This is a genomic window from Pirellulales bacterium (genome assembly GCA_035533075.1).
In the GTDB taxonomy this organism is placed as follows: domain Bacteria; phylum Planctomycetota; class Planctomycetia; order Pirellulales; family JAICIG01; genus DASSFG01.
Genome location: DATLUO010000045.1, coordinates 1 through 57,671 on the forward strand (window position 1 = coordinate 1; position 57,671 = coordinate 57,671).

The 57,671-nt window shown below is 63.5% G+C and carries 46 protein-coding genes and 1 tRNA gene (1 of these 47 running past the window's edge); 20 read left to right on the plus strand and 27 right to left on the minus strand.

Translation table 11 applies throughout. The features are described 5' to 3' along the window. Nucleotides 1-247 precede the first annotated feature (247 nt). Nucleotides 248-1,333, minus strand: coding sequence for a hypothetical protein (locus VNH11_05505; protein HVA45826.1), 1,086 nt, complete (start codon nt 1,331-1,333; stop codon nt 248-250). Next, nucleotides 1,334-3,418 (minus strand): SNF2-related protein, encoded by a 2,085-nt coding sequence (locus VNH11_05510; protein ID HVA45827.1) that lies wholly within the window; start codon nt 3,416-3,418, stop codon nt 1,334-1,336. Nucleotides 3,419-3,564: 146 nt separating this feature from the next. Between VNH11_05510 and VNH11_05515 the strand changes: the two genes are divergently transcribed. After that, complete coding sequence (locus tag VNH11_05515) at nt 3,565-3,786, plus strand: DUF433 domain-containing protein (protein HVA45828.1); 222 nt, start codon at nt 3,565-3,567, stop codon at nt 3,784-3,786. 314 nt (nt 3,787-4,100) lie between these two features. On the opposite strand, the gene VNH11_05520 is transcribed toward VNH11_05515, so the two are convergent. The 5 genes from VNH11_05520 to VNH11_05540 form a co-directional block, all read right to left on the minus strand. Next, nucleotides 4,101-5,324, minus strand: a complete 1,224-nt coding sequence (locus VNH11_05520; GenBank protein HVA45829.1) for a molybdopterin-dependent oxidoreductase — start codon at nt 5,322-5,324, stop codon at nt 4,101-4,103. A 15-nt stretch (nt 5,325-5,339) separates the two neighbouring features. After that, nucleotides 5,340-6,719 carry a DUF1501 domain-containing protein gene (locus VNH11_05525; protein HVA45830.1) on the minus strand — a complete coding sequence of 460 codons (1,380 nt, stop codon included), beginning with the start codon at nt 6,717-6,719 and terminating at the stop codon, nt 5,340-5,342. A gap of 157 nt (nt 6,720-6,876) precedes the next feature. Then, nucleotides 6,877-8,076 carry a 2,3-bisphosphoglycerate-independent phosphoglycerate mutase gene (locus tag VNH11_05530; protein HVA45831.1) on the minus strand — a complete coding sequence of 400 codons (1,200 nt, stop codon included), beginning with the start codon at nt 8,074-8,076 and terminating at the stop codon, nt 6,877-6,879. Nucleotides 8,077-8,182: 106 nt separating this feature from the next. Beyond that, nucleotides 8,183-9,115, minus strand: coding sequence for a hypothetical protein (locus VNH11_05535; GenBank protein HVA45832.1), 933 nt, complete (start codon nt 9,113-9,115; stop codon nt 8,183-8,185). A gap of 10 nt (nt 9,116-9,125) precedes the next feature. Further along, the gene (locus tag VNH11_05540; protein HVA45833.1) at nt 9,126-9,611 is read right to left on the minus strand and encodes a hypothetical protein; all 486 of its coding nucleotides are present in this window, start codon (nt 9,609-9,611) and stop codon (nt 9,126-9,128) included. Between the two features lie 360 nt (nt 9,612-9,971). Between VNH11_05540 and VNH11_05545 the strand changes: the two genes are divergently transcribed. After that, nucleotides 9,972-10,463 (plus strand): tRNA (cytidine(34)-2'-O)-methyltransferase, encoded by a 492-nt coding sequence (locus VNH11_05545; GenBank protein ID HVA45834.1) that lies wholly within the window; start codon nt 9,972-9,974, stop codon nt 10,461-10,463. 266 nt (nt 10,464-10,729) lie between these two features. Here the strand turns inward: VNH11_05545 and VNH11_05550 are convergent, their stop codons facing one another. The 3 genes from VNH11_05550 to VNH11_05560 all read right to left on the minus strand — a co-directional run bounded on the left by VNH11_05550 (nt 10,730) and on the right by VNH11_05560 (nt 13,016). Further along, nucleotides 10,730-11,557, minus strand: a complete 828-nt coding sequence (locus tag VNH11_05550) for a ParB N-terminal domain-containing protein (protein ID HVA45835.1) — start codon at nt 11,555-11,557, stop codon at nt 10,730-10,732. Nucleotides 11,558-11,760: 203 nt separating this feature from the next. Beyond that, nucleotides 11,761-12,369 carry a DUF308 domain-containing protein gene (locus VNH11_05555; GenBank protein ID HVA45836.1) on the minus strand — a complete coding sequence of 203 codons (609 nt, stop codon included), beginning with the start codon at nt 12,367-12,369 and terminating at the stop codon, nt 11,761-11,763. A gap of 269 nt (nt 12,370-12,638) precedes the next feature. After that, the gene (locus tag VNH11_05560) at nt 12,639-13,016 is read right to left on the minus strand and encodes a helix-turn-helix transcriptional regulator (GenBank protein ID HVA45837.1); all 378 of its coding nucleotides are present in this window, start codon (nt 13,014-13,016) and stop codon (nt 12,639-12,641) included. A gap of 352 nt (nt 13,017-13,368) precedes the next feature. Here VNH11_05560 and VNH11_05565 point away from each other — a divergent pair, with 352 nt between their 5' ends. Then, nucleotides 13,369-13,539: a hypothetical protein gene (locus VNH11_05565; protein ID HVA45838.1), complete on the plus strand. Its 171-nt coding sequence runs from the start codon at nt 13,369-13,371 to the stop codon at nt 13,537-13,539. 21 nt (nt 13,540-13,560) lie between these two features. On the opposite strand, the gene VNH11_05570 is transcribed toward VNH11_05565, so the two are convergent. The 5 genes from VNH11_05570 to VNH11_05590 all read right to left on the minus strand — a co-directional run bounded on the left by VNH11_05570 (nt 13,561) and on the right by VNH11_05590 (nt 18,551). Beyond that, on the minus strand, nt 13,561-14,085 hold the full coding sequence (locus tag VNH11_05570; GenBank protein HVA45839.1) for a CBS domain-containing protein: 525 nt from the start codon (nt 14,083-14,085) through the stop codon (nt 13,561-13,563). 112 nt (nt 14,086-14,197) lie between these two features. Continuing rightward, nucleotides 14,198-15,220 carry a 2-oxoacid:ferredoxin oxidoreductase subunit beta gene (locus tag VNH11_05575; protein HVA45840.1) on the minus strand — a complete coding sequence of 341 codons (1,023 nt, stop codon included), beginning with the start codon at nt 15,218-15,220 and terminating at the stop codon, nt 14,198-14,200. Between the two features lie 161 nt (nt 15,221-15,381). Then, nucleotides 15,382-17,244, minus strand: coding sequence for a 2-oxoacid:acceptor oxidoreductase subunit alpha (locus VNH11_05580; GenBank protein HVA45841.1), 1,863 nt, complete (start codon nt 17,242-17,244; stop codon nt 15,382-15,384). 194 nt (nt 17,245-17,438) lie between these two features. Further along, on the minus strand, nt 17,439-17,903 hold the full coding sequence (locus VNH11_05585; protein ID HVA45842.1) for a CBS domain-containing protein: 465 nt from the start codon (nt 17,901-17,903) through the stop codon (nt 17,439-17,441). A gap of 189 nt (nt 17,904-18,092) precedes the next feature. Continuing rightward, the gene (locus VNH11_05590) at nt 18,093-18,551 is read right to left on the minus strand and encodes a hypothetical protein (GenBank protein HVA45843.1); all 459 of its coding nucleotides are present in this window, start codon (nt 18,549-18,551) and stop codon (nt 18,093-18,095) included. Between VNH11_05590 and VNH11_05595 the strand changes: the two genes are divergently transcribed. Both VNH11_05595 and VNH11_05600 read left to right on the plus strand, forming a co-directional pair. Beyond that, entirely contained in the window at nt 18,544-21,618 is a 3,075-nt protein-coding gene (locus tag VNH11_05595; GenBank protein ID HVA45844.1) for a protein kinase, read from the plus strand. The two genes, VNH11_05590 and VNH11_05595, sit on opposite strands and share 8 nt — an antisense overlap. A 52-nt stretch (nt 21,619-21,670) precedes the next feature. Continuing rightward, nucleotides 21,671-25,165 carry a DUF1559 domain-containing protein gene (locus VNH11_05600; protein HVA45845.1) on the plus strand — a complete coding sequence of 1,165 codons (3,495 nt, stop codon included), beginning with the start codon at nt 21,671-21,673 and terminating at the stop codon, nt 25,163-25,165. Between the two features lie 9 nt (nt 25,166-25,174). Here VNH11_05600 and VNH11_05605 read toward each other — a convergent pair whose 3' ends face one another. The 4 genes from VNH11_05605 to VNH11_05620 form a co-directional block, all read right to left on the minus strand. Next, nucleotides 25,175-26,383 (minus strand): hypothetical protein, encoded by a 1,209-nt coding sequence (locus VNH11_05605; GenBank protein HVA45846.1) that lies wholly within the window; start codon nt 26,381-26,383, stop codon nt 25,175-25,177. 241 nt (nt 26,384-26,624) lie between these two features. Then, nucleotides 26,625-27,689 (minus strand): FHA domain-containing protein, encoded by a 1,065-nt coding sequence (locus VNH11_05610; protein HVA45847.1) that lies wholly within the window; start codon nt 27,687-27,689, stop codon nt 26,625-26,627. Nucleotides 27,690-27,701: 12 nt separating this feature from the next. After that, nucleotides 27,702-27,896: a hypothetical protein gene (locus VNH11_05615; protein HVA45848.1), complete on the minus strand. Its 195-nt coding sequence runs from the start codon at nt 27,894-27,896 to the stop codon at nt 27,702-27,704. Nucleotides 27,897-27,951: 55 nt separating this feature from the next. Continuing rightward, nucleotides 27,952-29,538: a permease gene (locus VNH11_05620; protein HVA45849.1), complete on the minus strand. Its 1,587-nt coding sequence runs from the start codon at nt 29,536-29,538 to the stop codon at nt 27,952-27,954. 340 nt (nt 29,539-29,878) lie between these two features. On the opposite strand from VNH11_05620, the gene VNH11_05625 reads away from it, so the two are divergent. Genes VNH11_05625 through VNH11_05635 form a run of 3 tightly spaced genes read left to right on the plus strand, consistent with a single transcriptional unit; the run spans nt 29,879 to nt 32,854 of the window. Continuing rightward, nucleotides 29,879-30,541, plus strand: coding sequence for a sigma-70 family RNA polymerase sigma factor (locus tag VNH11_05625; protein HVA45850.1), 663 nt, complete (start codon nt 29,879-29,881; stop codon nt 30,539-30,541). A gap of 3 nt (nt 30,542-30,544) precedes the next feature. Next, nucleotides 30,545-31,501: a hypothetical protein gene (locus VNH11_05630; GenBank protein HVA45851.1), complete on the plus strand. Its 957-nt coding sequence runs from the start codon at nt 30,545-30,547 to the stop codon at nt 31,499-31,501. Nucleotides 31,502-31,507: 6 nt separating this feature from the next. Next, nucleotides 31,508-32,854, plus strand: coding sequence for an amidase (locus tag VNH11_05635; protein HVA45852.1), 1,347 nt, complete (start codon nt 31,508-31,510; stop codon nt 32,852-32,854). Between the two features lie 52 nt (nt 32,855-32,906). Here VNH11_05635 and VNH11_05640 read toward each other — a convergent pair whose 3' ends face one another. The 3 genes from VNH11_05640 to VNH11_05650 form a co-directional block, all read right to left on the minus strand. Beyond that, a complete protein-coding gene (locus VNH11_05640) occupies nt 32,907-34,091 on the minus strand; it encodes a hypothetical protein (GenBank protein HVA45853.1) in 1,185 nt (394 codons plus the stop codon). 12 nt (nt 34,092-34,103) lie between these two features. After that, entirely contained in the window at nt 34,104-35,900 is a 1,797-nt protein-coding gene (locus VNH11_05645; protein HVA45854.1) for a TolC family protein, read from the minus strand. 587 nt (nt 35,901-36,487) lie between these two features. Continuing rightward, entirely contained in the window at nt 36,488-36,730 is a 243-nt protein-coding gene (locus VNH11_05650) for a hypothetical protein (GenBank protein HVA45855.1), read from the minus strand. A gap of 460 nt (nt 36,731-37,190) precedes the next feature. On the opposite strand from VNH11_05650, the gene VNH11_05655 reads away from it, so the two are divergent. From VNH11_05655 to VNH11_05685, 7 genes are all read left to right on the plus strand, one after another. Then, nucleotides 37,191-38,573, plus strand: a complete 1,383-nt coding sequence (locus VNH11_05655) for an efflux RND transporter periplasmic adaptor subunit (protein ID HVA45856.1) — start codon at nt 37,191-37,193, stop codon at nt 38,571-38,573. Nucleotides 38,574-38,577: 4 nt separating this feature from the next. Next, entirely contained in the window at nt 38,578-42,111 is a 3,534-nt protein-coding gene (locus tag VNH11_05660; GenBank protein HVA45857.1) for an efflux RND transporter permease subunit, read from the plus strand. After that, nucleotides 42,112-42,483: a hypothetical protein gene (locus tag VNH11_05665; GenBank protein ID HVA45858.1), complete on the plus strand. Its 372-nt coding sequence runs from the start codon at nt 42,112-42,114 to the stop codon at nt 42,481-42,483. Between the two features lie 164 nt (nt 42,484-42,647). After that, a complete protein-coding gene (locus VNH11_05670; GenBank protein ID HVA45859.1) occupies nt 42,648-42,884 on the plus strand; it encodes a hypothetical protein in 237 nt (78 codons plus the stop codon). Continuing rightward, a complete protein-coding gene (locus VNH11_05675; protein ID HVA45860.1) occupies nt 42,863-43,447 on the plus strand; it encodes a hypothetical protein in 585 nt (194 codons plus the stop codon). Before VNH11_05670 ends, VNH11_05675 begins: the two co-directional genes overlap by 22 nt. Nucleotides 43,448-43,668: 221 nt before the next feature. Then, nucleotides 43,669-43,740, plus strand: a tRNA-Cys gene (locus VNH11_05680). Between the two features lie 113 nt (nt 43,741-43,853). After that, nucleotides 43,854-44,066: a hypothetical protein gene (locus VNH11_05685; GenBank protein HVA45861.1), complete on the plus strand. Its 213-nt coding sequence runs from the start codon at nt 43,854-43,856 to the stop codon at nt 44,064-44,066. Nucleotides 44,067-44,108: 42 nt separating this feature from the next. Here the strand turns inward: VNH11_05685 and VNH11_05690 are convergent, their stop codons facing one another. Both VNH11_05690 and VNH11_05695 read right to left on the minus strand, forming a co-directional pair. Further along, the gene (locus VNH11_05690; GenBank protein ID HVA45862.1) at nt 44,109-47,321 is read right to left on the minus strand and encodes a multidrug efflux RND transporter permease subunit; all 3,213 of its coding nucleotides are present in this window, start codon (nt 47,319-47,321) and stop codon (nt 44,109-44,111) included. A gap of 51 nt (nt 47,322-47,372) precedes the next feature. Continuing rightward, complete coding sequence (locus VNH11_05695) at nt 47,373-48,575, minus strand: efflux RND transporter periplasmic adaptor subunit (protein HVA45863.1); 1,203 nt, start codon at nt 48,573-48,575, stop codon at nt 47,373-47,375. Between the two features lie 206 nt (nt 48,576-48,781). On the opposite strand from VNH11_05695, the gene VNH11_05700 reads away from it, so the two are divergent. Both VNH11_05700 and VNH11_05705 read left to right on the plus strand, forming a co-directional pair. Further along, nucleotides 48,782-51,247, plus strand: coding sequence for a phosphoketolase family protein (locus tag VNH11_05700; GenBank protein HVA45864.1), 2,466 nt, complete (start codon nt 48,782-48,784; stop codon nt 51,245-51,247). 297 nt (nt 51,248-51,544) lie between these two features. Next, nucleotides 51,545-51,988 carry a hypothetical protein gene (locus VNH11_05705; protein ID HVA45865.1) on the plus strand — a complete coding sequence of 148 codons (444 nt, stop codon included), beginning with the start codon at nt 51,545-51,547 and terminating at the stop codon, nt 51,986-51,988. A gap of 258 nt (nt 51,989-52,246) precedes the next feature. Here VNH11_05705 and VNH11_05710 read toward each other — a convergent pair whose 3' ends face one another. Then, nucleotides 52,247-53,353 carry a hypothetical protein gene (locus VNH11_05710; GenBank protein HVA45866.1) on the minus strand — a complete coding sequence of 369 codons (1,107 nt, stop codon included), beginning with the start codon at nt 53,351-53,353 and terminating at the stop codon, nt 52,247-52,249. A gap of 395 nt (nt 53,354-53,748) precedes the next feature. After that, on the minus strand, nt 53,749-54,315 hold the full coding sequence (locus VNH11_05715) for a hypothetical protein (GenBank protein ID HVA45867.1): 567 nt from the start codon (nt 54,313-54,315) through the stop codon (nt 53,749-53,751). 129 nt (nt 54,316-54,444) lie between these two features. On the opposite strand from VNH11_05715, the gene mutY reads away from it, so the two are divergent. Then, on the plus strand, nt 54,445-55,551 hold the full coding sequence (gene mutY, locus VNH11_05720; protein HVA45868.1) for an A/G-specific adenine glycosylase: 1,107 nt from the start codon (nt 54,445-54,447) through the stop codon (nt 55,549-55,551). On the opposite strand, the gene VNH11_05725 is transcribed toward mutY, so the two are convergent. Next, nucleotides 55,548-56,921, minus strand: a complete 1,374-nt coding sequence (locus VNH11_05725; protein ID HVA45869.1) for a PQQ-binding-like beta-propeller repeat protein — start codon at nt 56,919-56,921, stop codon at nt 55,548-55,550. The two genes, mutY and VNH11_05725, sit on opposite strands and share 4 nt — an antisense overlap. Before the next feature lie 139 nt (nt 56,922-57,060). On the opposite strand from VNH11_05725, the gene VNH11_05730 reads away from it, so the two are divergent. Together VNH11_05730 and VNH11_05735 are read left to right on the plus strand one after the other, a co-directional pair. Beyond that, entirely contained in the window at nt 57,061-57,309 is a 249-nt protein-coding gene (locus VNH11_05730; GenBank protein ID HVA45870.1) for a hypothetical protein, read from the plus strand. Between the two features lie 85 nt (nt 57,310-57,394). Further along, nucleotides 57,395-57,671, plus strand: partial view of a DUF6677 family protein gene (locus VNH11_05735; protein HVA45871.1) — the 5' end (the start) only. Its footprint extends 314 nt past the window's final position; only the first 277 of its 591 coding nucleotides appear in the window; the start codon lies at nt 57,395-57,397; its stop codon lies beyond the right edge, outside the window.

The following is a 57,671-nucleotide window of genomic DNA, read 5'->3' on the forward strand; positions in this document are numbered from 1 at the left end:
GTGAGAATCGTAGCGAGCGGGTGTTCGGCGAACGGTTGCCGACTCAGCCGGGATCGCCTGGGCGCGCGGCCGCGCGAAGTGGCCCGCTCGACCGCGGAAACCCCGCCGAAATCCCCGGCGCGACCTGCGGAAGATAGGCTCAAGCTGCCTACGATTTTGCAGAGCGTCACGTCAAACTGACCACGCCGGTTTCGGCAACTCGATCTTAGGCCACTACCAAAGGCTGGTCTTCCGCATGCTGGCAACGTCATCTCGGCCGGCGGCGAGAGGCGGGAGATGGTGAGCGGCAGTCGAGGCACACCACGCCGACCGACTGAGAAAGCCCCAGCTCGAACGTGGGCCGGCCACATGCCGCGCAGGCCACCGCTTCCAGAGACTCGCCGAGAGGATCCCAAACGCACTCGAATTGGCCCGCTTTGCCGTCGGCGCCGCGCAGCTTGGCCTTGACGAGCAACTTCGGCTGGCGCACAAGCAGCCAGTTCAACAGCCGCAACCGGACGGACAGCACGCTCTTGCGGCGCAGCTCGTCGATGCGCAAGGCGCGCTCCCGTTCGACCGCCTGTTTGCGTTCGGCGAAGCGGGCCGCATCCGCGCCTCGGGCCGCGGCGCGGCGGACGCTTTCATCGAGTTCGGTCGCCAGCTCGTCGTAGTAGCGGCGCATCCGCTCGATTTGTCGCTCGACGTGCTCGCTCAGCTCACGCGACCGAGTATTGGCCAGGCCGATCAGCGTGCGGGCCACCTCGTCACGGGCCGTTTGATAGGCGGCCGTCCGGCTGACGCAGGGCGCGTCGGGAAACCAGAGCGACGGCGCGTCGGCCAGCCGCGAGGCGTCGAGAAGCTGCTCGAAATGGCGCACCTGCCGGCCATAGTGCAAATCGACCGCCACCGGCAGCAACTCTTCTTCCTTCTGGTCGCTGGTAAATGTGGCCTCGAACCAATAGACCGCTTGCGGAAAGTGCAACGGCCGAACGCGCTCGATCGACAGCATCGAACCGTCGGACAACGTCAGCGCCCGGCCGACCCGCGCCGCGAGCTGGTGCGGCGCCAGGTTCAGCCCCAGCAAGTAAAACCGCGCGCCCTGCCCGCGGGCCACCGCATCCTCCAGCAAGCGGTTCACCAGCGGCGTGCCGAAGCTGGCGAGTTGCGCCCGCGGATGTTCGGGCAAGGCCTCCGGGTCGAAGGTGACGCGCATCACCTCTCGCTCGCCGTCGGCGTCGCCGCCGCCGCGGAGCAACAGATCGTAGACCTGCGGTTCGATCTCGTCCCACACGCCGCCGGTCACTTCGACGTAATCGCGGACGAACGATTCCAGGTTGGAGCCAGGGCCGGACATCTATGCCTCCGGACTAAAGCGGTTGCCAAACAATCGGTCGTCGTGGGCGCGTTGCTCCAGGTAGGCCTGCTTGGCCGCCAACAAGCGGTCGCCCAGCGCCTCCATTCGCCGGCCAAAATCGTCGGGGTCGTCGGCCTCGGCCCATTGCCGCGCGATCAAGTCCTGGAAGTCTTCTTCTTCCTCCAGGTTGCCGAGGATCATGTCGATCTCGCCGATCACCAACTCGAACATGCTGAGCTTGGCGTCGAGCAGGTGCAGCACGGCGGCTTCCAGCGTCTGGGCGGCCACCAGGTTGAACACGTGAACGTCGTGCTTTTGCCCAATGCGGCTGAGCCGGCCGATGCGTTGCTCGATCTTCATCGGGTTCCAAGGCAGATCGTAGTTGCACACGGCGTGGGCAAACTGCAGGTTGCGGCCTTCGCTGCCGGCCTCGGTGGTCAGCAGCAGCCGTGCCGGGCCGCGAAACCGGGCCACGGCGGCCTCTTTCTCCATCCGCGTCAGTCCGCCGTGAAACAGGGCCAGCTCGTGCCCGGCGGCCTGCAACCGCTCGGCCAGCATCTGCTGCGTGCGGCGGAACTGCGTGAAGATCACCATCTTGTCGGGAAACTCGCCGAGCAGCGCCAGCAGCCGATCGACTTTGGCGCGCGAAGGCTGCCGCCGCGCCTCGGCGGCAAGCTGTTCCAGCGGTTGCCGCACGTCGCCGGGCAGGCGGCTGTTTTCCGAAATCTTTTCCAACGTGCCGGCGGCCGCCTCGGTGCTGCTGCCCAGCGCCATCTGCAGCGTGATGAGCGCGGCGCGCGAGAGCCCGGCCGGGTTCTCGGCCGAGCGCAGCCGCCCGCGGACGAACTCGGTCACGCCGCGGTAGAGCTCCGCCTCGCCGGGCGAAAACGCCAACCGCTCGGTTTTCGCCCACCGCCGCGTGAACTGCAACCCGACCGTGCTCCGCCGATTGCGGACCATGACCTCTTTCAGCAGCTCGTGAAGCTGCTCGACGTTCTTGGGCGTGAGCTTGTCGCGGCGATCGACGAACCGCCGCTCGAACTGCTTGGCGGTGCTCAACAGGCCCGGCTCCAAGAGCGTCACCAGATTGAACAGCTCGTCGAGGTGGTTTTGCACGGGCGTGGCCGTGAGCAGCAGCATGAACTGTTTTTTCAGCGCGCTGGCGAACCGCCAAAGTTGCGTGTTGCGGTTGCGGAAGTGGTGCGCCTCGTCGACGACGATCAGGTCCCAGGAGCGGGCCAGAATGGCCGAGCGGTGCGGTTCGCGCTTGGCGGTGTGAAACGACGCGATGACGCGGTCGACCTCCGACCAGGCCGCCGCGCCGCGGGCGCGGAAGGCCTCGTCGTCGTGGGTAACGAAGTCGAGCGAGAACTTGCGGCGCAGCTCGCCCTGCCATTGTTCGATGAGCGACGGCGGCACGAGCACCAGCACCGAGCGGGCCAAGCCGCGCAGCGCCAGTTCGGAGAGCACCAGGCCGGCTTCGACCGTCTTGCCCAGGCCCACCTCGTCGCACAGCATGGCCCGGCCGCGCATTCGCCGCAACACCGTCTTGGCGGTGCGCAACTGATGTTCGAGCAACTCCATGTCGCGCACCAGCGGCAACGACAGGAGCTGGTCGAACCCCCCGTGCGTGGCCAGTCGGGCGGCCCGCAGAGCCAGCTCGAATTCGGCCAAATTCGCCCGCTGCCCGGCGGCTTCGCCCAGCAGCGAACGATCGTGTTCGACGTCGAACAGAATCCGGCAGCCCGATTCGGTCGTCCGCTCGCACGCTTCGAGTTCCGCGAGCGGCTCGCCCACGATTCGACAGGACCGCGGGCCGATACACTGCAGCCAGACGACCGCCGCGCCGGCCGTCGGGCCGCGGCCGCTGCGCAGCACCAACTCGCCCGTCGCGCGATCGATGACGAACCCGACCGGCTTTTCTTCTTCATCGCACAGCGACTCCAGCGAGGCCGGTCCTGAGAGAAGGGGTTCGGGCAGCAGCAATCGCCCCTCTTGGCTTGACCATTCCAGCGCGAACCGATCGCCCGGTTGGCAGGCCGACTCATCGGCGGCGACCAGCGGCGGAAACGACGCTTGAGCCAAACGGCACCTTCCTTGGCGGGAACTAAATCTCGACGCGCATGCGTCACTTTAACACTTCGACCGCGCGGGCGGCAAGGGGGACCGTGGCCGTCAGTTGACCCGGTGTTGCTGGAGCCGGCCGTCTTGGAGCTGTATGACTATGTGCTATGAACGATGATTGGAGATCGCGGATTACGGTTGAGCCGGGCAAGCGGAGCGGCCAGCCTTGCATTCGCGGAATGCGGATCACGGTGCAGGACGTGCTGGAATATCTGGCGGGAGGCATGACTCCTGACCAAGTCCTGGCCGACTTTCTTGAACTGACGGCCGAGGATTTGCAAGCCTGCCTGGCCTTCGCGGCCGACCGTGAGCGGCGGTTGCGTGTATGAGCCTGCTGTTCGACCAGAACTTATCCCGCCGATTATGACGGGAATTCTCTGTTCGAGTTGGGGCGGCCATGGGAATGGGAAAACGAGCGGTGCCGATTGTCGCCTAGGACATGCGGACTTCCGATTTGCCCTTCCCGTTGCGCGCCCGTTTCGCGCTGCTCAAAGAGTCGCGCGACGAAACCGCCAAGAAACTGCTCGCGGAGAGGCAGCCCGAGGGTGCCAGCCGATAGCGGCCCGTTGAAGCCGTTTGCCTCGGCCGGCGCGGCCGGCCGCTTTTTATTTGACTGAGGGGCAGACCGCGCATCGCAAGCTGCCTACCCGATCACTTGAAACTCCACGCTATGGACGCCGTTCCAGGCGTAGCCGGCGGGGTTCCAACCGACCGCGCCGTCGAGCGGCTGCGTGCGACCCAAGGCATCGACGGCGCGCGCCAGCAGACGCTGTTTGCCCTTCTTCAACGTCAGCGTTGCCGTCCAGGGATACCAGGCATAGGGACTTTCGGGACGCTCGATCTGTGCGCGGCGCCAACTGCGGCCATCGTCGAGCGAAAGCTCCACGGCGTCGATCTTCACCTCGCCGTCGTTGAACGCCACGCCGCGCACCGCGACGTCGCCCGCCGCGACCGACTCGCCGTCGAGCGGCGAAAAGATCGTGCTTTTGATCCGCATCCGCCAGTTGGCGTCGCTGTTGTCGAAATCATAGTTGAAGTTGCTGCCCGGCTCGATCGGCGTGCGCGGAGTGCGGTAGCGGCGTCGCTGGTGATGGTTGTAGGTCTCGCGCGTCTCCAACCGCAAGCGGCTGAGCCATTTGACGTGCATCGTGCCATAGTAGCCCGGCGTGACGAGCCGCACCGGCCCACCGTGCGCGGCGGGAATCGGCTCGCCGTTCAGCGTCAGCGCCACGATCGACCGCGAAAGGGCGTCGTCGAGCGGAAGACTATGCTCGAAGTCGGCGTCCGCGGGCTTGGGCGGCCCCTCCTTTCCCTCGGCGGTCAGGTAATGCGCGTCGGGCGCCAGGCCGAGTTCGAGCGAATCGAACAGCCCCTTCAGCCGCACGCCGCCAAAGCGAACGTTCGCCACAGCTCCCTCGCTCCAGGGCGAGCCTTTGACCGCCGCGGCACGGGCGAAGTTGGCCCTGCCGTTGCCCGAACATTGCAACACCATCTCCACTTCGATCTGCTCCATGTCGCGCAATTTGTCGAGCGTCACGGTGCGCGGGTTCTCGACCAGCCCCGCGATCTCGAACTGCCAATCGGCATCGTCGAGAGGTTTCAGCGTCCGCGTGCCGGGCAACTCCTGATTGTCGCGAACGAACAGAATGTTCTTGGGCGTCAGCCTGTGCTCGCGCAGCAGCGAGAGCGGCGTTTCGATCTCCAGTGTCTTGGTGTTGTGTACCATCAGCCGCGCGTCTTTGCCGGCGATCAGCTTCGCCGCGTCGGTTTCAGCGGCCCACAAGCCGGTTGGCCACTCGGCCAGCGCGGCGGCGCTCCCCAATGCCGTGGTCTCCAAGAATCGGCGTCGCGAAAGATGACCCTTCATATCCGGCTCCTTGTCTTACGCCAGGATCGGCTTCAGCACCGTGCCGGAGACGTCGGTCAGGCGGAAGTCACGGCCGGCATAGCGATAGGTGAGCCGCTCGTGGTCGATGCCCAGCAGGTGCAGGATGGTGGCATGATAGTCGTATACGTGGCAGGCGTCGGCGGCGATTTCGATGCCATACTCGTCGGTTTCGCCGTAGCTGATGCCGCCCTTGACGCCCGCCCCGGCCAACAGGCAGGTGAAGGCCCGGTGCCAGTGATTGCGGCCCTTGCCGTTGTCGGACCACGGCGTGCGGCCGAACTCCGTGCAAACGGCCACCAGCGTTTGATCGAGAAGGCCGCGCAGCCGCAGGTCGCGCAGCAAAGCGGCCAGCGGCCGATCGACCCGCTGGGCTTTGCCGCGATGTTGCTGTACGTCGCCGTGCGCGTCCCAGTTGTCGTGCGAGCCGGTGTCGATCAGCTCGACGACGCGTACGCCGCGTTCAATCAGCCGCCGGGCCAACAGGCATTGGGCCGCAAACGACCGGTTGTCGCCGGGCGATGCGCCGAACGCGGCCAGCGTGCCCGCCGTCTCGCGCGCCAGGTCGAAGGCTTCGGGCGCCTCGCGCATCATGCCGCGGGCCACGTCGAAGCTGTTCATGCGTGCCCGCAGGTTCAGGTCGCCCGGCCGGCCGGCGGCGTGGGCTTCGTTGACGTCGCGGAGCATCCTCTGCTCCAGCTCGGCCAGCGAGGCGTTGCGGGCCGGCGAGCGCAGGTCCGGAATCGGCTCGTCGCCGGGCACGATCCGCACGCCTTGATGGTAAGGCGGCAGAAAGTTGTTGTCCCACACTTGGGCGCCGGCATAGGGCAGATGCTCGGCCAGCACAAGATACGACGGCAGGTTGGCGTTGAACGTGCCCAGGCCGTAGCTGAGCCAGGCCCCGATGCTCGGCAGGGGCACGGTGGCCGAGCCGGTGTGCATGGCCAGCGTGGCCTGGAAGTGCTCGACGATGTCGGTGTGCAGCGAACGGATGACGCACAACTCGTCGGCGACTCCCGCAAGCTGCGGAAACAGCTCGCTCACGGCGAGTCCGCTTTGGCCGCAGCGCGTGAAGCGGAACGGCGAGCCCAGCAGCGGCTGTCGGACGGCCCCGCGCAGCTCGTTGCCGCCGACCGTGCGGCCCTGGTCGGTTGCCAGCTTGGGTTTGGGATCGAAAGTATCGACGTGCGAAAAGCCGCCCGTCAGGAACACGAAGATCAACTGCCGCGCTTTCGGTTGGAAGTGTGCCGGGCGCGGCGCCAGCGGATGGCCGCCGTGGGCCTGCGCCGCCCAGGCCAATTGTTCGCGCAAGGCCAGCGCGGCGCCGGCGGCGCAACTGCCGAGAAAGGTTCTGCGATGGAAGGACGGGCGGGCCATAGTGCGGTTCCTGCCGCCATTGTGCGCGATCGGGTTGGATCTGGGCAAGATACGCGCGGCCATGCTAATGCTGGCCGCCGCAAAGTCAAACCGCGAAAACCGCAGTCGCCCGCCGGTTTGAGCGTTGGCCCCACCTTACGCGCGCGCCGGTCCGATGCTAGGCGCCGTATTTGCCGAGCCGGCCGGCGTTGGCGAGCGCCAGCGGCATCAAGTATTTGGCTTCGAACTGGCCCAGCCCGCCATGTACGGCCTCGCGCTCGCAGAACGACTGACAATCGTCGCTGCGGCAGCATGCGGAGTAGAGCAGGGTCGGCACGGGATGCCAGCTATGGCTTTTCAACAAGCTGGGCGTGCTGTGGTCGCCGGTGACGATCAGCACCGTGGGATTCAAGGCGGTCACGCGCGGAACGACGGCATCCAACTCCTCGATCCGCTTCACTTTGTTCTGGAACGCGCCGTCTTCACCGGTGCTGTCGGTATATTTGAAGTGCAGAAAGAAGAAATCGAACTTGCTCCAGTTCTCGCTCAGCACGTCGATTTGCTGGTCCAACGTCTGAGCGCTGCCGACGATCTGCATGCCCACCAGACGGGCCAGCCCCTTGTACATTGGGTAGACGGCAATCGCCGCCGCCCGCAGTCCATAAACTTCTTCGTAGCTCGGAAGGTCGGGCTTGGCGGCGAAGCCACGCAGCGTCAGTCCGTTGGCCTTGGTCTGCCTGGCGAGAAGTTGCGTCGCCCGGCGGATAAACTCGCCGGCCACGTCGGCCGTCTTGGTACTGGCTGCATCGGCCGCTACAGGATCGAGCGGTGGCACGCCGGTCTTCTGCGGATCGGTATCGTGTACGTGGCCGCCCAGTCCCTCGCCGCGGAAGACCACCACGAAACGATGCTCCTTGACCGGCCTGACGAACACTTCGACGCCGGGAATCTTCACCGTCGCCAGCACGTCGGCCAAGGGGGCGCTCTCTTCGCTGGCGATGCGCCCCGCCCGGCGGTCGCTGATGTTGCCCCGCGCATCGAGCGCGCAATAGTTGCCGCGCACGGCAACGTCGTTGGGGCCAAGCTCGAAACCGATGCCCGTCGCCTCCAGCGCGCCGCGGCCGATCACGTATTTCAGCGGATCGTAGCCGAACAGGCCGAGATGGCCGGGACCGCTGCCGGGCGTGATGCCGGGCAACACCGGAATGCTTGCGCCCAACACGCCTTTTTTGGCCAGGGCGTCGAGATGGGGCGTGTGTGCCGTCTCCAGCTCGGTTTTTCCGCCCGGCTCCAGCGGCAATCCGCCCAGTCCGTCGGCCACCAGCATGACGATTTTAGAGTCGTTCTTAACGAAGAGTTCGCGCGTAAGTTCGTGCATCGAGTTGCTTCCAATTCCAACGAAACTAAACCACAAAGCACACAAAGAGCACAAAGCCCCGGCTACGCCTATTCGTACCAAATTGCCGGGCCGGCACAATGACTCATCAGTATTGCCGCGGCCGGTGCAATGCCTGACCGGCGGAGTTGACGGGCGGCGGCGAGCGCGGGTCGATCATCCGCAGGTTCGGATCGGCCAGGTTGAGCGGCTGCGCGTCGGGATAGCTGGGCAAGGTCCAAAGCTGCGACTGGTTGGCGGGCAACTGGTTCAGCCGCACATTCTTCAGATCGAGCCGCATCGAGAATTGCGGGGCGGTGTCGGTGGCCGGCGTCTGAATTTCGATGCGGGCGGGCAAAGCGGCCCCCGTGTTCGGATCGCGACCGTGATTGCTGGCCAGCGCGCTGGCGATCAGCCGGCGCTGGCTGTCGTAGAGGTGCTGGCCCACGATCCAGCCCTGCGACTCGTCGACCTCCGTGACCTTGGTCATGCGGCCGTGAACCGAATCGACGGCCGTCTCGAACCGCAACCGCCCTTGCCCGCTGTTGACCGGCCCGGCATGCTGGGCCGCGGGGTCGATCGTCACGATGCCCAGCGCCTCGATGACCCACGTCGGCTCGACCGGCAACAGATTGCGGGCCAGGCTCGTCTCGAACTGGTCGTGCCGGCAATAAAACACGGCCGGCTGCGGGTGGCGTTTGATCCAGAACCAGAACACGTCGTCGTTGCTGCCCAGGTCCGCCTCGGGACCGGTCAGGGCGGTCTCGCCCAGCAGGCGGAAGCGGCGCGGGCGATCGAGATACAAATGTGCCCGCAGCGACGGCATGAACGGAACGCTGATGGAGGCGTCGTCGGTGGCCAGCGATTGAATCTTGCCGCTGTTGGTGTTGATGGTGTTGATCACGTCGAACATCGTGGCCGAGGGCGGCAACACCCGCGGCTGACTGACGGTGTAGGTGTTGACGAACTGCGGGCAAGCCGCACCGCTGGCCGAAAACAACACGACCAACAGCGGCAAGGCCCATCGCGAAAAGCGTATCACGTCGGCTCCTTCACACACATTCCGCATAGAGGAGCTTCATGAGCTCCGTCTGAATCTCATCGGTGCGTGGTTCGTCGGGCATGGCCACCACGGCGCGGTGCGTACTCTCGTCGCGAGGCGAATAGAGTACGAGCACCTCGTGCCCCGATTCGTCGCGTTCGACGTCCTCTTGCCGCAACACCCGGCGGCGGACCAGCAGCAACGCCAGCACATACCGCATGTCGGCCTTTTCGGGCACATGGTCCAACTCGGCGAACAACTGCAACAACACCTCATTCGGCGCAAGCTGTCCCTTTTTCGCTTCGCGCGTCGGCATCCGCGACTTCCACCAGGCCAGGGCCGCTTCCGGCGGGCCGCTCCAGGCTTCGGCCGCGTAGTCGCAGCGATGCACGTCGCGCTTTTCAGACAGCAGCACCGAATAAAACTCCTCGCCCTCCTTCAGTTCCCGGCCGCTGGCGGCACAGTGCCGGGTGCAACGCTCGACTTCGTAATCCATCGTCTTTATCTGTTGGGACCGCGGCGCGGGGGCAAGGTAGCGAAAAACGCCGATTGGCTCAATATGCAGTGAAAAACCGCGAATCCGTGCCGCCGGGCCCGATCCGCAACCGCACCCGTTTGGAACATTTGGGACAGTTGCCTTCATAGGCCGTCGACTCGCGATTGACGTAGACGCGGCTATATACGTCGCAGCACGCAAAATGGATTCCGACAAACCGCCTCGCCGGTTCCCGGTTGCGGGGGCCGGGCGGCTCGCTCGACAGGTCGAGGTTTTCACCGGGCATAAGGCGACCCTGGCTGACTGGCGAATCTGCGTTGACCGTTGACGCTCATGGCCCGGCGTGTTATCGCTTGATGAGTGAGCTACGAACCGCTGCTGCACATTGTTCTGCACCAACCGGAGATTCCGCACAATACCGGTGCGGTGGGACGCACCTGCCTGGCCGCCGGCTGCAAGCTCTGGCTGGTGCGGCCGCTGGGTTTCCGCGTCGACGACTATTATCTTCGCCGGGCGGGTCTCGACTATTGGGAGCACCTCGAATGGGAAGTGGTCGATCACTGGGCGATGCTGGTCGAGCGGCTCGGCGGGCGGCCACCCTATTTGTTCAGCAAGTTCGCCGCCCGCAGTTATCTCGACGTGGCTTACCAGCCGGGCGATATTCTGGTATTCGGCAGCGAATCGGCCGGACTTCCGCCCGCGCTGGCCGAGCAGCACGCCGAGCGGCTGTTGCGGATACCCATTCGTCCCCAAGTGCGCAGCTTGAACTTGTCGAACGCCGTGGCGGTGGCGGTGTTCGAAGCCCAGCGGCAATGGACCCCTGCGCGCGTGAGGCTTGGCGATGGCGAGTGAAGGCGGCACGTAGCGCTCTGTCATGGGTCGATTGATGGATAGATCGAAGGACCGGTCGGTGGCTGGGGCAGAGCTTGGCCAGCTTCGGCCCGGTTTTAGGGCACGCTCCGCGGCCAAGCGATGCCCCGGTTTGACGCGCCGGGGCATCGCTTGGCCGCAGAGCGTATTCTGAAGGTCGCGACGGTTGCGGCCAAGCTCTGCCCCAGCCACCGTATCGTCGCCTTTCGCTCCGCGAAAGGCGACGTTTGGTGGGCCGGCCGACGATTTCAGCCGCGTGGCTCGACGGCCGCGCAGACCCAGCCGAGCTGGCTGCAGAACTGGCAGCCGTCCCCGCCGCAGAGGTCACAGCGCCCCGACGGCCGCATCGCCGCAAGGTAATCGGCCGACTGACGAAGGTTCGTGCGGAAATCGTCCAGACGGAGGGCCCGCAGATAATTGCCGCCCGGCACCAGGGCCAAATGCTCCACCGCCATCGCCAGCTTCTTCAAAGCCACCAGGCAGCGATCGAACTTTTCCGCCGCGCTCAAGGCAATTTGGACGCGGTCGCCGGTCGCGGGAACCGGCTCGCTCGTCGTTCGGCCCGCTGGTCGAACGATTCCGTCTTGTCCCACGCGCGCCACCCCCTCTTTGGGTAAACTGGCGGAATCCGCCAGTTGCCCTCGGAGCCCGCCCACGAGGTCATGACCCACGCCGCACACTTCGGCGATCCAGCGGTTCGACCGTTTCGACCATTCTTCGTCGGCCAGCACCAGCTTGACGGCGTGGCGCTTGTCGGCGTTGGTGCGGCGCAGGCCGTGCGTGTTGTTGGCCTTGAGGGCGAACAGCACCGCGTCGCGTCGCGTGCCCTGAAGCACGCGGCACTCGACCGTCGGATGCTCCAACCGAGAATGGGCCCGGAAGCGGTGAAAGCCGTCCGCCAGCCAGAAATCCTGGCCGTCGAAAAAGACCACGATCGGCGGAAAGACGTCTGGCGAGCGCATGCGCTCGACGTACTCTTCCACGACCAGGCCGTCGATCTGCTCGCGGACCTGCGTGCCGCCGTCGGTGCGGATCTTCGCGACTTCAAGAGAAACCAACTGTTCTTCACCGGACATGAAACACCTCCAAATGCAAAAAGTGGACTTTAGAACACAACACGACTACCCGTATTGTATCAAGCGTTCAGTATTGTCAAGAGGCGATCCGCAAATTTTATTGCATAGCTCGCAACGACCGGCCGGCCGCCGGCTGGCGCTTGTTGGTGTTCGCGCTTTCGGGGAGGCGGGTCCCACTCTCGCCTCCGCAAAGCCGACTGGGGTCACGGGCCGACGTTATTCTTGGCCCAGCGCAACCCGAGGGACAACATGATCCAGGCCCAGCCGTTGAAGATCATGTCGATGCCGACAAAAAGCCCAATGACCCACAGCCCGTCGTAGGGCCAATGCTTGTAGATCAGAAGGCCCAAGAGCAGGGTCACGATGCCGTTCAACAGGACCCAGCCCCAGTCGTGGAACTTCAGCATAAGGGAGGCCACAATCCGGAACAGGCCGCTGATCAGCAGAAACAAGGCCACAACCAAGGTCAGTTGCACCGTGCTCTCGACCGGGGCGTCGACGATCATGTAGCCGGTAATAACGTAGAGAATGCCGATGAGCAGGTGTAACAGCAGGCCGCTCCAGCGGCCCGCCCAAAATGCGCTGATGATCTGGATCACGCCGCCCGTCAGCAGCAGGAAGCCGAAGAACACGACCGTCACGACCGAGACGAAAAAGGACGAGCCGAGAGCCACCGTGCCCAGCACGATCATGGCGATGCCCAAAAGTAGAAACCACCACCAATGCTCTCCGACGGCGGCCAGCTCGTGACGAACCGCGGCGGCCAGCGGACCGCCGGGCGGCGAAGGGGCAGACGGTTGCTCGACGCTCATGACAAGGAACCTTTCTGTGGCCGTTGCGTGCTTGCGAATGGATGCGGAACCGTGCAGTCGCAGCGGTCCCTGCTTCGGCTGTAGTATATTTTGGCCGCAGGGGCCAAGCAAACAAATTCTCCGCCGATTGAAAGTGGGGCGGCCGGATAACCGTTTATATAAATGATCGGCAGCGCGACGAGCGGCGGCAGCACCAGCGCCGACGCAACGACGATCGCGATACCACAGCCTATCGACCGCATCTGGGTCGCCATTTTACGATAACCTCGCTACGACCCAACGGCGCCGGCCAGTTCGTCGAGTGGAATGTCGAGCTCGCGAGCGATGCGGGCGGCAATGGAAAGGCTTGGCTCCCGCTGGTCCTGTTCCAGATAAGAGAGGTAGCCTTGCGCCACGCGGGCGCGCGCGGCCAACTCCGCCTGCGTGAGCCCGTGGGCCTCGCGCGCGGTCCTGATCCGTTCGCCAAGCGTGGCGGTGCCCCGCTGGGCGGCTTGCTCTCTACGCTTTTCCGCAAGCAACTCGCGCCCTTGCGCAATGATCTCGTCTTTGTCTTTTTCCACCAACTCACGCAAACGGCGGACGTCGGCGGCCTCCTCAGCCGTCAATTTACACGGACCGGTAATGCGTTGCATCTTCTTTGATGGCATGAGCGCTCCTTAATGTAAAGCTTCGCCGAACCCGGTACGCAGGCGCCCTACACCAACCCGAAGCGCCAGCGAGGAACGTGAAAAAGGCGGCAAAACCTCGCTTGCGCTTCGGGTTAGTGTGGAAATGGGAACGGGTTCGGCGAAGCTTTACTCCTTAATTCGGTCGCGACTATTCGTCAATGTCATAGGCCGTCACCGGCCTTGCTGTGTCGTCGTCAATTTCCTGAAACACGACCGCGATGAAGCGTCCGGTTGAAGTCGAGCCGAAGACGACCGGCAGACCGGACGACCGGTTCGTCGTCCTGCCTTCTGGATTAGCCAGTACGTCTTCGACTTCCTCCTTCGCCAGATCATGCTCCGCAATGTGCTGGACATTCCCGACCGGATCGTCATCGAGATCCCAAATGATTGTGCTGTAACCCAGGCCGCGGTTCCCTCGATTATAACAATTGTGATGAACCGGGCAATATCAACCTCAAAGCCCATCATCATCATGATGGGCGGCGGCTGGCAAGCGCGCTGAATCGCAACCCGCGCTGAGCCACTACGTGGCGTCGGCGGAGCGAAGCTTTTGGGTGATGTAACGCAGCACGTCGCGCACGGAAATCATCCCGTCGACGCGGCCTTGGCTGACCACCGGCAAGTGACGATAGCCGCCCACGTCCATCTTGTGAACGGCAAAGGCGATCCGCGCCTCGCGTTCCACCGTTTCGGGCGAACGAGTCATGAACTCGGAGACCGGACGCTGAGCCAGGGCCGCGAAATCGACGTTCAAGCGGTCGAGCGCGTCGCGCTCGCTGAACACGCCCAGAAGCTGCTCCCCCCGCTCCACGATCACGCAGCCGACCTGCTGCTCGGCCATCAACTGCAGCACTTGGCCCACCGTTTGCTCGGGGGCGACCGTCAGGGGCGTCTTCGGCTGCAGCGACGAAACGCGGTCTTTGGCCAGACTGCGCTCGACGGCCGAGCGGGGCCGCGGCTTCGAGAGATGATCGAGCGGCTGCTGGCACTCCTCGCAATGATCGGCCCCGTCAATGTTCTCGACGCCGCAGTAAGGGCATTCGGTCATGGTGAATCTCCGCGGGAAAAGGCATTAGGCGTCAGGAAGGCACGACTCGGATTGTCCTGACGCCTTTTGTTGGTGGGCCGGCGCTCGCAAGCTCGCTGGTCCCACCCTACAGTCACTCGACGGTCCAGGTGTCGCCCGAATAATATAGCTTCTGCAAATCCCCCTCGCCCTTGGTCTGGCGGGCCTCGGCGATCTGAGCGTTGATCAGCTCGTCGTACTTCGGCTTGGCCACGTCGCGGAACACGCCGATCGGCTCCGGAAACTCCGGATGACGCATGCGGCTGAGCAGGTAGGCCAGCGTCGGCTCAGGCGCCCGCTCGTCGTGGAACAGCAGGTCGTCTTCGCTGATGCCCTTGCCCAATTGAACGGTCTCCGGATTCATGCCGTTGAGGCGGATGCCCTTGTCGCGGTTCTTGCCGAAGATCAGCGGCTTGCCGTGTTCCAGTTCGAGCGTGGTGTCGAACTTCATTTCGCGGTCGGTGGCGTATTCGAAGGCGCCGTCGTTGAACACGTTGCAGTTCTGATAGACCTCGACGAACGAGATGCCGCGGTGCTCGGCCGCCCGCTTCAGCACCATGCCCAGGTGCTTGATGTTGGTGTCGATGGAGCGGGCCACAAAGGTCGCTTCGCAGCCGATGGCGATGCACAGCGGGGCCAGGGGATTGTCGATCGCCCCCATGGGCGTGCTCTTGGTCACCTTGCCGACCGGCGAGGTGGGAGAATATTGGCCCTTGGTCAGGCCGTAGATGCGGTTGTTGAAGAGGATGATGTTGATGTCGAGGTTGCGGCGAATGCAGTGCATCAGGTGGTTGCCGCCGATGCTCAGGCCGTCGCCGTCGCCGGTGATGACCCACACGGAAAGGTCGGGCCGGCTCGCCTTCAGGCCGGTGGCCACGGCCGGCGCCCGGCCGTGAATGGAGTGCATGCCGTAGGTGTTCATGTAATACGGAAAGCGGCTGGAGCAGCCGATGCCCGAAATGAACACCGTCTTTTCTCGCGGTATGCCCAGCGTGGGAAGCACTTTTTTCATCTGGGCGAGGATCGAATAGTCGCCGCAGCCGGGGCACCAACGCACGTCCTGGTCGCTGGCAAAATCGCTGGCGGTGAGCACCGGCAACGCGGTATCGGTAGCCATGGGTTTCAGTACCTTTTCTCTGGATGAAGTCAACATTGTATGTGGATGTTCCTTAGTCGCGGTAGGGTGGGACCAGCGAGCTTGCGAGCGCCGGCCCACCAGCGGCGCTGATGCGTGGTGGGCCGGCGCTCGCAAGCTCGCTGGTCCCACCCTACACGTCCCTAGTCGCCGGCCAGCAGCTCCTGGATTTTGTCCACCACCTCCGCCACAGTGAATGGTTTGCCTTTGACCTTGTTCAAGCCGATCGCGTCCACCAGGAACTCGCCCCGCAGCAAGAGCCGCAGTTGCCCGCGGTTCAGCTCCGGCACGAGCACGGTCTGGTAACGACTGAGAATCTCTCCCAGGTTTCGTGGGAACGGGTTCAGGTAGCGAAGATGGCAGTGTGCAACCGGGCCGCCCGATTCAATCACTTCGCGCACCGCCGTGGCGCACGCGCCGTAGGTGCCGCCCCAACTCACCACCAGCAGCCGCGCGTGTTCGGCCCCCGTGACTTCCTGCAAGGGAATGTCGTTGGCCACGTTGGCCACCTTGCGTGCCCGCGTGTTGACCATGTGCTGATGGTTGTCGGGCTCGTAGTTGACGTTGCCGGTGATGTCTTGCTTTTCCAGGCCGCCGATGCGGTGCATCAGGCCGGGCGTGCCGGGCAGGGCCCAGGGACGCGAGAGCCGTTCGTCGCGCTCGTAAGGATGAAACACGTCGCCGTTGTGGCCCGCTGTGGGATGCTTGACCTCGATCGGCGGCATGGAATCCACATCGGGAATGCGCCACGGCTCCGAGCCGTTGGCCAGGTAGCCGTCGGTGAGCACCATCACGGGCGTCATGAACCGCACGGCAATCCGCCAGGCCTCTTGCACCACGTCGAAGCAATCGGCGGGACTGCGGGCGGCAATCACGGGCATGGGACATTCGCCGTTGCGGCCGAACATGGCTTGCAACAGGTCGGCCTGCTCGGTCTTGGTCGGCAAGCCGGTGCTCGGCCCGCCGCGTTGTACGTTGATGATCAACAGCGGCAGCTCGGTCATCACGGCCAGCCCCATCGCCTCTTGCTTCAGGGCGATGCCGGGGCCGCTGGACGTGGTCATGGCCATCGCCCCGCCGAAGGCCGCGCCGATGGCGGCGGTGATGGCGGCGATTTCGTCTTCGGCCTGAAACGTGCGAACGCCGAAGTTCTTGTGCCGCGACAGCTCGTGCAGAATGTCGCTGGCGGGCGTAATGGGATAGCTGCCTAAAAACAGTTCGCAGTTGCTCCGCTTGGCGGCGGTCATCACCCCGTAGGCCGTGGCTTCGTTGCCGGTGAGGTTGCGGTAGACGCCGGGCGGCAACTCCGCGCGGTTGACGTGGTACTGGGCGGCGAAGGCTTCGGTCGTCTCGCCGTAATGGTAGCCGGCCATCAGCGCCTTGCGGTTCGCATCGGCGACGGCGGGCGACTTTTTGGCGAACTTGGCGTCGATATAGCGGAGCGTCGGATCCAACGAGCGATCGTAGAGCCAGAACACCAGCCCCATGGCAAAGAAGTTGCGGCAGCGGTCGCTTTCTTTCTGTCCCAAACCACAACCTTCGACGGCCAGCCGCGTGAGCTTGGTCATGTCGACCTGAATGAGTTGATACTCCGAGAGGCTGCCATCGTCCAGCGGACTGGTGTGATAGCCCGCCTGCTTCATGCCTTGCCCGTCGAAGGCGTCGCGGTTGACGATCAAAATGCCGCCCGGCACAAGGTCGGACAAATTCGTGACCAGGGCGGCCGGGTTCATGGCCACCAGCGCTTCGACCTGGTCGCCCGGCGTGTAGATGTCCTTGTTGGCAAAATGGATCTGAAAACCGCTGACGCCGGCCTTGGTGCCGCGGGGAGCGCGAATTTCAGCCGGAAAATCGGGGAAAGTGGCGACGTCGTTGCCGGCCAGGGCGGAGGTGTTGGTCAATTGGGTGCCGGCCAACTGCATGCCGTCGCCCGAATCGCCGCAGAAGCGGACCGTGGCCGATTCGAGTTCCACGACCGGTTTAGAGCCGTCGGTGATTGTAGCCATGTCTCGTTACTGTTCCTTTAAAATCCAAGTCAAAGAGGCGCCGTGGGGCGGCGCAAAAAAGCGATCGAGAGCAAAACGGATCAAGGAGGGGTCAAGCCGGCAACGCACGCGGCCGGCCGAAAGAGTGCGGCGGGGGAGTATCTATTTGATTGTAGCACCCGGCGGCAATCGTCAAGCGTTGCCAGCGGTTGCTCTTACGGACCTTCACGGTGCTGTGTAACGGAATGCGAAACGGGCGGTTGGTTGTAAATCGTCTTGGGAAAATGCTCGGCCAGGTAATGCACGATGCCCGACACCTGCACCACGCCGAGCGGACGGTGCTGATCGTCGACGATCGGCATGCGACGATAGCCGCCGCACGACATGCGTTCGACGGCTTCGGCCACGGTGGCGTTGGCGTGGAGGGTGGCCGGGTCGCGGATCATCACGGTTTCGATCGCCGCGTCGAGATTGCCGCCGCGGGCCATCAGGCGGAGGGCGTCGCGTTCGGTAAAAATGCCGACCAAGGCGCCCTCGCGGCAAATAAGCACACTGCCGCGCCCCTCGCCTTTGAGTCGCTGAAACACGTCGCGGACCGGCGTCTCCGGCGCAACGCTGACGACCGGCAGAGGCGAGGTCAGCTCTACCGACTCAGTCGTCAAGTTCAGTTCAAGATCCACGTTGCTCACCTGCGACGGGCGACGGACCGAGGAATTCTTGGCTCGCCGCCCGCGACTACTGCCGTGCTTCTACAAACTCTACCACGTTGGGCCGGGCATTTAAACCGCAAGTTGGCTGAATTTTCCGAGAGGAACGGTTGTAGCGGCCAGGACCTGATTCTGGTTCGTTTCGCCTCGCGCGTGCGTTCGTTAATGAAGCGGCTTGAGCCAAGCAGACAGAACGGCCCAGCCTGAGCCGATGGCGGCAAGGATCCCGCCGACGAATATTTCAAAGCGGTGCAGGGTATCTATTGTGATACGCAGGCCCGCTTCGTGGAATTCTCGCCCGTCTTCATAGCGAATTTCGCACAGCCGTTCCAGCAAAAACCCGGCTGGACTCAAAAAGGCTATCACTTTCGAACTTGGCACTTGGCGGAGATTATAAGGGGACGAGCGAACGAGGGCATTGTCGCTCGTGCCAACGAGGCGCATACTAACCTCAAGCGCACGCGAGGCAAGCCCCAATTCCTGCTCGTTCGCACCACCGGGGCATCGCTGGCCGGCAGCCCGTTTTGGCAATGGCCAAGGGAACGCGGCCAGCTCTGCCCCAGCCACCTCGAAAAAGGCACGATTCCAGACTACCCAGCTACCGCCGGTCCAAATGAGCATTTCCGTCGCCGATTTTTGGAAGCTGCTGGCCGAAAGCCGCCTTCTTACGCCCGACCAGGTGCGGCAGGTCGCCGATAACTTGGCACGCCGTAAACCGGGTGCCCTGAGTGATTTACGGCAAGTGGCCACGCTGCTCATCGAGGCCGGGCGGCTCTCGCGCTATCAGGCCAAGGTGTTGCTTTCCGGCAAGCCGGGGCCGTTCCTTTACGGCGATTACGTTGTCTATGATCGGGTCGAAAGTACCCGGCTGGCAGGGCTGTTTCGTGCCCGCCATCAGCCGACGCAGCATCCGGTTTGCCTTCAGTTCCTGGCCGGGAAATCGCTTGAAGATCCCCAGGCGCTGGCACGTCTGATGCCGCAAGTGGCGGTTGCCCGACAGGCCAGTCAGCAAGAGCCTCGGCTGAGCGGCTGCTATCAGTTCGTCGATCTCGGCACGTTTAAGTTCCTGGTGGTCGAAGACCTGCAAGGCGACTCGCTGGAAGAACGCCTTAAACAAACCAACGCCCGTTTCTCGGTGTCGATCGCGTGCCGGATGGTGCGGTTGGCCGCGTTGGGACTCGCCAGGCTCCATGCGCTGGGCCAGGCGCACGGCCACGTGCGGCCCGCAAATGTCTGGCTCGAAGAGTCGGGTGCAACGAAGCTTTTGCAGTTTCCCTTGATCGGCGACCCGCTTTCGCCAAGACAGCCGCCCGCCAGCATCGAGGCGCAGCTCGACTACTTGGCGCCCGAATTGGCCAGCCCCGCCGCATTGGCCGACGCGCGCGGCGATGTCTACAGCCTCGGTTGCTTGCTCTTCACCTTGCTGGCCGGCAAACCGCCGCTGGCGGGCGGCGACCGCCAAAGCAAGCTGGCGCGGCAAAATCAAGAGGCGCCGCCGGCGATCACCAAGTTCAACCCGGAGACGCCCGCCGCGCTGACGCAAGTGCTGAACTATCTGTTGCAGAAAGATCCGGCCAGGCGTTATCCCGACGCGGCGGCGGTGGCCGAAGTGCTGCAAGCCTATTCCGGCGCCGATCCACAAACGGCGCCGCCAGCAACGCTGGCGGCCTACGAGGCCTGGTTGCAGCAACCGCGGCGCGGGCCAACGCCCGTCAATCCTCCGCAGGCTTCCGCACCGCAAGCTGCGCCGCCGCTCGCCGCGCGTCCCGTCATGGCTGGCGTGCCCGTGGCAGGCGCCAACGGCGGTGGAATGACCGGCAGAGTGCCGATGGCACCCCTTGTTCAGCCGATGGCCGCGAGCGTGGCGATGGCCTCTGCGCCGGCAGCCGGCCACGTGCAGCCGCCGCCGGCAACCGCGTATCCGGCGGCGCCGCTCCGGGCCGTGCCGCCGCCGGTCGTCCATGCCGTGCCGGCGGTCGTCGCGGTGCCCAGCGGAGCCGCGGCAATCGCCCAGCGGCGCGCCAAAAAGGGCGGGCAAACGGCTGCCACGCTGGGTGTCATCGGCGCGGCCGTTGTCGTGCTGCTGGGAATCGTCTGGTTTCTGCAACCGGATGACGAAAAAGAGCAGCCGCAACCGACGAAGCACGAAGTCGCCGCGGTCCGGCCAACTGAGCCGGACGAGGAGGGCGCAGCCGATGATTCTGAAGAGGATCCGGCCTCGCAGGACATTCATCTTTCTGAAAAAGGGAGCGCCGCCACAGAACCGATTCATAGCATCGACCAAAAGCAGTTAATCTGGCAGTCGCCCACCCATGGTGCGCCGTTGAACCTGGCGTGGCTGCCGCCGGGCGTCCAAGTCGTCCTCGCGCTTCGTCCGGCCGAGCTGGCGGGGCAGGCCGAATGGGAAAAGCTGATCGACAAGAAGACGCTCGGCACGATCAGCCAGTGGATGACCGACGACCTGCCGAAGCTGACCGGCAAGACGCTCGATCAGATTGAGACGGTCGTGATCGGCCTGCTCGACGGCAGTCCCGGCCCGCCGCGCGTGGCCCTGGTCGCGCGTGCCAGTGAAGAATTCAATCTCGACGATTTGCGGACCGCCTGGGGCGACGCCAAGTCGGAAGAGATCGAAGGGCAGGTGATTTATGTTCGGGCGGGCCGGGCGTTTTATGTGCCCGCCAGCGGCGGCGACAAGCTGCTGGTGATCGCGCCGGCAGCCGAGCTGCGCGAAATGCTCAAAACCGGCGGCGAAGCTCCGCCGCTGAGGCGCGAAGTCGAAGTGCTGTTGGAATCGAGCGACGACCAGCGCCAGCTTACGCTGCTGGCGGCGCCGAATTTCCCTTTGACCGACGGCAAGGCGTTGTTCGTCGATGAGGGAGCGAAGCTGCTGGGACCGTTGCGGAACTTTCTGGAAATGGAGGACAGCGATCACAAGCTGGAACTGACCAAGGCCCTGCTGTTGAGTTGCCATCTCGCAGACAGCTTGTTCCTGGAGTTGCGGCTGTACGATAACTTTGGCCGGCCGGCACAGAGCGCGGCCCGCGAGCTCGAGCGCCGCGTGGCCCAATTGCCCAGACAAGTGAGCGACTACCTCCAAGTTCTGCAGTTGTCGGCCTACAGCAAACCGGTGTTGTGGGATTACAAAGACCGGTTGGATGTGCTGCAACACTACACGCGGCTGGGCATCGAAGGGAAGCAGATTGTGATGCGGGCGTACTTGCCCGTCGTGGCGGCCCACAACCTGGCCTTGGGCGCGCACCTGGCGTTGTTGGAAAACGTCGGGAGTGGCGGACCGGTGGCCGCGGTGGCGTCGACCGCCCAGGCCGCCAAGCCGCAAACCGTGGCCGAAAAGCTCAAGAAAAAAACGACGCTTAGCTTTCCGCGCAACACGTTGGAGATGTCGATGAAGCTGCTCGGCGACGACATCGGCGTGGAGATCGTCATTCTGGGCAACGATTTGCGCGACGAGGGCATCACCAAGAACCAATCGTTCGGTCTGGAGGAGAAAGACCAGCCGGCCGACGAAATCCTGCGCAAAATCATGAAGCTGGCCAATCCAGACGGTAAACTGGTTTATGTCATCAAGCCCAAGGAAGGCGGTGGCGAGGACGTGCTGTATGTGACGACGCGGGCCGCCGTGAAGAAGCGCGGCGACAAGCTCCCGCCGGAACTGGAAACCGTGAAGTAGGGTGGGCCGGCGCTCGCAAGCTCGCTGGTCCCACCCTACAATTAGAATCGCCGTGGAACTTTTTTCGATCGTCTGCCCGACCTGTAGCGCACGGCTGAAGGTGCGCAATAGGGCCGCGATCGGACAGATTCTGAATTGCCCCAAGTGCAGCAGCATGGTGCAGGTTGCGGCACCCGCGGGCTGGCAACCGCCGTCCGCCGATGCCGTCGAAGGAGCCGCCGCGCCCTCGGATGCCCCCAGTACGTCAGGCCGGCGGCGTTGGGAAAACCAGGTTCAGCCCGGCGAGAAATTGACCGAAGGCGCCGCGACGCCTTCCAGCAGCGGCGGCCTGAAGTTCGGCGATTCGTCGGGCGGTCTGGCAGATAGCTCCGCAAGCTCCTCTTCGAGCATTTCGGCTTCCGCGCTGGCGGGTGCGGCAATGCAGGATTCGGAGGTCGGTCCGCTGGCCGCTCCACCGGTGGCTGGCGGTGGCGCGGCGGCCGCATGGGGCAAATGGGGCTTGTTGGCGGGCGTGCCGACACTCGTGGTGGCCCTGGCCGCCACAGTCTGGTTCTTTCGTCGCTCGCCGGATGAGGTGCCACCTCCGCCGGAGGTGGCGGCCACCGAGCCGGCGCCCCCCATTGAGGCACCGCCGCCGCCCGCCACTCCGCCGCCCGATCGCGAGCCGGTGCCTGAGCCGGTCCGCCTGGCCCGTCGCTGGCTGCCCAGCAACGCGGCGGCCGTGGTCAGTTTGCGTCCCAAGCTGCTGCTGGCGGAACCGGCGGCACGCGTGGTGCTCGACCGCACGGCTGCGATCTGGCAAGCGGCGCTGGACAAGCTCGTGTCGTCGCTGGGGCTGGAACCACAGTCGATCGACCGCGCCACCTGGTCGGCGGTCGATATTCGTGCGCTGCGCGGGAACGACTGGCTGACCCAAGGGGTCGTGGCCATCGAGCTCGACAAGCCGCTCGACGCCGCTTCGCCCGCGCTGCGCGACGGCGTGCCGCTCGATTGGACGCTGGCCAAGGCGCCGGCGCGAGAACTGAAATCGCGGGCCTGGCCGAATCCGTTCGCGGTGATCGACAAGCGGACGGTGGTGACCGGTCCCGGGCCGCTGTTGCGCGAGCTGGCCGCTCGCGAAGAGGACCGGCTGGCCAACGAGGCGCTCGAAGAGTTGCTGAACGCGGCCGATGCCAAGGCGGCGGCGCTGGCCCTGCTCGACTTGCGCGCCCTTCGCGACGCCGACGCCGTGCCGCACTGGATGCCGGTGGTCGAGCTGTGGCACGCTGAAGCCGACGATTGGCAGTTGCTGCGCACGATGCCCCTGGCCTTCCGCCTGGCCATCAGCCTGGGAAAACAAGGCGACGTCGAGCTGGAACTGGCCTGCGACGGTGCCTCCGGCGCCGAAGAAGTGCATGCCGCGCTGGACCGCGTGCTCGAAGCCGTGGAAGGGACGATGGCCGGCGAGGCCGACTCGCTCAGCGACAAACTGCTGGCCGGTGAGATCAATGCGGCTCTGGCCGGCGACTTGAAACAGTTTCTGGCCGGCAGCCAATCGGCCTTGGCCGACCGCACTTCCGGCCTTCGCGATCAGGTGGTCTGGGCCCGCCTGGCGTGGCAGGGCGATCTCGCGAAGCTGGCGGCGGGCTTTCTGGCCGGCATTCCCCAACTGGAAGTCCGCCGGCTGGCGGCGGTGCGGCGGTTGGACGAAGAACATCACCAGCTCCTGCTGGCCGGACTGGCGGGCTACGTCAAGGCCGAGCGTGCCTGGCCCGCCGGCGCCGCCGGAGCGACGCTGCTCGCGCCCGAAACGCGACTGAGCTGGCAGGCCACGCTTCTGCCTTATTACGGACATCTCGATTGGCACGGCGAGTTGAACTTTGCCCGTGCCTGGAACGATCCGCTCAACCAGCGCGTGACGCGGCAGCCGCTGGACGTGATGACCAACCCGGCGTTGGGTCCGTCCAAGACAACGGCCGACTTTCCGGTCACGCATTACGTCGGCGTGGCCGGTCTGGGGGCCGACGCCGGGCAGCTCGAGGCCACCGACGCGCGAGCGGGCGTGTTTGGCTTTCGGTCGCGGCCGACGCCCGCCGAGATTCCCGATGGCGCATCGAACACGATTGCCTTGGCGGGCGTCAGCGGCAAGCTCGGCCCTTGGGCGGCCGGCGGCGCGGCCACCGTCCGCGGCTTGACGCAGCGTCCCTATATCAACGGCCCCGACGGCTTCGGCAGCGGACAGCCCGACGGCATGCTGGTGGGCATGGCCGACGGCTCCGTGCGTTTTCTTTCCAAAGACATCGATCCCGCGGTTCTGGAGCGGCTGGCGACGATCCACGGCGGCGACCCGGATCCGTCGGTTGCTAAGGCGAGCACGCCTGACGGAGGTCTGCCTCCGCGTCAGCCCGCGCAAGCGAGGACACCTACGCCACGAGCCAAAACGGCTGAAAAACGTAGCGCGAAACGAACGCGGCCGGTCCCTCAGGAACCCGACAAACGCATGGCGGCCCGGTTGAACGACACGATTCCGGGAATCGAGCTGAAGACGACGCTGACGGATCTGCTCAATTTGCTGTCGCAGCTTAGCACGGTGCCGATGACGCTCGACGCCGAGTCGCTGGCCCAGGCCGGCGTCGATCCCGCCGCGAAGGTTTCGCTGAAGTTATCGAACGCCACCATCGGCGAAATCCTCGACGCAGGGCTGCGGCCGTACGATCTGAAGTACGTGATGGTCGGCAAGCAGCTCATCGTGATGGATGCCCGGCGGCTGAAAGAGACCGTGGAGACCGTGCGGTTCAAAGTGGCCGACCTGGTGGCTTCGTCGAAACAGCACGAGAGCGACCTGGCGAAGCTGGTCGAGAGGTTTGTGGTGCCGACGGCCTGGCAGACGTCGGGCGGACCGGGCTCGATCGAGGCCGCCGAGGGAGAGCTGGTCGTGAAGCAGACGCCGAGCGTGTCGCAGCAAGTCGGCGGTTTTCTCGACAAGCTGCGGTTGGCGCGTCAACTGCCGGTCGCTCGCCGCGAGAGGCGGCCCGCGTCGCTGGCCACGCGCTGGTCGATGGCGCGCGAAAAGCTCTTAGGCAACGTGACGGTCAATTTTTCGGAGCCGGTGCCGCTGGCCGAGATCGCCGCACAACTGCAGAAAGCGGCCGGCATTGCGATCGTGTTCGACGGACTGGGCCTGGCCGCCGTGGAGCGCTCGCCCAAAGTTGAAGCCACGCTGTCGACCGACCGCGAGCCGCTGGCCGACGTGCTCGACCGCTTGTTGGAGCCGCTCGAACTCGGCTACCGGATCGTCGACGGGCAAGTGCTGCAGATCACCTCGGCCCGCGAGGTGTCGGACGATCTTGACGTCGAGTTCTATCCGGCGGAGAGCTTCTTGCAAGCGGAGCCGGCCGACGAATTCGCTGCTCGCATTCGCAAAGAAGTCTCGCCGGCGACGTGGTTGGAAATGGGCGGCGCCGGCGCGCTGGAGGTCGATGCCGCTTCGTCTTATCTGATGGTGCTGGCCCCGCAGGGCGTCCAGATCGAGCTGGAGAACTGGCTGGCGGAGCAGACGAAGAAGTAGGGTGTGATCCTACTTTTGCCCGACCGTGACCGTGAACGGAAAGTTCTCGCTCGGCAGCTTGACGGCCGTGACGGTGTAGCTCCAGTCGCCGGCCTGAGCGTTGGGCACGTCGATCGTAATCGTGCTCGCCGATTGCTGTTCGCGCTTGCTGCCGTCGGGGGCGACCACCGTCAACCTGAGCTGCGCGCCGGCATTCTGAAAGCCGAGCACAAACTGCAAATGGCCGGGCTTGTCGGCATGGTAGACGCTCGTGGCCGATTGCTCGGCCGCCGACGCGCTGAACAGGTTCTTCTTGGCCGGCGAGAATCCGCCCTGCACCATCGTCCGCTGGACTTTCGTCTCGACTTCGGCGGTGACGGCGGAGAACACCAGGTATCGCAGGAGCTTAATCTCGGTCTCGCTGTTCTGTTTCTCGTTGTGAAACGACGTGAAGATCACCGTGCCGTCATGTTCGGGAAACTTGACCATCAGCGGAGCGGTCTGACTCGTGCCGGCGTCGGTGGTGTATTTGCCGCGGAGATAGACCGTGACGTCTTTGCCCTCGAAGGCCGCCGGATACCAGCCGGCCTGGTCGAACTCCAGCGGCATCTCGCCGCCGATCAGCTCGCGCAGCCCGGCATCGACCACTTCGGCGTTCAGCTTTTGCGTCTTGCCTTCTTGGGCCTGTTGGGGCTGGGCCACTTCGGGAAAAGCCTGCGCAATGAGCTTGTAGTGCAGGTCGGAGGCATACAGCGTGCCGCCGGCCAGCACGAAGTTGCGCAGGTTGTCGGACACCTGCTTGAGCACCTCTACGTTCGGTTCGAACACGCCGGCGCCCTTCCGCTGGCTGTCGCCGATCCTCTTGCCCAACCACGACTGCGGCACGCCCGAACAAGTGAAAAAGATGACGTCGAAGTCGCTCAGCTTTTCGCCTTTGCGCAAGTCGTCGAGCGGAAACGACGTGTACTTGTAACCTTGGCCCAGGCTGTCGAGCAACTTTCCCATGTCGTCGTAGCCTTCTCCCGGCAGCGGCGTGACGCCCAGCCGCAGACGCCGCACGGGTCCGGCGGGCGGTACGTCTTGCGCCTGCTCGACGGTTTGCAGTTTGACCTCGCCGCCGGGGGTCTCTGCCGGCGGCTTCTGATGGTCGATGGCAAACACGACGCCCAGCGCCAACACCAGGCCGGCCGCCAAGGCGGTATCGACGATCGTCTGCAAGAACAGCCGGCGGAGATTCATATATCATCTTTCTATCAGAGCCGAGGTGGCTGGGGCAGAGCCTGGCCAAGTGGAGGCTGGCACTTCGTTCATCTCGGCGGCCAGGCGATGCCCCGGTTGGACGCACCGGGGCATCGCTTGGCCGCCACGCGATTGAAGGGCGCCAGCCGCTATCCGGCCAAGCTCTGCCCCAGCCACCGCTTTTCGTCGCAGCAAAACGTTTTATTCTTGCCCGCGTCAAGTATAAGTCCCCGCGCCCTCTTTAGTTTTTCTTTCTGGGCGGTGGTGGCGGCGGAATACTGCCCGGCGATGCAGGCCGGTTGCCGGCGGCGGGTTTCGGCGCCGTCGCCGTGGTCGGCTGCGGTGCTTTGCTCTTCGCGGCCGCGGGCGCCGCTTTATGCACCGGCGGCGGAGGCGGCGCGGCTTTGACCTGTCCTTGAAAAGCGGTGGTGAGCGGCTCTTGCCCTTGCTTGCGGTGCCGCTCGTTGAAACGCACGAAGTTGGTGCCAAACTTGATCACGTCGCCGTCTTTCAGCGGCGTCGCGCCGGTCAGCGGTTGGTTGTTGAGCCGCGTGCCGAGCTGCGAGTGGTTGTCTTCGACGACGAACGTGCCATTCGGCTGCCGTGCAATGCGGACGTGTTCCGATTCGAGGCCGGCGTTCATCGGACCCAAGAAGGGAAGCGGCAAGTGGTCGCCGCGACCCAAGAAGTTGACCGGTCGGCTGAGAATCACTTGCCGTCCTGGCCGGTAACCGTCGAGCACCGTGAGCCAGGCGTCTTTGAAGACGACCTGCACCAGTCCGATCAGCGCGCCGATGGCGATGCCCAGAATCACGAAGGCGATGGCCCGGCTCGACATGCCGGAGCCGTGGGCGACCCAGCGTTGCAGCGGATCGAACAACAGTCCGCCCAGCAGCCCGCCCAGGGCGCCGCCGATCAGGCCGTTGCGCAACTTGCTGGCGGACCGCTCATAAAGTCCCTCGACGATGCCGATGCCGATGCCGACGATCATCCAGCCCGGTGCCCGACCCAGAAAGGGATACAACAAGTCGCCGACAAAGCTGCCCACGGCGCCGCCGAAACCGCCGGCCACGACGCCCGGCAAGGCGCGCAGGGCGATTTGCGATAAGCGGCCATTGGCCATCCCGGCGACCACACTGAGGGCGAAGCCGATCGCGGCGCCGACCAATGCCCCGATGGCCGCGACCTGCGCCGGTCCGCCGGCCTCGCCCGACTGAAAGAACAGGATTTCTGCCACCAGCCAGCCGACAAAGGCCCCCCATCCGCCAGCCAAGGCACTGTAATAGACAACGCGGACAAACGACATGGGTTCCTCGGATCAAACGTTGGCTGGCGAGTTGCGGCCTTTCCCAATCCGTGTACCTATCATACGCGGAAAACGCTGACCGGCAACAAAGGCAAATACGTGGGCATCATTCTGGGAATCGCTTTCGCGTCGCTCTTGATCGCGCAGCAAAGCTCCATCTTTTGCGGCCTGATGCTGCTCACCACCAGCCAGATCAAAGACCTGCAAGGGGCCGACATTTGGGTGATGGACCGCGTGCGCGTGGAACCGTCAGGGGCCAGGGTTACGACCGCTCGTGCCGCGCCAGCCAGAGTCCGCCGAGCAAAACGACCGTCGCCATCGCGAAGTACGAGGCGGCCATGACCATCGGTGTTTGAACGGCGGGCGACGGCAAAGAGTCCAGCGGCAGGCTCCAGGGCAATGCCAGGGGACTGCCCGGCAGCGGCGAATGGATGACGCCGAACAAGCTGCACGCCGCCGCCGACAACAGGAACGCGGCGGCCGACCAATAGCGGCGGTCGATGAGCATCGCCAGCGTCGATGCCCAAAACAGGCTGGTGATCACAAAGCCGTTCGAGAGCGTGCGCAGCGTTTGCAGCGCCTCGGCCAGCGAAGCGGTGCCCGGCGATTGGGCCAGTGAGACAAGCGAGTGCCCCGTCGCACCCAGGATTTGGTCCGCAAAAATCATCACCAGCGAGGCCAAAGCCGGCAGGCAGGCAAAGGCCAAGGCCGGATAGTGCCGCTGCGGCGTGGCGCGAAAGCTTTGCGATGCGATCTCCAGGCCGACAAAAACCAGAATCGGGAAGACAACCGCCTTGGGAATGAAAACGTAGAGATACCCGAAGTAGCCGAGCAGCCCGGCACTGCCCACGACGAGGGCGGTGGCCAGCGTGTAGCCGGCACGGGCACCCATCGCTTTGTAGGCCGGGTGCCCGATGTAAGGCGTCGTCTGGATCACACCGCCACAAAACGCGGCCGCCAAGGTGGCGACCGCCTCGACGGCGATCACGCCCGACGTGTCGTACTCGTCGCCCGCCGCGGCCGCGCTTTCGGTGCAGTCGATTCCGCCCACCACGGTCGCCAACGCAAACGGGAGAACCACCGGCAGATAGGCAAGCGAGTCGTTCCAGGCCGACATCCAGTGACCGCGAAAAGCCGACAGCCACTCGGTCGGCCAGAGAGCGTCGGCCGGGCGGATGGCGAGCGGACCGGCCGGGGTCAGGCCCGCCGCACGCATGGCATAGAAGACGACTCCGCCGACCAGTAAAGCCAGCAAGGCGCCGGGGAGATGGGCGGGCAAGGCCAAACGGGCCACCAGCGTCATCAAAATGATGCCCAAGGAGACGAAGCCGGCCACGGGATGCTGCATCACTTCAATGAAGGGAAGAAAGCTGATCAGGACCAAGGCGATGGCGGCCAACGATCCCAACAGCCCGGCACGAGGCACCACGCGGCGTATCCAGCCGGAGACGGGGGCGGCTGCCAATTTGAACAGTCCGCTGGCCAGCAACGTGCAAATCCCGATGTGCCAGGCGTTTTGGGCGGCGGCCAGTTCATCCACACCACGCTCGCGGGCAGTTTGGAAGGCCGGGCCGAGCACAAAGAACACCATGCCCAGCGTGCTGGGGGTGTCGATTCCTAAAGGCATGGCGGTCAAGGTCTTATTGCCGCTGAGGCGGGCCAGACGGACCGCCATCCAAGTGAAGATGAGGTCGCCCACAAGCACGCCGACCGCCGTGCCGGGCAACATCGTGCGGAGGGCAAAGGTTGCAGGAAATTTGTAAGTTGCGGAAAGCAGTCCCACGCAGAGCAAGAGGTTGGCGACGTTATCCAACATCAAGCCGAAAAAGGCGTTAACGTCGCCAGACACGAACGGACGGTAGCGGTTCAACAGCGCGTTTCCTATCGAGGCACGCCCTTTGCAAAAGGGGTGGCGTGAGTCTAGGACGCCCAACTGCCGCCTGTCAAATTGGCACCTCAAAGCGAACATCAAGGAGGATGGCCTTCCCAGGCCGTCAAAAAAGGAGGATGGCCTTCCCAGGCCGTCCAAAACCATGTGGGGCATGTCAGCCCTTGCCCCCGTGGCGGCAAGATGGGGAACGGTTTCGGTAACTAATCAAGGAAGCGGCTCTCTGGATCTCCGGGCAAAAGTCGGCAATAATTCTTGCCGGCCCGGTCGAACTTGTGAGCCGACGGGTGCGTAACGAATCATGAGCTACACCATCGAACGGACACGAACCAATCAGCGAGCCAACTATGTGGTAAGCCGCACCTGGTCGGAAATGACCGACGAGGAACTTCTGTCGGCTTATCGCGAGTCGGCAGCCAAGCTGGCGTTTGCCGAGTTGGTGCAACGTTATGAGCGGGAGTTGTACAACTACTTGCGGCGCTATTTGGGCGACCCCGTGATGGCCGAAGACGCCTTCCAGGGCACGTTTTTGCAACTGCACCTGAAATGCGACCAGTTCGAGCCGGACAAAAAAGTGCGGCCTTGGCTCTACATGATCGCCACCAACCAGGCGATCGACGCCCAACGCCGCAACAAGCGGCACCGGCTGGTGAGCCTCGACCGGCGCTGCTCGGCTGACGATGAAGAAATAGGGACGCTGGTCGATTTGCTGGTCAGCAAAGAGGTCGGCCCGGCGGACCAAATGGAGAGCGATGAGCGGCGGGCGTGGGTGCGCAAGGCGGTCAGCGAGTTGCCGCCGACGCTGCTCAGCGCCGTGACGTTGATCTACTATCAGGGGCTGAAGTACCGTGAAGCGGCCGAGATACTGGATGTTCCGGTCGGCACGGTCAAGAGCCGCTTGCACGCGGCCATTTTGAAGTTGCACGAGGCGTGGAACCACGCACAACCGTCCGGAGAGAACTAGCCCATGCGTGACCAACTGCTCGGCTACCTGCTGGGAGCACTTGAGCCGGCGGAGCAAGATGAGGTCGAGGCCCGGCTTTTTACCGATGTCGAACTGCAGCACGATCTGGCCGAGCTGCGACGGAAACTGGTGTTGCTTGACGACGGCGACGAATTTGAGCCGCCCGGCGGACTGGCCGCGCGGACTTGCAACTATGTCGCGGCCCGAGCGCCGGCGGCCAAGAACACCGCCCTGCCGGCCCCGGTGGGCGGCTGGCGCGTGCAAGACATGATCGTGGGCGGCGGCATTTTTCTGGCCGCCTGCCTGCTGATGTTCCCGGCCATCGCCAATAGCCTTTCGCACGCCCGCATCACCGCCTGCCAAAACAACCTGCGGGCCATCGGCGTGGCGATGGGGCAATACAGCGATTTCAACGGCGGCTTCTTTCCGTTGGTGCCCGAACAAGGCCCGTTGGCCGTGGCCGGAAGCTATGGTCCGACACTGGCGGAACTGAAGCTCATCGAAGGGCCGAACGTGCTTGTCTGTCCCGCCGCTCGGCAGGCCGATGACGTCCGTCCCTTCACCGTGCCGACGATGGTTCAGGTTATGAACGCACCCGCCGCCGACTTGCCGCGGCTACAGGCCCAAATGGGCGGCAGCTACGGCTATACGTTCGGTTACATCGAGCATGGCCGCTACCGCGGGCACCGCAATCACGGACGCTCGAACTTCGCTTTGATGGCCGACGCACCGGGCGAAGCGTCCGGCGGCCGAAGCGCCAATCACGGCGGAGCGGGCCAGAACGTGCTCTTCGAAGACTTGCACGTGGTGTTTCTCGATCATTGCCAGCTTTCGGGCTGCGGTGACCATATTTACATCAACGGCCACGGCTACGTCGGCGCGGGCATTGGCCCCGACGACGCGGTGATCGGCCGCAGCTCGGCCCGGCCGGTCACGTTCCAACTTGTTCCCGCCGAGTAGATCGTTATGCCCAACGATCTACCCACGCTGCTCGCGGCCGCGGCCGACATTCGTTCCGGCCGCTTGAGGCCCGTGGACCTCGTGGAACGATGCCTTGCGCAGATCGACGCGCACGAGACTCGCATTCGCGCCTGGGTGATGGTCGATGCCGAGGGTGCCCGCGATGCGGCACGCCGGGCCGGCGACGAAATCGCGCGCGGCGAGTACCGCGGTCGACTGCACGGCATCCCGATCGGCATCAAGGACATCGTCGACGTGGCCGGCTGGCCGACGCTGGCCGGTTCTTCTTTGCATGCCGGCCACCGTGCCCAGCGCGACGCCACGGTGGTGGCCCGGCTGCGAAATGCCGGCGCGGTTCTTCTCGGCAAGACGGTGACCACCGAATTCGCCAGCTTCGATCCGCCGGTGACGCGCAATCCGTGGAACGTCGCGCGCACGCCCGGCGGATCGAGCAGTGGTTCGGCCGCTGCGGTGGCGCTGGGCATGTGTCTAGGAGCGATCGGTTCGCAGACGGGCGGCTCGATTACCCGGCCGGCCAGCTATTGCGGCGTGGCGGGCTGCAAGCCGACGTTCGGCCGAGTCAGCAGCCAGGGAGTCGTGCCGCTCAGCCGGCACATGGACCACGTCGGTCCCATCGCGCGTTCGGTCGGCGACTTGGCGGCGATCTTGGAAGTGATCGCCGGCTACGACCCGCTCGATGCCACCACTGTCGATGTGCCCGTCGATCATTATGTGGACCGCTGCCGGGATGCGGCCGCTCCGCGTCTGGGACTGGTGGACGACGCCTACTTTTCCGACGGGCTGCCGCGCTCGGTTGCGGCCGCGCTGGCGGAATCGACTCGACGCTTCGAGCAGTCGGGTGCGATGACCGGCATGGTGAAGCTGCCCGGCAGTTTTGCCCAAGTGACCGCCTTGCACCGGCGGATGATGGGCGTGGAAGCGGCCGAATACCATCAGCCGATGTTCGAGAAGCACCGCGATCGATACGGGCCAAACATTGCTTCGCTGATCGAGGAAGGACCGCGGGTTACGGCAATCGCCTACGCCGCGGCGCTGGTTCATCGCCGGCAATTACAGCGCGACTTGCTGACGTCGTTTGCTGACTACGATGCGCTCGTCACGCCCGCCACGACCTCGACCGCGCCCGGCATCGAGACGACCGGCGACCCCAAGTTCAATTCTCCCTGGAGCTACGTCGGTTATCCGACGGTGTCCTTTCCCTGCGGCCTGGCCGACGATGGGCTGCCGCTGGCGGTGCAGATCGTCGGCCGTCCCTTCGAAGAGGCCCGACTCCTCTCCGCGGCCGCCTGGTGCGAGCGTACGCTGAACTTCGAACAGCGGCCCGCCGTGTAGCGGTGGCGTTATCCACCGGCCCACACAAACGCGGGCCGATGAATCATCCGCCTTAGTGATTCCAACTCCATTGCAACGTGATGCCTTGGTTGTCGAACTGCGTGTACTTTGGTTGCAGGAAAGGCCCAAAGGACACGTTGGAGTTCGTTCCGAATTGATACCAGAACTGGCCAATATATCCCACGTAAAGACGGCTGTTGGCCCAGCGCGGAGGCTGCCAACTCACGCCGATTTGCGCGGTCAGCACCGGAACGTACTGCAGGAAGTGGGTCACCGTGTCGCCGCTGTCGAAGCCCGTGGGAGTCACGGTGGTCGTCGCCGCGAACGCCTCTTGCCGGACGCGCGTGAACATCTCCGCCACGTCGACCTGATTGACCCAGGTCAGCCCTTGCCGTGCGAAACGGCGATCGACCTCGACGCCGAAGTGCGGGCCGAAGGCGGTGGTACGGTTGGTTTCGCGCTGGGCGAAAACGCGGCTGCCCGCCGCCGCCTGGGCGAGCGACTCGTCGACTCGCGTGCCGAGAAACGTCTGGGCCGCCCTTAAGCCGCCGCGGAACTTCAGGCCCCAGCCGGGATTGGGGGTCAGCTCGCGGCTGGCATAGTCGATGTCGGTGTAGTTGACCATGAATTCGGTGTGCCGCGCGGCCGGGCCGTCGGGGCCCAGGAACGTATCGCTGCCCATCGCGTTGAAGTACCGGTCGGAAATGGAGATCTCGCCGAAACCGGAAGGGAGCCGATAGCCGACTTCCAGGCGCGGCGCCGCCGTCCAATTGAGGCGTGCCGGGCTGAGCTGCACAACGCCCGTGGTGCCAAGACCAGTCGTGATCGGCACCGAGAAATTGACGTGCGTCTTGATGACGCTGACCTCCGCGTCGGCAAACCAGCCGGAGCGCGGCCAGTCGACGGGATCGAGCAAGGGGTCGCGCTCGAAATAGGGGTGTTCCCAGTCGGGCGCCGGCGGACCCGGGGGCGGCGCCGGTTGGAAGAGTGAGGCCGGCTGATCGGGCAGCTCGGGCAGCGACTGCAAAATCCGGGGCTGCTCGAAGTTCGGCGAGGGAGGAGCGATCTCTTCACTCATGGGCTCCGCGATGAAACGGCGCGCCTGCGATGACCTTGCGATCGGGCGCATGCGCGCCCGGCCCGGCAGCGGCGCCTGCGCCAAGGCGGGTGCCGCCGGCCAGACAAGCGCCGCGGCCAGCAGCACCAACGTCCATCGTTGTCTAGCCATTCGCGCCATGAAAATCGTCCTTTAGTGATCCTCTGTTCGACGGTGGTTTGCCGCGGCGGTCGCCGTCTCGCGCCGCGAGCTCGCTGCGGTGGCTGGGGCAGAGCCTAAGCGATGCCCCGGTGCCTCGAGCCGGGGCATCGCCTGGCCGTGAAGTCGGTTAGCACTTCCGACGGTTGCCTGGCCAGGCTCTCCCCCAGCCACCGTCGCGCGTGCGTTCGGCGACCGCGACTCTCCGCCCAAAGTAGCCCCGGCACTCCGTGACGGGGAGCCGGTCGCCGAAGGCGACCGCCAGTCTCCGCCATCCCGGCGCGCCGGGACCGGAGCTGCATCAACTCCGCACGACGCCGCGACGTGCGCGTGCCCGCAGGCCCAACGCGAGAGCTCGTCGAAGTTGGGCAACTCCGGCAGCGGCTGCGGAGTAGCCATCTGAAAAAGATCGTCGGTCTGCAGGAAGTCCGCCATGGCCACGACCGACGACCACATGCTGCCCAGCGCCCCGAGATAGCCCAAGACGTTCTGCGACAAATTCTGCTGGGCGAACGCCAGGTCTCCCACGTTCACGGCTTCCGAGTCGACGTTTCGCCGCTCATAGACGCCGCGGTAGAAGCGCACCAGGTCGGGCAGGATATACCGGCGGTAGTAGTCGATTGAATAAAGGTTGTTCCGGTAATTGGTATAGGCGTTGGCCAGGTTGTTGGAGAGATTGACCTCCGCGTTGTGCTGTTGTTCGGTGGCCCGGATCAGCGCGCCCTGGGCGGCGATGATGTTCCCCTTGTTCTTGTCCCAAATGGCCAGCGGCATGCTGAGCTGGAACTGGTTGTAAGTGCCGAAGGGCGACACCGTCCAGTCGCGCGCGTATTTGTAACTCACGTCGACGTCGGGAATCGGCGTCACCTGGGCCAATTTCAGGTTGTACCTGGCTTGGGGCACCAGGTTGCGCGCCGTCAGGATGTCGGTGTGATTGTTCAGCACGTAGGCCGACACCTGATCGTAGTCGTAATACGGGATGAAGCGGTCGATTTGTCCGGCGACCTGCGTCAAGGGCAATTGGCGCAGGCCCAACAACGCCACCAGCGATTTCCAGTCGTAGGTGTACGTGGCGATCGCCTGCTGGTAGGCCAGCCGGGTGGTGAAGGCCTGGGCCCGCAGCGACGCCGGCTCATAGCCCGCCGCGATGGAGGACTCCACCAATCGAACCTGAAGCCGATAGATTTCATCGGTAAAGCGGGCCACGGCGCGTGTGACGGCCAGCGTCTCCTTGTCGACCAACAGCGCGAAATAGGCCTGTCGCACCTGAGTCGCCAGGTTGTTGCGAGCGGCCCGCAACGCCAGTTGCGAGTTTTCGTAATTCTTCTCGGCCGCGGCGGCGTTCAGTTTCCGTTTGCCGCCCGTCGTGATCACCTGGTCGATGCCGATGCCTTGCACGCCCGTGGTGGAGTTGTTGTTCGTCGGATCGGCGAAGTAGGTGGCGGTCGGGTTCTGGTAGGTGCGCGCTTGCGTCAACGACCCCAAGGCCGATTGGACGTCGGCGATGGCTTGCCGCAGCGCCGGGCTGTTGGCCGCCGCGATGCGCTGCAGCTCGGTCAGCGTATAGGGCCTGCCCTCGGGCCCCGGCAGCGGCCGCGGCTCGACCGGAATGGGCGGCAGCTCCGGATAGATTTGTTCGATCTCATGCTCCAGCGACAGCCTGTCCCGCGGCAGCTCGACGCGCGGCGCCTCCGAACCGGGCAATCGCGGCGGGATGTTCAATTCCAGCTTTTTGACATCGAACGTGCGCCCGTCGGCCGGCGCCTGCGACCACGCCACGCTCTGTGCCATCGTGGGTGGTCCGTGGTCCGTAGTCCGTGGTCCGTCGCCACTAACGACGGACAATGGACCACGGACGTCGGCCGGCGATTCAAGCCAGGCGGCGGATCGTACGTCGAGCGGCACCTCCGCGGCAGCGGCCTTTGGGTCCGCGGCGAAACGTAATTCATTCCGCACGGCAGGCGTCCCGCCTGCCTTCTGCTGTGGCGTAGGCGTCCCGCCTGCCGGGCCGCCGGCGCGCGTCGCTCTCGCCGTGGAACTGGTTGGCTTTTGCCCGGTCCGAAGTTGCGCCCGCGTTGTTCGAGCCACGTCCGTTACGCCCGACGGCTTCGCAATCTGCGCATCGTTCTCCGGCTTCACGTCGTACGGCTGGTTGGCGATGCGGCACACGGTCTGATCGGTGCGCTGGCGCACGGGCCAGGTGCAGCCGCTCGCCAGCAGAATGCCAGCCATCAGAAGTAGCCGTGCTAGACGCATCACCGAGTATCCACGCACCTTTTGTGATCGGTTCCGGTCATCGGTCGTTCAATAGGGAACAAGGTAGACGGTGGACGGGTCATGAGTTCCGTCCCCGTCTCCTGTCTACCGTCTACCTTTTTTCAGCCGGCTTTGCGGTCCCTATCGGGCACATCGGGCAATTGCCAGCGGCTGAGATAAGCGGCCAGCACTTCCTCGGCGATGGCCGACTGAGATACCCGCCGCATTGCCGACTCGACGCCCAAACGTTGAGCCGTCGAAACGCTGAGATGCAGAGTCACCTTGACGGTCGCCGGACTGGCGGGCGAATCGCCCTGCTGGTCCGACACACCGCCCGTTAACCGCCGTGGAGCTTTTCGTGCCATTCGTCTTGCCTCCTTGCCGTCATGCCTGCTTTGAGACATCGGCCATCGGGATGGCGGTCTACAGAAAACTTGCCGGTTATGTCGGTCATACCTCACCCGGCGGGCAGTGAGGCGTTCGCGATGGCTGTTCACGGCGTTGGGCAATAGGCGTTGGGCGTTAGGGACGATGGGAACGTCGTACTCTAACGCCTAACGCCCATCGCCTAACGCCTCCATTACGGTGGGCCGGCGCTCGCAAGCTCGCTGGTCCCACCCTAGGGCTGCGGCTTCGAACGCGGACTTTCCTTGCGATTTGGAAATCTCCGGCGGAAAATCGCGAATCCGCGGCAACTGCCCATTCTTGCGAGTCGCTCCGTCCGATGAGCATGATGGTTTGCGGGTGTTCGCCGCGGTGTGGTACGCTCGAAGTGTTGGAAAGCTCCGCCCTCGGCCCGCCAGAGAACGCACAGAAAACGGAAACATGTCCCGCGTCATGCGAGTTCGCCACAAGCTCATTACCGTCGTTTCGATTGCTCTGGTGGTGCTCGCGGCGGCCATCACCTATCCCAGGTTGCGGGCCCTGCTGAAGCCGCCTGAACCGATCATCCAACCTCACGGGAGCGTCTTGTTCAAGCTGAAGAAAGGCGACCCGAATGTGCTGATTGTTTCCGAAGACGCGATGAAAGCGATTGATTTGAAGACCGAGCCCGTCCAAGCCGCTCCCGAACCCGATCCGCTGGAGCTGCCCGGCTATCTTAGCGTCGATCCAAACCGGCTCGTGCCGATCCATTCGCGGTTTCCCGGCGAAGTGGTGCAACTCGGCGCCACGAAAGCCCGCGATCTCGACGGAAAGCTGACCATGCGGCTGCTGCGCTACGGCGACCCGATCCAGAAGGGCGACCTGCTGGCGGTCGTATGGAGCACCGACATCGGCCAGAAAAAAAGCGAACTGGTCGATGCCCTATCGAAACTGGGCCTGGACGAGATGGTGCTCAACCGCCGGCTGCGGGCGGGCCCTGGCACGGTGCCCGAGCTTAAGGTGGAAGAAGCCCGACGCAACGTCGAGGCCGACAAGATCCTGGTCAACGCGGCGGAGCGCACCTTGCGCTCGTGGCGGCTCACCGAGCAGGAAATCGACGAGGTCAAGGAGGAAGCCAAGCAGCTTCGCAGCAACGAACAGGAAACCGCCGCCGCCAAGACGTGGTCGGAGCTGCAAATCTGGGCCCCGATGGACGGCATCGTGATCGAAAAAAACGTCAATGTGGGAGAGGTCGTCGATACCACCGACAACTTGTTCAAGGTGGCCGACCTGACTACGCTGCAAGTGCTGGCCTACGTGTATGAAGAAGACTTGCCGGTGCTCGAGCAGCTCAAGCCCGAAGAACGTCACTGGAAAATCGACCTGAAGAGCGATCCCAACGACCCTCAGCGGCCGGGCATGTTCGAGCTGATCGGCGACGTCATCGACTCGGTCACGCGCACCGGCCCCGTCATCGGATGGTTGAACAACGCCGACCGCAAGCTGCGGGTGAACCAGTTCGTCAGGGCGACGATCGAGTTGCCGGCCGACCCGACGATGGTGTCCGTGCCGACGTCGGCCCTGGTCGAAGAAGGCGGAAAGGAGGCTGTGTTCGTCGAGACCGACCCGCTCCATCACGAGATCACCCGGCGCGTGGTGGCGGTCACGCGGCGCGGCAAGGACCGCATTTTCATTCGCGCCGAACCGAACGAGCAAGAACGCCAGCAAGGCACCGGGCCTTTGAAGGTCGGCGAGCGGGTGGTCATGCGCGGAGGCCTGGAACTCGATCAGGTGCTGAGCAACCTGCAGTCGATCGGCGGCGCCGGCACCGGCGAGGGAGAATGACGCGATGGCCTATCGGCTGATCCAATGGGCGCTGGCCAACCCGGTTGTCGTGCTGCTGTTCGGCGCGGCCTTGATCGCGGTCGGCTCGTACTCCTTCGTCCACGTCAACGTCGAGGCCTATCCCGATCCGGCCCCGGCCATCATCGAGGTCATCGCCAAATATCCGGGCGCCAGTGCCGAGGAGGTGGAACGCCAGGTCACGATTCCCTTGGAAGTGGCGATGGCCGGCATGCCCGGCCTTACCTACACGCGCACCAAGTCGCTGTTCGGCTTGTCGCACATGCGCAACCAGTTCGATTACGGCTTCGACTATCTTCGCTGCCGCCAGGAGGTGATCAATCGTTTGCAGTTTGTCGACGGCCTGCCGTCGGGCGTGCAACCGGCGTTGTCGCCGACCAGCCCGACCGGCGAGATCCTGCGCTACACGCTGCGCAGTCCCAAAGACGTGGCCGGCCGCGATCTTTACACGCTCAACGATCTGAAGGCCCTGCAAGACTGGGTGCTGGAACGGGAGTTTCGCCGCGTGCCGCGAATCATCGACGTGGTCAGCAGCGGGGGCACCGTCAAGCGATATGAAATTCACCCCAATCCCGAGCAGTTGCTGAACTACGGCATCATGCTCGACCAGTTGCAAAACGCCATCACCAACAGCAATGCCAACGTGGGCGGCAACTACCTGTTCGAGGGCGAGAACGTGATCAATGTGCGGGCCATCGGGCTGATCGGCCTGGGACAGGATCCCGCCCGATCGACCGACGTGCTCAACGCCCGCACTCCGCAAGACGCGGCCGAATATCTGCGCAGCGAGGAAGACCGCCGGCTGAAGCGCATCCGTCAGACGGTGCTCACGGCCTACAACAACCTGCCGATCCGCGTCGAGAACGTCATCGAAGGCGCTTCGCTGCGGTATAGCGACGACATCGGCGTCCACGGCGTGATCGTCAATCATCAGCCGCGCTTGGGGCAAGTCAGCCTGAGCACGCCCAAGCGGAACGCCAAGGGAGAAATTGAAACAACCAGCGGCGGCGAGACGGTCTGGCAGAACGAGCGCGAGCGCGTGCAGGGCATCGTCTTGCTGCGCAAAGGCGAAGCGTCGCTGCCCGCCTTGCACGACTTGGAAGCCAAGATCGACGAGCTCAATAAGAGCGAGGGCAAGCTCTTGCCCGGCGTGCAAATCGATCCCTATTACGATCGCACCAAACTGATCGACGTCACCACGGAAACCGTGCGCGAAAACCTGGTCGTCGGCATGGGCCTGGTGTCGTTGATTCTTCTGATGTTCGTGAGCAACGTACGCAGCGCGTTCATTGTGGCCATCAACATTCCGCTGGCGCTGCTGTTCGCTTTCGCCATCTTGTTTTTGCGGGGAAAGTCGGCGAACTTGCTTTCGATCGGAGCGGTCGACTTCGGCATCATCGTCGATTCGTCGGTGATCATGGTGGAGAACATCTATCGCCACTTGAGCTCCGGCGAGTATTCCGACTTGCCGCTCAAAGATCGCATTCTGCGGGCCAGCCGGGAAGTGGAGCGCAGCCTGTTCTTCACCACGGCCATCATGGTCTGCGCCTTTCTTCCCTTGTTCACCATGAAAGGGCCCGAAGGGCAGATTTTCGGCCCTATGGCCGATACCTATGCCTTCGCCCTGGGCGGCGCCTTGATCTTGGCTCTCACTGTGGCGCCCGTGCTCTGCTTGCTGCTGTTCAAGAACCTTAAGCCGGCGCCCGACAATTTTCTGGTGCGGTGGCTGAAGACCGGCTACTTGCGGCAGCTCGACCGCTGTTTGCGTTATCGCGCCATTACCTTGACCGTGATGGGAGTTCTGTTCGCCCTGACCGTGGGCATGTTGCCGCTGCTGGGCCGTGAATTCATGCCCGAACTGGAAGAAGGCAATCTTTGGATTCGCGCCACCTTGCCGATCAACATCTCGCTCGACGCGGCCGCGGAAAAGGCGGAGACGGCACGCAAGATCATGCAGAAGTATCCCGAAGTCGAAGTCGTCGTGGCCCAGACCGGCCGGCCGGACGACGGCACCGATCCGACGGGCTTTTACAACGTCGAGTTTTTTGTTCCCCTCAAGCCGCGCGGCGCCTGGCCGAGCAACCAAGTCGTCACGGGCTGGCGGCGTTGGTACGGCGCCATGCGTTCTCGCACGAAAGAAGAGTTGATCGCCGAGATGAACGCCGAACTGGATAAGAGTATTGCCGGCGTAAACTGGAACTTCTCGCAAAACATTCGCGACAACGTGATGGAATCGCTGTCGGGCGTGAAAGGCGACAACTCCGTCAAGATTTTCGGTCCCGATTTGAACCAGCTCGAGCGGCTGGCCGACCAGGTGAAATCCCGCCTGACCTCGGTGCCGGGCGTGGCCAACGTCGGCGTGTTTCACGTCATGGGCCAGCCGAATCTGGAGATCCCGGTCGATGCGAAGAAGTGCAATTATTGGGGCGTCAATATCAGCGACGTGGAAGACGTGGTGGAAATTGCCATCGGCGGCAAGGCGTTCAGCCAGATGATCGAGGGAGAGAAGCGGTTCGACATCACGCTTCGCTGGCCGGAGCGGCTGCGCAACAACGTGAACACGATTCTCGACATTCCGGTCGACGTGTCGAACAACCAGACCGACGATGATTCGCCGTCCGACAGCGTTCCGGCCGACGAAACTTCGGCGGCCGGCAACCTGGCCACCAGCGGCACCAGCGTTTCGCCGCCGTCGTTCGCCGGCAGCGTGATCGGCGGCACGCCGACGAACCTCGATCGCCAGCCCCGCCGACGATTGCGAGATCTGGTCACCCCGCTCGACGACGAAGGGTATTTGGATCCCAAAGGGCGGTTCATCCGCTCCGGCGCATCGACCATCTCTCGCGAGCAAGGGCAGCGGTTCATCGCCATCAAGTTCAGCGTCCGCGGCCGCGACCTGGCCGGCGCCGTTTCGGAAGCCCAGAAAAACACGGCCGACCTGTTCAAGTCGCCCTACCGGGCCGAATGGAGCGGTGAGTTCCAGGAAATGCAGGAGGCCGAGCACCGGCTGATGTACATCATCCCGATTTCATTGGGCATGATTTACATCTTGCTCTATCTCGCCTTCCACTCGATGATCGACGCCTTGCTCGTCTTTTCCAACGTGCTGGCGCTGTCGCTGGGCGGCATCTGGGCGTTGTTGTTGACCGGCACGAACTTCAGCATTTCGGCGGCCGTCGGTTTTATCTCGATCTTCGGGGTGGCGGTCATGGACGGGCTGCTGTTGATCTCGTATTTCAATCAGTTGCGTTATCACGGGCTGACGCTGCGAGAGGCGATTATGCAGGGGGCTGAGAAACGTGTGCGGCCGGTGATGATGACGGCATTGACGGCCATTTTCGGCCTCTTGCCCGCGGCGCTATCGACCCGCATCGGCGCTCAAACGCAGCGGCCGCTGGCGATCGTGGTGGTGGGCGGCATGATCAGCACGCTCTTGCTCACGCGCTATCTCATGCCGGTGCTCTACAGCTTTTACGGGCACCGGGAGGTCTCGGCCGAAGCCGGGCAAATGGCGCATTAGGTGGGCATCACGCCATCCATGCGTGGCGTGGAATCGGTGAAGGCTCAAATCGTGGCGGAGGGCGAAGAAGACCATCTTGGCTTTTGGTCGATCGTCCGGGTTGTGCAAGGTTTCTTGGGCACCACGGACAAGAAGTACGTGCGTTGTTTTACGTTTGCTCTACTTTCCGATCTGCTCGCCTCGGGGCAACTTGTCGCGGAATTTCCCGCTCCAAATGGTCGCGAGTTCGACGTGCTCTCTACGCCGGTCGACGAGCTTCTCCATCAGGTCGGTGAAGCGTGGGACAAGCTTGGGCGAGATCCGACCATTGGTGAGATCATTTGGTTCGCGACGCCGGACCGGTCGTTGGCCTCTCAGCCCCACCGCGCGTGAACGGCAGATCGTCGCAGCCACCGGCCCAAGACCTGAAATCGCGGCGTCGGCTGCAACGCGAGGCCGAAGCGATTTGGCCTCTTGAGGCCGATTGGCCATGTCGGAATAATGCCTATGTTCAGCATCCATTGCCCGTCCACGTCAAGCCGGCTAGGATGGTCATCATGTCCTCTAAAACACCGCCGCGGGATCCGAAACCGCGGCCGAACCATCTCCGTTATATCGAGGTGCTGCGGCAAATGACGCCCGAACAACGCTTGGCGAAGGCGTTTGAACTGTCGGAAATGACCAAGCAACTCTTTCGGCAGGGGTTACGTGAGCGATTTCCTGAGATGGATGAGGCCGCGTTCCATCGGCTGTTTCTTGACCGGCTCGCGAAGTGTCACAACCAGAACTACTAGCGCTCGTCGTCGATGTGCTCGATCGCATCGGCATCGACTTCATGGTCACCGGGTCGATCGCCTCCAGCCTCTTCGGCCAACCACGTTCGACGCACGACATCGACTTGGTCGTGTCCCTGACGGTGGAGAAAGCCGGGCTCCTACTGGATGCGTTTCCGCCGCCGGATTTTTATCTGTCGGAAGAGAGCATCCTCGGCGCGATCCGAAATCAATCGATGTTCAACCTCCTCGACATTGCCGGCGGCGACAAGGTTGACTTTTGGATCTTGAAGAACGACCCCTTCGATCAGTCTCGATTTGCACGTCGGCGCCGCCAGATTGCAGGATCCAGGCAGATCATCGTTTCCAGTCCGGAGGACACGATCCTGGCCAAGCTGCGGTGGTCGGAATTATCGGGCGGAAGCGAAAAGCAATTCCAGGACGCCTTGCACGTTTACGAGGTGCAGCGGGGAACGATGGATCTTCAATACCTGAATCAGTGGTCGGCCCAGCTCGGGGTCGAGCCACTGTGGAATCGGCTGCAACGCGAGGCCCAGACGATTGATACCTCTCGCGGCGAGTAGTGAGACATTCATGGCGGGCACCCGAGCCACCGCTTTTCTTCGTGGCAAAACGCCTCACCGTCGACTGCGAGAACTATAGCCTCTTGCGGCCGATTCGCCACGTCGGAATAATAGTTTCCAGTTTGCTGATTACGTGTTTTGCGGTAAGCTGTGGCAGTTCTTCGGCCAGACTGGCCCGCTTGATTGCTGGCTGGTAGGCTGTTTCGTCAGGGAAAAAGTTAGGCGCTGTCGCCAAGAGGCTAAGGCAGCGGATTGCAAATCCGCCATCGTGGGTTCGACTCCCACCAGCGCCTCTTACGCCGTAAGAGCGGGAAACTCTGAAATATGGACTGTCGGAGAGCCTCCTGGTATCCTCAGCCATTGAGGGCAAGAGATAAGGCTGGCATCCCCCGTTGAGCACGCTCGCATGTTCATGTCATTGAAGCTGGGCCGAGACAGCGGCTATCCCGGCACGCTGTTCGTCAACCTGGACGACATTTCCACCGTCCACGTGTCGGAAGACGGCAGCTCGATCAGAGTGGGGCTGCGCGGAAGCGACAAGCAGTGGACCTTGACCGGGGAGAACGTCTTGAAGGTGCTGCATGCGATCGAGCAGCACCTTCACCCCGGCAACCAGTAGTACGGAATCGTGAGATTGTCTGCGGTCAGTTTGCCGCCCCGACTAATCGGCCGCGACCGTCAAAGCCTCGTCTTTGATCGGTTCACGCGGGTGCGGAGGCTGTGAGGGATGGCTGCCGCCGAACGCGTCGGAGACGGCCTGCAGGACGACGTAAAACACCGGCGTCAAAAAAATTCCGCAGAGCGTCACACCGAGCATGCCGCTGAATACGGCCGTGCCGAGTTGTTGCCGCATCTCGTGGCCGGCCCCTTTGGCGATCACCAGCGGCACCACGCCCAGAATGAAGGCGAAGGAGGTCATCAAGATCGGCCGCAGCCGAAGTTTGGCCGCGTTGATGGCGGCATCGCGACGATTCGCGCCATGATGCTCGCGCTGCTGCTTGGCAAACTCGACGATCAACACCGCGTTTTTGGCCGCCAGCCCGATCAAGACGACAAAGCCGATCTGGGCGAAGATGTTGTTGTCCATGCCCCGCAGATTGATGCCGATCAGGGCAAACAGCACGCTCAAGGGCACGATCAAGATGATTGCCAACGGCAATGTCCAGCTTTCATACTCGGCCGCGTGCGTCAAGAAAACGAACAGCACGCAGAGCGGAAAAATGTAGATGGCCGTGTTGCCGGCCAGAATCTGCTGGAAGGTCAGATCGGTCCATTGATAGGCCATGCTCGCGGGCAGGTCCTTCTTGGCGATTTCGTCGGCCATATCGATCACCTGGCCGGAACTGACCTCCGAGGTGGCCACCAGATTGATCTCGGCGGCCGGAAACATGTTGTAGCGATTGTAGACGGCCGGCCCGCCGATCTCTTTGACCGTGATCATCGTGCCCAAGGGCACCATGTCGCCCTTGAAATTGCGCACTTTGAGCTTCGCAATATCTTCCGGCCGGCGGCGGAACTGCGTGTCGGCCTGCGCGTAGACCTGCCAGTTGCGGCCCAGGAAGGTAATGTCGTTGATGTAGGCCGAGCCGAGATAAATTTGCAGTGTGTCGAAGACGTCGTTCAAGGCCACGTTCATGTTCTTGACCTTCGTGCGGTCGACGTCGACATACAACTGAGGGGTGTTGGCCCGAAAGCTGGTCATGGCGGCAACGACGCCCGGCTGACCGCGGGCCGTGTCGATCATGTTCAGCGTGGCGCCTTCCAAGTTGGCCAGGCCCGTGCTGCCGCGGTCTTGCACTTCAAGCTTGTAGCCGCCGGTCGTGCCCAGCCCCTGAATCGGCGGCGCGTTGAACACGCCCACCAACGCCTCCTGAATGCCTCGTGTCTCGCGCTGCAAGCTGGCGATGATCGCATCGGCGCCTTGAGCCGGATCGTTCTCGCGGTCGTGAAAGGGCGCCAGCACCAGAATCACCGAGGCCACGTTGGCCAGGTTGATGCCGTTGACCATCGAGTAACCCGGCAGCCCGACCGTGTGGGCGACTCCCGGCGTCTTCAAGGCGATCTTCGTCAACGTGTCGCACACGGCCGACGTGCGCTCCAGCGAAGCCGAGTCGGGCAACTGGGCGTTGAGGAACAAGTATCCCTGGTCTTGTTGCGGAATGAAACCAATCGGCGTCCGCTGCAAGTCGAGCCACGTCAGGCCGATCAAGCCCGCATACACGGCCAGCGAGACGACCGCGCCGCGAATGCACCACGTCACCAGGTGGCCGTAAACGTCGGTGGTCCAATTAAACACCCGGTTGAAACCGCGGAAAAACCAGCCCAGCGTCGAATCGAGCAGCCAGGTGAGCGGGTCGCGCTTGGCGGTTTTCGGTTTGAGCAGGATCGCGGTCAAGGCCGGGCTGAGCGTAAGCGAGTTGAAGGCCGAGATCAACGTCGAAACGGCGATGGTCAAGGCGAACTGCCGATAAAACTGGCCCGAGATTCCCGAAATGAATGCCACCGGGATGAACACCGCGCTTAAGCCAAAGGCCACGGCAATAACGGCGACCGTCACCTCCTCCATCGACTTATAAGAAGCTTCACGCGGCGACAGACCGTGCTCGATCCACCGCTCGACGTTTTCGACCACCACGATCGCGTCGTCGACCACCACGCCGATGGCCAGCACCAGCCCGAACATCGAGAGATTATTGAGCGAAAAGCCGAGCAAATGCATCACGGCGAAGGTGCCCACAAGCGAAACCGGCACGGCCAAGAGCGGAATGATCGTGGCCCGCCAGCTTTGCAAGAACACCAGCACCACGATGAACACCAGCACGAACGCCTCGAGCAGTGTATGCACCACGCTTTCCAGGCTTTTGCGCACGAAGTCGGTCGTGTCGTAGTAGATGCCGTACTCGATTCCCTCCGGAAAACGTTGCTTGAGCAGCTTCATTTCGGCATACACGCGGTTCGCGATGTCGATGCTGTTGGCCCCGGGCAACTGGTAGACCAAGAGCGAAGTGGCGGGTTTGCCGTCGAGATTCGAATCGACGTCGTAGTTCTGGGCGCCCAACTCTGCCCGTCCGACGTCGCGCAGCCGCACGACTGTGCCATCGGCATTTGTCTTGACGATGATCTCTTCGAACTGCTCCTGCGAAATCAGCCGGCCCAGCGTGTTGACCGCGTATTGAAAATCGGTGCCGGCGGCGACGGGCGGAGCACCGATGCGGCCGGCGGCCACCTGCACGTTCTGCTCGCGAATCGCCCGCACCACGTCGCTGGCGTCCATATTGCGCGTGGCCAGCTTTGTCGGATCGAGCCAAAGCCGCATGCTGTAATCGCGGGCGCCGCTGATCTTGACGTCGCCCACCCCTTTCAAACGGGCGATCGAGTCTTTGATCTGCACGGTCATGTAATTGCTCAGATAGAGCTGGTCGTAGCGGCCCTCCGGCGAGAACAGGTTCACCACCAGCAAGATCGCCGGCGATTTCTTTTTGGTGGTCACGCCCTGGGCCTTCACGGCTTCGGGCAATCTCGGCTCGGCGATCGCCACGCGGTTTTGCACCAGCACCTGGGCGATATCGACGTTGGTGCCCAGCTCGAACGTGATGTCGAGCGTCATGTTGCCGTCGTTGGTGCATTGCGACGACATATAGAGCATGCGTTCGACGCCGTTGACCTGCTGCTCGATCTGCGCGGCCACGGTATCGGCCACCACCTGGGCATTCGCGCCCGGATAGCTGGCCGTGACCTGCACCACCGGCGGCACGACCTCGGGATAGAGCGACGTCGGCAAGAGAGCCACGACGGCGATCGTGCCGGCGATCACCGTGACAATCGCCAGCACCGCCGCGAAGATCGGCCGATCGATAAAAAAGCGTGAAAACAAGGAAGGGTCTTTGGTTTTAGGTCTTTGGTTTTTCGGTTCTGATCGGTTTCCCTACAGATTCTTGGTAGGATCCGCGTCCGAGGCAGCCGATTGCGTCTCCTCACCTGCCTCCACTTCCACCGGCAGCGGCATTGCCGTTTTCTCCGCCTGCACCGTGCTGCCCGGACGGGCGCGTTGCAGGCCGTTGACAATCACCCACTCGCCGGGCTTCAGCCCCTTTTCGATCGCCCGCAGACCATCGACGAGCGGCCCCGTCGCCACCTCGCGGTATTCAACTTTGTTTTCCGGCCCGACGACGAGCAGATACTTTCGGCCCTGGTCCATGCCTACCGCCCGATCGCTCACCAACAGCGCCGGCCGCTTCTCAGGCGACCGAACGCGCACGTTGACGAACATGCCGGGCGTAAGGACGCCGTCGGCGTTGGGAAACTCCGCCCGCACACGAATGGTGCCCGTGGCCGGATCGACCTTGTTGTCGATGAAGTCGATGCGTCCGCGATGCGGAAACCCGGTTTCGTTGGCCAATTGCATCTCGACCACCGGCGGCGTGCGGTTTGGGTCGCGCGCCCTGGCCCCCACGCGCAACATGGTCGGCTCATCGACGTCGAACGCGGCGTAGATTGGATCGACGGGCACAATGGTCGTCAGCAGCGTGGCGTTGCCGGCGGTGCCGTTGACGAGGTTCCCCTTGGTGATGATCGCCCGGCTCACGCGCCCGCCGACGGCCGCCGTGACGGTGGAATATTCGCGATCGAGCTTGGCAGTGGCCAGATTGGCGGCGGCCTGCTTCACCGACGCCGCCGCTTCGGCCTCGTCGGCGATGACCCGGTCGTACTCCTCCTGCGTGATGGTCTTGTTCTTAATCAGCTTTTCGGCACGGGCCAGATCGGCGGCGGCCCGTTTAGCCCGGGCCTTGGCCGAGGCCAGGGCCGCCTCGTCGCGGGCGACGGCCGCGTCGAACGGCCGCGGATCGATCTGGAGCAGCAGGTCGCCTTCCTTGACGATCGCTCCGTCGGTGAAAGCCACCTTGTCGATGAAGCCGCTCACCCGCGCTCGCACTTCGACCGCCTTGATCGCCTCGGTATGACCGATGAAGTAGTGGTCGTCGCTGATCTCGCGGTCGATCGGCTGGCTGATGGTGACGGTGGGCGGCGGAGTCGGCTCAAGTTCGACGTGCTTGCGTTCGCAACCGACCGCTGCCTGCAGCGCTAGAACGGCGCAAATGATTGGCAAACGATCGGCAAACGATTGCATCGCTGACTCCAAGTAATGACCACCCGCGTCGAGTGTCTTCGTTCGCGCTTCAGTATAAGGCGGCCCGCGTGACGTGCAATCGGCTATCGAACGAGTATCTCTCTTCGTATAATGACTCCCGTTTGGCCGATTTCAGATTTGATTCGCTCGTCGACCCAGGCTGGCACGGAACCACCAAACATCCACCACTCAAAGGAATGTGACTTATGTCCACCACCACCGAACGGCGACGGAAATCCGATGAAAGCGACAAGGCTGCGACGCGCGGCGCCCTTTCGACCGAGGAGTTGCGAAAGATCGACGCCTACTGGCGGGCAGCCAACTATCTCTCGGTCGGCCAGATCTACCTGCTCGACAACCCGCTCTTGAAAGAGCCGCTCAAGCGAGAGCACATCAAGCCGCGGCTGCTCGGGCATTGGGGCACGACGCCGGGGCTGAACATGCTCTATGTGCATCTCAATCGCGTGATCAAACGCGACGACCTGAACATGATCTACGTCATCGGCCCCGGGCATGGCGGCCCGGCGCTGGTAGCCAACGCCTACCTGGAGAGCACCTACAGCGAGGTTTATCCAAACATCGGGCAGGACGCCGCGGGAATGAAGCGGCTGTTCAAGCAGTTCAGCTTCCCCGGCGGAATTCCCAGCCATGTGGCCCCCGAAACGCCGGGCAGCATCCACGAAGGCGGCGAGCTGGGCTACGCGCTCAGCCACGCCTACGGCGCCGCCTTCGACAACCCCGACCTGATCGTGGCCTGCGTCGTGGGCGACGGCGAAGCCGAAACCGGCCCCCTGGCCACCGGCTGGCACGGCAACAAGTTCATCAACCCGGCCCGCGACGGTTGCGTGCTGCCGATTCTGCACCTCAACGGCTACAAGATCGCCAATCCCTGCTTTCTGGCCCGCATTCCGCACGACGAGCTGGAAAAGTTCTTCGAGGGCATGGGCTACAAGCCGTACTTCGTCGAGGGCGACGAGCCGCTCGAGGTCCATCAGCGTCTGGCCGAAGTGCTCGACGAAGTGGTGGCCGAGATCAAGCATATCTGGACCGACGCTCGGGCCAACGGCGACGTGACCCGCCCGGCCTGGCCGATGATCGTCTTCCGCACGCCCAAGGGTTGGACCTGCCCGAAGGAGATCGACGGCAAAAAGTGCGAAGGCTACTGGCGCAGCCACCAGGTGCCGATGGGCGACATGGACAAGCCCGAGCACATTCGCATTCTCGAAGGCTGGATGAAAAAGTATCGGCCGCAAGAGCTGTTCGACGAGAACGGCCGGTTCCAGGCCGAGCTGGCCGAGTTGGCCCCGCAAGGCGAGCGGCGGATGAGCGACAATCCGCACGCCAACGGCGGCCTGCTGTTGCGCGATCTGAAGTTGCCCGACTTCCGCGACTATGCGGTCGAGGTATCCAGCCCCGGCGCCAGCATGGCCGAATCGACCCGCATGATGGGCAAGTTCCTGCGCGACGTGATGAAGCTCAATCTCGACAGCCAGAACTTCCGCCTGTTCAGCCCCGACGAGAACAACTCGAACCGCTGGCAGGACGTGCTCGAAGTCACGAACCGCTGCTACATGGCCGAAATCTATCCCGATGACGACCATCTCAGCCCCGACGGCCGTGTGATGGAAGTGCTCAGCGAGCACCAGTGCCAGGGCTGGCTGGAAGGTTATCTGCTCACGGGCCGTCATGGATTCTTTTCCTGCTACGAGGCGTTCATCCACATCATCGACTCGATGTTCAACCAGCACGCCAAATGGTTGAAGGTTTGCCAGCACATCCCCTGGCGGCGGCCGATCGCCTCGTTCAACTACCTGCTCAGCTCGCACGTCTGGCGGCAAGACCACAACGGTTTCAGCCACCAGGATCCGGGCTTTATCGACCACGTGGTCAACAAGAAGGCCGAGGTCATCCGCGTGTTCTTGCCGCCCGACGCCAACTGCCTGCTCTCGGTGACCGACCACTGTTTGCGGAGCCGCGACTATATCAATGTCGTGGTGGCGGGCAAGCAACCCGCGCCGCAGTGGCTCACGATGGAGCAGGCCATCAAGCATTGCACGCAAGGCATCAGCATTTGGGAGTGGGCCAGCAACGACAAAGGCAGCGAGCCCGATGTGGTCATGGCCTGCTGCGGCGACGTGCCCACGCTGGAGACGTTGGCCGCGGTTGAAATGCTGCGCACACACTTGCCCGAGTTGAAAGTGCGCGTGGTCAATGTCGTGAACCTGATGAAGCTGCAACCGGCGACGGAACATCCCAACGGGCTTTCCGATCTTGACTTCGACTCCCTGTTTACCAAAGACAAGCCGATCGTCTTTGCTTTCCACGGCTATCCGTGGTTGATTCACCGGCTCACGTATCGGCGCACGAACCACAAAAACTTGCACGTCCGGGGCTATAAGGAAGAAGGGACGACGACCACGCCGTTCGACATGGTGGTGCTGAACGAACTCGATCGGTTTCATCTGGTGAACGACGTGATCGACCGGCTGCCGCAGCTTGGCGCCAAGGCGGCCTACTTCAAGCAGGCGATCAACGAAAAGTTGATCGAGCACAAGCAGTACATCGACCGCTACGGCGACGACATGCCGGCGATCAGCGGCTGGCAGTGGGGACGCACCGGTGCCGGACCGGCGACGACCTCGAAGACCTCGACGGCGGCGGACAATACTTAGCCGTTCCACCCATGAAACAAAGGTCCTTACATGGCCAAAATCGCACGTTCCGTCGAATCGAAACGCATTGAAAAGACCGCAGCCAAGCCGTCAGGCCCGCTCGATCACGACTTCTACAACCGGCACTTGGTGTTGGACCAGCCCCTCGCTGCCGACACCAACCGGAAGCGCCGGTTTTCATGTCGCGATTTTGGCACCCGGCCGCGTAGCGGCCACAGAGTTTAGCCATGGGCGCGAGCCCACGGAAAACTTTGTAAATCCCTCCGCGGAGCCGCGTAGCGGCGGCAGAAGTCGCGCGTGAACCTCTGTCGCCGCTACGCGGCTTTGTTGGCACTCGCCGAATGTTACCGTGGGTTTGCACCCACGGCTAAATCCCAGCGCCGCTACGCGGCCGACGAGTCGCAGCGGCGGGCGCTCTCGACCTTGTTTTCGGGCGTGTTGGAGTTCAACAACCTTTTTGCCTCCTACAAAGGCGAGGGGACGGGCGCGGTGCGGCACATGTTTTCGCACCACATTCTCAAGCCCGAACGGATGCCGATCGAGGCCAACCTCTGGGGCACTCTCAAAAGTTCTGGCTCGTTCTCGAACCTTTTCCGCAGCCGCCTGCTGCGAGCCATCGACTATCGCCGCGACCCCACGGAGCTGACCCTCGACGGGGCCAGCCGCCGCGTCTGCTCGCCGCCGTTCTCCGAAACCATCGAACCAGCGTGGCCCCAGTCCCTCTCCCTCCGGGAGAGGTGAGGTGAGGGAGGTGAAGGAATAAACGGCCGCCTGATCGACCGCGGCATCTATCTCTCTTGCGGCACCTCCAGCGGCACGGGCCTGGCCGACGGCAGCATCGACCTGGTCGTCACCGACCCGCCCTTCTTCGACAACGTCCACTACTCGGAGCTGGCCGATTTCTTTTATGCCTGGCAGCAACTCGACTGCGACCGATGAACTAAATCGCCTCCTTGGCCCCGCTTGTATACCCAAGATGCCGAGACCGACGGATGACTACTAGTCTTCGCCGATGCTGACCGCGTGGGCGTACCGCGTGGGAACCGCTGAAAAGCGGGCCACTCGCTCCAGCGACTGCTTCAGCCGGTTGCAGGCCTCGCAGGCGGGCGGCTTTTCGGCGAACCAGAACACGCCGGAGGTCACCGGTTTCAGGCAGGTGACGGCTGTTTTGCCGCCGTTGGCGCTTCTTGAGTCGGCCAACCGTAACTGCTGGGCTTCCGTCGCCACGGCGTCGATCAGGTCGTAACGGTCCTTGGACGACTTGGCCGCCAGGTATTGTTGCTGGGCTTCGGCCATCTCCAGCGCGGCCCGCTCAGCCACTGCGTCGCCGGCCACGTGCAACGCCAGAAACGCTTTCGCCGCGCCGATCTCCTCGCTCGATTTGAAGAAATAACGCTTCACGGTTCCTCGGGCCTGGCAAGAGAGCAGCAGCCAATCGCCGCGCCAATCGCTCGGCACCACGAAGCGGAACGAGAACGGCTTGATGCCCTCGAACGTGCCGGCGGCCGTCCGGCGCAGCTTGAAGAACAAACCGTGCTCGTTGCCCAGCGTGCCGCTGGCCACCACGACCTTGCCGGGCGGAATCTTCTTGGTCGTCTCTTTCAGTTCGTTGCGGTGTGTGGCGTTGGCGTTGCCGGCCGGAAACGCCGACGTGAACGTCGCGCCCTGCCCGTTCGCGTTGCCGCTGGCCACCGAAAGCGAGGTGCCGATGGTAGCGCCGAGCGAGCGGATGGTTTCGCTCGTCTTGACGACTTCGATGGGATCGGCGGCCTCGGCTTCGACTTGTGTGCGGGGCAGAAAGTCGATGACCCGCAACCGCCCGCCGGGGCTGGTGATCTCGAACTGCAATTGCTCGACGTCCTTTTCGTCGCCTTTTTCCATGCGCACGGAAACGCGCAGATTGGCTTCGACGACTTTCTCGTCGGGGTGCAGCATGGCAAACGCCTGCGGCGTGACATCGTGGCACTCCACCGCGTAACCGAGGTCGAAGCCGACCTTTGGTTGGTTTGCGAGGGTTGAGGAAGCGAGAGGAAAAACGAGCATCAGCAACGACGCGAGAATGTGTGCCGACGACGACTGGCGTGCGAGTGAGCAAAGGTTTCTCATCGACGGCCTCTTCTTTCTGCAATGGAAAAGTGACCTCTGACGGATTTGCAAACCACGTGCCGGGCGTGCGGAGTCGCGAGCAACGATCGCTTTCCGCTATACATGAACACCGCCCGGCTTGACAATTCTTACGCAACTGCGGCAAGTCGCGTTCGTTTTTTTGAAATTTATGCAAAGAGGTGGCCTCCGTGCCCCGCACAGATTCGCCAGTTTAGCAGCGGGACACGCGACGAGGGATGAGGGATGAGCAGAGCGAGAAACAAAGGCCGCGGAGGCGGGATGATGAGTAAGGGCGTCTCGCCCTGTCGCAGCTTCGCGACAGCGCGCTGGGCCGCTACGCACAGCCATACCACAACGCACGGTCGGGAAAGTCATGCCTCATTCGTCATTCGTCATTACTCATCCTTCCCTGCCCACGCCTCTTGCCAAGACCTTACGGTCAGCGGATCGCTGGGATCGCATTTCAGCAGTTGCTCGAGCACGCGTCGGGCAAGCTTGCGTTTGCCGAGCTCGTGCAGGCAGAGGGCAAGCCCCTTGGCCGATTCGAGAAAGGGCTGATTGGCCGCGAAGCGGTAAGGGAGCCGACCGGCAAGGCCGCCCGGCGGAAAGGCCGAGAGCACGATCTCGAATGCGTAGCCGAAATGGCCGCGGGCCAGCCGAAAGTCGCGTTCGGCCAGGGCCAGTTCTCCCAGCATGCGATGCGCGGCCACAAAGTCGCCGCAGCCGTTCAAGAGCCAACGCAGCTCGTCGACGGCGATGTCGCTTTCACCCGCGTCGAGCATGAGCTGTACTTCTTCCAGGTCTTCAGTACGTTCCAATGCACAGCGAGGATGCACCAGCTCCCAGTCGTTTTCGCCCGGCTTCCGCCGCACGCGCAGCGTGGTCGGGCGACGTCGGAAACCGATCTCCTCGTCTTCGCCGCCTCGTTTCGGCTTACCCTGCTTTTCTTTCCGCTCGCGCATCTTGCCGATTATAGCGTAGGCCCCTCGCCCGCGCGCCCAAAGGAGGCTACATTGGCAGCGTTTGGCGGAACGAGATCGCCGTAAGCTCGCTTGCCCCACCTTACACTTAACGCCCCCTATGTGCGGAAAATGAAAACTCGTTGCCAGTGGCCTACCGCAGCCTGGAAGCGGCAGTTCCGCCGCAAGCTCCTCGGCTGGTACGCGCTCCACGCCCGTGATCTTGAGTGGCGGCAGACGAGCGATCCTTATCGCGTCTGGGTCAGCGAGATCATGTTGCAGCAGACGCAAGTGGCGACCGTGGCTGGCTACTTCTCGCGGTTCCTGGCCGAATTCCCCACCATCGACGCTTTGGCAGCCGCGGACGAGCACCGGGTGTTGCGGCTCTGGGAGGGCCTGGGGTATTACCGCCGCGCACGCCAGCTTCATCGTGCGGCGGGCATCATCGTCGGCGAGCACGGCGGCCGCTTTCCCGCCGATCCCCACGCCGTGCGCGGCTTGCCCGGCATCGGGCGTTACACGGCGGGCGCCATCCTCTCTATTGCCTTTGATGCCCGGCAGCCGATTCTCGAAGCCAATACGATCCGCCTGCTCAGCCGGTTGCTCGCTTATCGCGGCGATCCCCGGAAGAAAGAAGGAGAGTCGCTGCTGTGGAAGTTCGCGGAAGAGCTTCTGCCGCGGCGCGGGTCGGGGACGTTCAACCAGGCCCTGATGGAGCTGGGCAGCCTGGTTTGCACGCCGCGGAATCCGGCCTGCGGCGAGTGCCCGGTCAAGCGACTTTGCCCGACTGAGGCTCGGTCGCTGCAAGGCGTCATCCCTGTAGCCAAAGCGAAACCGCGGTTCGAGGCGGTCCGCGAGGCACTGGTCGTGGTCCGGCGTGGCAGTCAGGTGTTGTTGCGTCAGCGGCAGGCGGACGAACGCTGGGCCGGCCTGTGGGATTTCCCGCGCTTTACCATCGACGCTGTCAACGGCGACCTTGCCGCGGATCTTGCCGCTAAATTGACTGCCACGACCGGCATCGTCGCCGAGCTGGGCGAGCGGCTCACCACGATCAAGCACGGCGTGACGCGGTTCCGAATCACGCTCGACTGCTACCTGGCCGATTGTGCCGCCAAACCGCGCCGGCTGGGCAACCGTTGCCGCTGGGTCCATTCTGACGAGCTCGCCCGATATCCGCTCAGCACTACGGGACGGAAGGCCGCCGATTTGCTCAACCTCAGAGAAACCATGTCAAGCTAGGGCAGGGCCGGGTCCCTCATCTCTCTCTCATCTTTCAATGCGAACGCCATGAGTTGTTCGCGTGCCCGAACATACAACCGGCTTCCGACCAGTGCCGGCGAGCTCCACGCCTCGCGATCGCTCAGGCGTATGATGCTCAGCGGGGGTGGCGGCCTGGGCGTTGCGGAAAGAATCGACAGCCTTCCGCGTTCATCGAGCGCCAGCAACCGTGGTCCGACGAATAGCGGCGTGCAATAGTAGGCCGCGCGCTCATTGCCCCAGAGGGCAGTGCCACCCACGAGCCAGGCCATCTTGCCGTCGGCGAGCCGCACGCAGCCGAACTCGCCACCGTCGTTCATGCCATACACGTGACCACCGGCGACGACCGCGGACGAAAGATAACTGCTCAAATCGCGGTTCTCCCAGGCCACGGCCATCGCGCAGCGATCGCCGCGCGGGGTGATCTTCAGCGCCGTCAGTGGCCGGCCATCGCCGTTCACGACCACGTAGGGATCGGCGACCGCGGGAGTGCTGATGCTTTCGTTGTATTGAATCTGAAACGGACTGCTCCAAAGCTTTCGGCCGGTCGCAAGTTCCAGCCCAACGACTTCGGGGCCGGTCATGACAACCACTTGTTCTCTCCCGGCCAGGCGGGCAGCCACGGGCGATGAATACGACACCTCGTCGTCGAGCGCGCGCCAGGCTTCTTTTCCGGTCTTGGCGTCGAAGGCCATGATCGTGCCCGACTTGCTGCCGCCCACCGACGAAATCACGAGACCCTCGGTCACCAATAGCGAGCCGGTGTAGCCGAACAGAGGCACCGGCGCGCCTTGCCCCTCCCCGACCGGCACGATCACCGACTCCGTGCCGTACACATAGGCACGGCCTCGCGGCAGCGGCTGCCGGGCGCCGAAGCGGGCAGGAAAGTTGACTTCCCAAAGCCGCTGGCCGTTGTCGGCCCGCAAACATTGCAATCGGCCGGCGATGCCCAGGCTGTAGACCTTGCCGGCGGCAACCGCCGGCGTGCTCTTCGGCCCGTTGCCGTGCCGGGCACCCACGGGGTGCGGATCGAAATCGATCGGATCGCTATGCATCCAGAGTTGCTCGCCGGTTTTCGCGTCGAAGGCGAGCACGCGTTCGCTGCCGTCCTGCCGGTCGGTGACAAAAACGCGGTCATCGGCCACTACCGGCGACGACCATCCGCTGCCCAGCGAGGCCGTCCAAAGCGGCTTCAACTCGGCCGGCCACTTGTCGGGCAATTTCGCACCGGTGGCAATGCCTTGGCCCGTCGATCCGCGCCAGCGTGGCCAGGCAGGTGCGGGTTGTGCCGCGGCATCGAAGCACAGCAGCAGAGGCAAGGCAGAAGCGATCAAAGCGAAACGAGCTTTCATGGCTCAATTCGACACGACTGGCGGGCGTTTTTCAATGCGAGTGGGATGCCATTGACACCGTGCCCCTCTCTTCGGAAAATCGGCAATCTGTATGCTTTAGGCAACCTGATCAACTTCCCAGTTTGCGGCGACTCCCATTGTGCTTCCCAAAGCGTGCCTCACCATACTGGTCGCCGGCGCGATACTGCTGCCGATTGCCATTACGCTGGTCGCGGCCACGGCGTTCTTGTTTAATGGCCTGCAAGACCTGGGCATGGCCAGGGTTTTGAACGGCGTCGCGATCGGTCTGGGATTATTGTGGACCTTGGATCTCGCCGCGCTCACCGTCGTGCTGGGAATCGACGCACTGATGCGTGCCGGCGGCGAGCGGGATGTCGACGAAGAGTGACTGCTATGGCATCGGGCACAAGCTTGCATAGAATAACAAGGGCCGCTTCTTCTCCGCGACGCTCTTCGGGGCCAGGACAAAACCGATGACTGCCAAAACCGATCCGTCAACTCACCCACTGCCCGAACAAGTCGCGGAGGAGCGGATCGAAATCGATTTGAAAGACCCGGTGTTTGCGGCGTTCCTGGCATGGCTTCTGCCAGGGCTGGGCCATTGGTACCAGGGAAGAACGCACAAAGCCGTGCTGTTTTTCGTCTGCATCCTGGGAACGTTCATCTACGGTCTCTACCTGGGCGAGGGGCGGGTGGTGTATGCCTCGTGGCGCGACAACGACCGCCGCCTGCCGTATCTCTGCCAAGTCG

What these genes read in the sequence shown, in the direction of transcription:
- VNH11_05515 (HVA45828.1), top strand. Translation starts at nt 3,565, where the DNA reads ATGAACGATGATTGGAGATCGCGGATTACGGTTGAGCCGGGCAAGCGG.
- VNH11_05640 (HVA45853.1), bottom strand. Translation starts at nt 34,091, where the DNA reads ATGGCGCGAATGGCTAGACAACGATGGACGTTGGTGCTGCTGGCCGCG.
- VNH11_05565 (HVA45838.1), top strand. Translation starts at nt 13,369, where the DNA reads ATGCTCCGCAATGTGCTGGACATTCCCGACCGGATCGTCATCGAGATC.
- VNH11_05570 (HVA45839.1), bottom strand. Translation starts at nt 14,085, where the DNA reads ATGACCGAATGCCCTTACTGCGGCGTCGAGAACATTGACGGGGCCGAT.
- VNH11_05625 (HVA45850.1), top strand. Translation starts at nt 29,879, where the DNA reads ATGAGCTACACCATCGAACGGACACGAACCAATCAGCGAGCCAACTAT.
- VNH11_05635 (HVA45852.1), top strand. Translation starts at nt 31,508, where the DNA reads ATGCCCAACGATCTACCCACGCTGCTCGCGGCCGCGGCCGACATTCGT.
- VNH11_05525 (HVA45830.1), bottom strand. Translation starts at nt 6,719, where the DNA reads ATGGCCCGCCCGTCCTTCCATCGCAGAACCTTTCTCGGCAGTTGCGCC.
- VNH11_05655 (HVA45856.1), top strand. Translation starts at nt 37,191, where the DNA reads ATGTCCCGCGTCATGCGAGTTCGCCACAAGCTCATTACCGTCGTTTCG.
- VNH11_05610 (HVA45847.1), bottom strand. Translation starts at nt 27,689, where the DNA reads ATGTCGTTTGTCCGCGTTGTCTATTACAGTGCCTTGGCTGGCGGATGG.
- VNH11_05605 (HVA45846.1), bottom strand. Translation starts at nt 26,383, where the DNA reads ATGAATCTCCGCCGGCTGTTCTTGCAGACGATCGTCGATACCGCCTTG.
- VNH11_05555 (HVA45836.1), bottom strand. Translation starts at nt 12,369, where the DNA reads ATGAGCGTCGAGCAACCGTCTGCCCCTTCGCCGCCCGGCGGTCCGCTG.
- VNH11_05550 (HVA45835.1), bottom strand. Translation starts at nt 11,557, where the DNA reads ATGTCCGGTGAAGAACAGTTGGTTTCTCTTGAAGTCGCGAAGATCCGC.
- VNH11_05725 (HVA45869.1), bottom strand. Translation starts at nt 56,921, where the DNA reads ATGAAAGCTCGTTTCGCTTTGATCGCTTCTGCCTTGCCTCTGCTGCTG.
- VNH11_05670 (HVA45859.1), top strand. Translation starts at nt 42,648, where the DNA reads ATGTCCTCTAAAACACCGCCGCGGGATCCGAAACCGCGGCCGAACCAT.
- VNH11_05710 (HVA45866.1), bottom strand. Translation starts at nt 53,353, where the DNA reads ATGAGAAACCTTTGCTCACTCGCACGCCAGTCGTCGTCGGCACACATT.
- VNH11_05715 (HVA45867.1), bottom strand. Translation starts at nt 54,315, where the DNA reads ATGCGCGAGCGGAAAGAAAAGCAGGGTAAGCCGAAACGAGGCGGCGAA.
- VNH11_05530 (HVA45831.1), bottom strand. Translation starts at nt 8,076, where the DNA reads ATGCACGAACTTACGCGCGAACTCTTCGTTAAGAACGACTCTAAAATC.
- VNH11_05520 (HVA45829.1), bottom strand. Translation starts at nt 5,324, where the DNA reads ATGAAGGGTCATCTTTCGCGACGCCGATTCTTGGAGACCACGGCATTG.
- VNH11_05685 (HVA45861.1), top strand. Translation starts at nt 43,854, where the DNA reads ATGTTCATGTCATTGAAGCTGGGCCGAGACAGCGGCTATCCCGGCACG.
- VNH11_05595 (HVA45844.1), top strand. Translation starts at nt 18,544, where the DNA reads ATGAGCATTTCCGTCGCCGATTTTTGGAAGCTGCTGGCCGAAAGCCGC.
- VNH11_05580 (HVA45841.1), bottom strand. Translation starts at nt 17,244, where the DNA reads ATGGCTACAATCACCGACGGCTCTAAACCGGTCGTGGAACTCGAATCG.
- VNH11_05540 (HVA45833.1), bottom strand. Translation starts at nt 9,611, where the DNA reads ATGGATTACGAAGTCGAGCGTTGCACCCGGCACTGTGCCGCCAGCGGC.
- VNH11_05660 (HVA45857.1), top strand. Translation starts at nt 38,578, where the DNA reads ATGGCCTATCGGCTGATCCAATGGGCGCTGGCCAACCCGGTTGTCGTG.
- VNH11_05575 (HVA45840.1), bottom strand. Translation starts at nt 15,220, where the DNA reads ATGGCTACCGATACCGCGTTGCCGGTGCTCACCGCCAGCGATTTTGCC.
- VNH11_05695 (HVA45863.1), bottom strand. Translation starts at nt 48,575, where the DNA reads ATGCAATCGTTTGCCGATCGTTTGCCAATCATTTGCGCCGTTCTAGCG.
- VNH11_05560 (HVA45837.1), bottom strand. Translation starts at nt 13,016, where the DNA reads ATGCCATCAAAGAAGATGCAACGCATTACCGGTCCGTGTAAATTGACG.
- VNH11_05700 (HVA45864.1), top strand. Translation starts at nt 48,782, where the DNA reads ATGTCCACCACCACCGAACGGCGACGGAAATCCGATGAAAGCGACAAG.
- VNH11_05645 (HVA45854.1), bottom strand. Translation starts at nt 35,900, where the DNA reads ATGGCACAGAGCGTGGCGTGGTCGCAGGCGCCGGCCGACGGGCGCACG.
- mutY (HVA45868.1), top strand. Translation starts at nt 54,445, where the DNA reads ATGAAAACTCGTTGCCAGTGGCCTACCGCAGCCTGGAAGCGGCAGTTC.
- VNH11_05650 (HVA45855.1), bottom strand. Translation starts at nt 36,730, where the DNA reads ATGGCACGAAAAGCTCCACGGCGGTTAACGGGCGGTGTGTCGGACCAG.
- VNH11_05505 (HVA45826.1), bottom strand. Translation starts at nt 1,333, where the DNA reads ATGTCCGGCCCTGGCTCCAACCTGGAATCGTTCGTCCGCGATTACGTC.
- VNH11_05630 (HVA45851.1), top strand. Translation starts at nt 30,545, where the DNA reads ATGCGTGACCAACTGCTCGGCTACCTGCTGGGAGCACTTGAGCCGGCG.
- VNH11_05590 (HVA45843.1), bottom strand. Translation starts at nt 18,551, where the DNA reads ATGCTCATTTGGACCGGCGGTAGCTGGGTAGTCTGGAATCGTGCCTTT.